Here is a 57671-nt window from a genome sequence, read left to right on the forward strand (position 1 = left end):
GGTCTTGCCAAAAGCGAGCTGGCAACCTTACTGAGCTGGGGAGCCCTGCTGCACGAAGTCGGCTTGAGTATCAGCTATCCGGGTTTTCACCGTCACTCGGCCTACCTGCTGCGCCACAGCACCATGCCGGGCTTCAACTTTGAGCAACAATCGGTACTGGCGACCCTGGTTCGATTCCAACGTAAGAGCCTGAAGCTGAATGAGATGCCGGAGCTGACCATTTACAAGCGCAAGCACCTCTATCCGCTGATCCGGACCCTACGACTGGCCGTGGCACTGAACGGGCAACGCTCCGATGAGCCGCTGCCGCGGATCAAGGTCAAAGCCGATAAGGAACTCTGGGAAATTACCTTGCCCCAGGGCTGGGAAGAGAACAACAAGTTGCTGGCTGCCGATTTGAAAGTGGAGCAGGACTACTGGAGCCGGGCCGGCTGGAAACTGGCGATTACTTCCTGAGCGGTCACCCGCTCTCTCTGATCGCCGCCGAGAATCAATGCCGGGCCCATGCCCGGCTTTTTTCACGCGGTGCTGCCATCTCGTCTTTCCGGTCAAACTTGCCTTCAAGTCAAATCCAGTCTTTCAGGCCAAACTCAGTCCGTCAGCCCCAACCGATGCAGATCGGCATGGACCATGCCCGCCGACAAGGGGACATAACCGTCTTTTTCAACAATAGCCTGGCCTTCACTGGACAAGACGTAACGAATGAACTCCGCCTGCAGGGGTTGCATCGGCTGGTTCGGGTGCTTGTTGACGTAAATATAGAGATAGCGGGCCAGCGGGTAGCGGCCACTCAGCGAATTTTCGATCGTCGCTTCTACGTAATCGTCACCTTCCCGAGCTACCGGGATCGCCCGGATGCCCGTGGTTTTGTAACCAATCCCGGAATAACCGATCGAGTTCAGCGAACTCGAAACCGACTGCACCACCGACGCCGAGCCGGGTTGCTCATTAACGTTATTGCGAAAATCGCCCTGGCACAACGCGCGCTGTTTAAAGAAACCATAAGTACCGGACACTGAATTACGACCAAACAACTGGATCCGCCGCGCGGCCCAACTGCCGCTTAATCCAAGCTGTCCCCAGCGGGTGATCGGCTCGGTGCCGCCACAGCGTAAGGTCCGGGAATAAATGGCATCGAGCTGGGTAAAATTAATGCCCTGCAGCGGGTTGTCCTCATGAACGAACACCGCCAGCGCATCAATCGCCACCCGAACCGCCACCGGCTCATAGCCATACGCCTGCTCAAAGGCTTCAATTTCCTTGGCTTTCATCTGGCGACTCATCGGCCCCAGCTGCGCCGTCCCTTCGATCAGTGCCGTCGGGGCCGTCGACGATCCCGCGGCCTGAACCTGAACATTCACCCCAGGATACAGACGCTTGAATTCTTCCGACCAGTAGGTCATCAGGTTAGCAAAGGTATCGGACCCCACCGAGGACAGGTTCCCCGAAACTCCGCCCACCTTACGGTACCGCTCCAAGCTGGCTTCAGGATCCGGCGCAACAGCCTGAACGGCCGTCATCCAACTGCCAAGCAGCACGCACACCGCAAGACGCAGACAGACATGACTGAACTTCATAACACGAATATCGGCTCTCCTGTTCGGGCTCAAATAAAAACGACAAAAGCGGCGTGAGATCGCCCGAAGGGATCTCTGCCGCTATCCAAACCACGTACCGCCGGCGTCAGGCCACGAAGGCGCTGGCTCAGGCCGCCGCAGCCACCAACCGCTGGGGCAGGGTAAAGGCGAAGGTACTGCCCTCGCCGACCACACTTTCGATTTCCAGATGCGAGTCATGGTGACTCAGCGCATGCTTCACAATAGCAAGGCCCAGGCCGCTCCCGCCGGTTTCCCGCGAGCGGGCCTTATCCACCCGGTAGAATCGTTCCGTTAAGCGGTGAATATGTTGCGGTTCAATCCCCTCGCCTTTATCGGTCACTTCCAGCCGGGGACCGGCAGGCGTGCGATACCAGCGAACCAGCACCTGGGCATTATCCGGGGTGTGCTTGACCGCATTGTAAACCAGGTTGGAAATCGCACTACGCAGTTGATCTTCATCACCAAGCACCTTGAGCGACGGATCAACATCAAAAGTAAACAGTTGCTCATTGCCACCGTTCAGCGAGATCGCCTCTTTTTCCAGAATATCCAGCATGGCCGGTACATCAATGATCTCTTCCAGCTCGATATTCGGCGCAGCTTCAATCTTTGACAGCGTCAGCAGTTGCTCGACCAGCGAATTCATCCGCAGTAACTGTTCGGTCATCACCCCGTGTGCCTTGTCCCACATCGGGCCAACCAGCATTTCGGGATCTTTGGACATTTCCAGATAGCCCTGCAACACCGTCATCGGCGTGCGCAGCTCATGGGAAACATTGGCAAAGAAGTTACGGCGCATGCCTTCAAGCTGCTTCACCTTGGACACATCCCGCACCACCATCAGGTATTCCCCTTCGGTGTAGTGCATGATCCGCAGCTCCAGCGTCCGGTCATAATTGAGCGGCGAGGTGATTTCCAGCGGCGTGTCAAAAGACTGCTTGGCCAGATAGCGGACAAAATCCGGGCTGCGCAGCAGATTGCTGATCGGTTGTCCGGCATCGTCGGGCCAGCGGAACCCTAACAAGTGTTGCGCCAGCTTATTGCACCAGACGATATTGCCTTCACTGCGAAAAACCACCACGGCATCGGGCAGGGATTCCGCACCATTGCGGAAACGGCGGATCAGGGTCGCCAGCTCTTTACGACGGCGACGGTTGCGTTGCTGCAAGCGGTAAATTCCGTTAAACAGCGGCTCCCAACTTCCGGAGCCGGAAGGTGGGGTCAGGCTACGCTCTTTCCACAGCCAGTTCGACATTTTCAACTGATTATGAAAATGCCAGATCAACTGGATCCAGGTCGCCACCAGCAAAAACCAGGGCATATAACCAAAGATCCAACCGAGTGCAATCCAGGGCAGGTAGAAGAAAGCCAGTTCCCAGACCAGCTTTTTCCACGACAGCCGTTCAACCATTGAGGACTCCATTGACACAGCAGCCCCGGGGCGCTGCTGCGTTCAAACGATAACGATAGTTTATGGGGCTACGTGCGGGTGGAGAAGCGGTAGCCCGCGCCGCGCACCGTCTGGACCATTTTGTCATGGCCGGTGCTTTCCAGGGCTTTGCGCAGACGACGAATGTGCACATCCACCGTCCGATCTTCAACGTACACATTGGTACCCCAGACATTGTTCAGCAGCTGCTCACGGCTGTAGACACGCTCCTGGTGCGTCATGAAAAAGTGCAGCATCTTGAACTCGGTTGGTCCCATGTCCAGTTGCTCTTCATTCGACGTCACCCGGTGAGAAACCGGATCCAACTTCAGCCCCTGTACATCAATCACGTCATCCAGGGAAGTCGGGGAAACCCGACGCATCACCGCTTTCAGGCGTGCCATCAGCTCTTTCGGCGAAAATGGCTTGGTGATGTAATCATCGGCGCCGGCTTCCAGGCCACGCACCTTGTCTTCTTCTTCGCCACGTGCCGTCAGCATCACAATCGGGATCTGGCGGGTCATTTCGTCACGTTTCAAATGTTTGATCAGATTGATCCCTGAGCCGCCCGGCAACATCCAGTCCAAAACAACCAGTTCCGGATAGGGTTCGCACAGCTTGTCCAGTGCCGCGTCATAATCTTCGGCTTCAATGGCCTCGTAGCCCTTCTGTTCAAGCACGAAACACAGCATCTCGCGGATCGGCGCTTCATCCTCTACAACAAGAATCCGTCTAACCATAATGATGAATACCTAGTAGTTGTTGTCTGTCGAGCGACATTATGTGTTCTTATTATGACACTTTTGTGACTTTTTACGATAAAAAGCGCATCTCGCCAGCTGGCAGTACCAGTGGGGATGCGCTTCAGTTTTGATGAAATGTTTTATGATTTATCAATCAGTTATAAAAACCGACCTTTAACCTTTGACGGCAATCCGGCTGCGGCCGCCACCCTGCGCTTCCACCGCGACCTGTACTCCGATCCGCTCCACCAGGGTGCCGACATGCGAGATCACGCCAATCTGACGGCCATCGGCCTGCAGGGCATCCAGACAGGCCAGTGCCATTTCCAGACTGTCCGGATCCAGCGTGCCGAAGCCCTCATCAATAAACAATGATCCCAATTGACGGGTATCGGCTGCCAGAGACGCCAGCGCCAGCGCGAGGGCCAGCGAGACCAGGAAACTCTCCCCACCGGAGAGCGACTCCACGCTGCGCACTTCATCGCCCATATCATGGTCGACCACCTGCAACGCCAGCGGGCTGCCCGGCACCGGTTGCAGGGCGTAGCGCGGTGCCAGATCCTGCAAGTGTTCATTCGCCAGCAGCACCAGTTGCTGCAAGGTCAGCCCCTGCGCCAGAGTCCGGAACTTGTTGCCGGTCGCCGAGCCAATCAACTCGCTCATTTTCAGCCACAGCTCGGTTTGCACCTGCTGGCGGCTCAGTGCTTCGGTCAGCGCGCCGGCCTGTTGCTCGGCCTGCTCACCCTGAGCCAACCGCTGGCGGTGCTGGAACAACTGCTCTTCCTGCATCTGCTTTTGCTGCTGCCACGCTTCCAGCTGCCGGGTTTGTTCAGTAGCTTCCTCACTGATTTCATGACGGGCAAACCATTGACGGGCCAACTCAGCCTGAGCCTGATGCTCCGCCACGGCCTGCTCCCGTTCAGCCAGCAGGGTCTGCGCCGCTGAGACTGCCTGCTCAATCGCTTTCAGCGCCTGACGCTCCTGCGCCAGCCAGGTGTCTTCTTTGCTCAGCAACTGCATCAGCTGATGCTCGTTGAGTCCCAGTTTCTGTTGCCAGTCCAGCCAGCGCCGCACGACTTCACGGTGCTGGGCCTGAGTCTCCTGGAGCTGTTGCTGACTGCTGATGCGGGTCGACTCTGCGGCCGCCAATGCTTCCCCGGCCTGACGTTGGGTTGCTTCGGCCTCTCCCAGCGCCTGCTGCGCCGAATCAATCGCCGCTTTATGGCGTTGCTCGAGCGGTTCGAGATCCGCCTCGCCCACCAGTGCCTGTCGCTGCTGCCACAGCTCGGCCGCCTGCAGGCGCAGTTGGTTGGCCTTGTGCTGACCGTCACTGAGCTGATGCTGCAAGCCCGTCAGCGCGGTATGGCACTCGGCCAGCTTAGGTGCCAGCTCAGTCAGCTGTTTCTCCACGTCACGCAGCGCCAGTTGGCTGCCCAGGAACTGCTCAACCTGATACTTCAACTGCTGGATAAATTGCTCTGCACCCTGCTGGCGCAGCATGTCCAACCACTGATCATCACCGTACTGGTCGTTCAACGCCCGGGCGCGGGCATCCAGAATTTCGTGCTGGGTCTGGCTCTGCTCATCGAGCGATGCGAGGCGTCCCTGCCACTGGGTCGCCTGTTGCTCAAGCTGGTGCTGAATTTCTTTCAGTTCGGCCTCGGCACGCTGCACCTGCTGGTACTGCTGTTGCCACTGGCGGACCTGACGGATCTGAACCTGACGCTGCTCCAGACCGGCCTGCAACTGTCGCAGCTCCTGCTGCGTCTGCTCGACAGTCTGCTGCCAGTGCCCCATCTGTTGCTCCAGCTGATCGCGGTCGCTGCCCTGTTGGAGCGTCTCCAGTCCTTCCAGTTGGCTGAAATGAGCCGTCAGTTGGTCAAACAGTTGCGCAATAAACTGCTCGAACTGTTGAAGATCCTGATTGATCCCCGCCAGTCGCTGTTGGCACTGCGGTAGTTGCTGCAACAAATGCTGACGCTCCCCTTCCCCGGCCTGACGCTGCTCAGCCAGCGCCTGCAACCGCTGGCGCAGCGAGTGCAACATCCCCTCCACGGCCGGATGCTGCTCGGCGTAAGGGTGCTCCAGCGCACCGCATAACGGGCAGGGTTCGTCATCTTTAAGCTGGCTGCGGTACTCGCTCAGGTTCACCACCGCCATGCTTTGCTGGTAGGCATGCTCGGCTTCCCGGTATTGCGTCGCCAGCGTCGCCAATTCAGGCTCCAGAACCGCCAGCCGTTGCTCGGCCTGGCGCTGATAGTCCTGCCACTCCCGCAGCTCAGCCACCAGCTTGTTTTTTTGCTGCAACACCGCACCCCACTCTTTGAGGCCGGACATCGCCTGATGCAAGGTGTCACGCTGTTGCTGCAACTCACTGAACCGCTGCTGGGCTTCGTATTGGGCCTGCTCCAGCGCAGCAGCATCCTGCCCGGCCAACTGGGCATCGAGTTCCGCTTGTTGTTGCGACAATGCCTGCATCTGCTGGTTCAGCACCGCCGAGTCCTGCTGATAACGCTGCTGCTCCTGCTGGATCTGCTGCTTTTCCTGGCTCAGCCTTACCAGGGTGCGGTGGGCACTGAGGTATTGATCCAGGTTATCCAGCACCGGCTGGTATTGCTCGGCAACCCCGGCCAGCGCCTGATCACGCTCCAGTATCCGCACCAGTTGCTGCTGACGCTGATGCAGATCCCGTTGCTGCTGTTGATATTGCTGCTGGCGCTGCTGGTGTTCCGCCAGCGTCTGCGTCTGTTGCCAGGCATGCTGCTCAATTTCGTCCAGCTGTTGCTGCAGGCCGCGATGCTGTAAATCCATCGCCGAAGCCTGTTTCAGCTTCGGCTCCAGTGCCTGCCACGCCTGCTGCGCATCTTTCAATTTTTGTTTTGCCGCCTGCACCGCCCCATCACTGTCAACAAGTACCTGTTGGTTGTGCTGTTTGGTCTGTTCGGCCTGCACCAGCGCTTTTTCCAGCCGCGAAAGCTGGAGCTGGGTATGCTGCAACTGGGAAAAATCAGCCGCCGCCGGCTGGGCCTGTTCAACCCGGCTCAGCTGCTCATACCGTGGCGCGGCCTCAGTTTGTGATTGCTGCGCCGCTGCCAGCGCTTCCCGGGTTTCTTCAACCCGGCTCGCCAGCACCGCGTCATTGCGCAGCACCTGACGGTGACCCGCCAACGCGTTGATCTGCTCATCCAGTTGGCTGATCGCCAGTTTCAGGGCGTCGACCTGCGCACCGAGCTGCAGCTTTTCTTCATCACTCAGCAAGGCAATATCGCCCAGCTTGGCCTGCAACTGGCCAAGTTGTTGTTTTTCTTCCCGCGCCCGCTCATAAGCGGCCACCGACAAGCGGCCATAAATTTCGCCGCCGGTCATGCGCTCCAGTAATGCCGCCCGCTCATCGGCGCCGGCTTTCAGAAACGCAGCAAACTCCCCTTGCGGCAACATCACCGCACGGCGGAACTGATCAAACGACAGGCCGATCAGGCGCTCAATCTCGGCCTGCAACTCCTGTTTTTTGCCGGCGAAGCGTTGCCCGGTTTCGATATTTTCCAGCCATTGCTCTGAGGCCTGGATCCGGCCATCCGCCCGGCCACGGGCCCGTCGCACCGTCCAATGCGCCCGCCAGTGGGTGGCGTCATTGGCGACAAAATCAACTTCCGCAAACCCTTCCGCTTTACCGCGCGAGAGAATGCTGCGCACATCATTGGCTTTGATCCGCCCGGCATCGTCATCGCGACCGATTTCGGCATCATTTTTTTTATTCGATTGCAGGCGGGGAATACGGTCATACAAGGCCAGGCAAATGGCATCGAGCAGGGTCGATTTCCCGGCTCCGGTTTTGCCGGTGATGGCAAACAGACCGGCATCGCCGAGCCGGCCGTTGGCAAAATCAATCTCGAATTTATGTTGTAAACTGGCGAGGTTCTCGCCACGTAGCGCTAAAATTTTCATGGTGATACTCATCCACGACTGTTGGTGACAGCGTTTGATTTACCGCTTGTTCGTTGTTTTCATTTAAACTTTCGGATGCAGCGTTTAGTGGTTGCGGCTGTATTCTGGCCGCTGCACCTCAGGTGTCCTGCTCTTCCAGCTGGATCAGCAGGTGCTCGAATGCCGACGCCATGGCCTGATCCGGCTCGCCGTCATATTTTTGATTCCAGCTCAGGGCAAATACCTGCTGCGGCGAGACATCGGACAGCCGTTGGTGGGCCAGCGTCTCCTGCTGCGCCTGCTGGCGATAATGCGGGGTAATTTTAGCCAACCGGACCGCTTTGCCTTCCAGCGCCGTCAGCACTTTCTCGCGCAGCAGCGCCTGCGGTTTATCCAGCAGCACATGCACTTCGAGAAACGGCTGCTGCTCGCGTGGGGCCTCGTTAACCTGCAAGGCCGACAGCTCATCAAGCACCTGTTCAAGCGGTGCCGGAGAAGCCGGGACTTTGAGCATGTCGACCACCCGTGGCACGGCAATCGGGGTGATCTCACTGACCTGCGCGCCGTCGAGTTCCACCAGCACCACCTGATGGTTATAGCCGCGCTCGGACATCGACAACGGCAATGGCGAGCCGCTGTAACGAATATGCTCTTGCTTGGCGACCCGCTGGGCCAGGTGGAGGTGCCCCAGGGCGACATAGCTGATGTCGTCGGCAAAAATCGACGCCGGTAGCGCATGCTGATTACCGCCGAGCACCCGACGCTCGGACATTTCAGACAGCTTGCCGGAGGCCATGTAGGTGTGCCCCATACCAATCAGCGCCTGATGATCCGCTTGTTGCGCCCGCGCCGCGTCGGTCATCTCCCGGTACAGGATTTCCACCCCTTTGATCAGGCGATCGTCTTCCGCATCTAAATTGTCTGTGCGCAAATCAGCACTGCGCAGAAATGGCACCGCCAGCACCCAGGCCGCCTGCTCGCCGTCCTTGTCCGTCAGCGGCACCAGCATGCGCTGGTGATCCAGGTTGCCGTCCGCGTCGCGGTGGATCCCGCCCACCATGTGCAGGTCAAACGCTTTGAGCAGTTCGTGCGGCGCATCGAGCTTACTCGGCGAGTCATGGTTACCGCCGATCATCACCACATCCAGCGTCGGCATCGATTTCGCCAGCCGGGCCATAAAGCGGTACAGCATCCGCCAGGCACTGGCCGGCGGGTTCGCGGTATCAAAAATATCACCGGCCACCAGCAGGGCATCCACCTGGTGTTGCTCCAGGGTGTCAGCCAGCCAGTCAAGAAATGCCTGGTGCTCGTAATCGCGTTGATAGCCATGCAGCTGATGGCCGAGGTGCCAGTCGGAAGTATGGAGAATTTTCATCGTCGGAAACGGGTTGCTCATCAGAAAAACTGCCTCCGATTGTACCTGACTCCACAGTTTTCCCAACCCCGAAACCCACCGGTTTGATGTCAGAAAGTCTGCGACAAATCGCACCTGATGCAATAAGATTGACAGCCCAATGCTCAACCTAGGATGTGTAACCTCCATGATGTGGTTTAAAAACGTACTGACCTATCGCTTTAGCCGTGAGATCGAACTCAACCCGGATCAGCTGGAAAAGCAGCTGGAAGAATTTCGCTTTACCCCGTGCGGCAGCCAGGATATGCAGAAATTCGGCTGGGTCCATGCGCTGGGGAAGCACGGTGATCTATTCACCCATGTCGTTGGTGACAGCATTCTGATCTGCGCTCGCAAAGAAGAAAAAATGCTGCCGTCTTCCGTGATTAAAGAATCGCTGAGCGAGAAAGTCGAAGCGATGGAAGTCGAGCAGGGACGCAAGCTGAAGAAAAGCGAAAAAGATACCCTGAAAGATGAGATCGTGATGGATCTGCTGCCGCGTGCATTCAGCCGTCGCCAGCAAACCTATGCGCTGATCATGCCAAAACAAGGCTTTATCCTGGTCGATGCCGGCAGCTTCAAGAAAGCCGAAGATCTGCTGGCGCTGCTGCGCAAATCAATCGGCAGCCTGCCGGTGGTGCCGGTCACCGCTGAGAAACCGGCCGAGCTGACCATGACCGAGTGGGTGCGCTCCGGCACCTCGCCGAACGGCTTCACCATTGGTGAAGAGGCCGAGCTGAAAGCCCTTCTGGAAGAAGGCGGCGTGATCCGCTGTAAACAGCAGGATCTGAGCTGCGACGAAATCCTGGCCCATATCGAAGCCGATAAGATGGTCACCAAACTGGCGATCAACTGGCAGGACCGGATTGATTTCATCCTCGGTGACGATCTGTCGCTCAAGCGCCTGAAGTTTGCCGATGAGCTCAAGGATCAGAATGAAGACATCGACCGTGACGATATCGCGCAGCGTATTGACGCCGATCTGTCACTGATGGCCGGTGAATTCTCGGCCTTCCTGCCGAACCTGTTCGACGAACTGGGCGGTCTGGAAGCCAAAGCTTAACGCTGAAACCTGAGCCCTAAAATTCATGAGCGGCGCACGCATGGTGTCGCCGCTCTGCTTCAAACCCGCAGCAGCGCTTCTCCCCGCCTCTGCTTTTACACCGTCCACCGTCAAGCCGTCCCGACCACTTGCCAGTCCCGGTAGCCCGAGACCGCCACTTTATCCCTGTATCCATTGCCTTTGTGGGTGGGATCACAGTAAAATCCCGCCTCAACTCCGCATCCCAGGAGATGCGGCCTGATTTGCAATCAGACACTGGATTATAAGAGCTATGTTTAAACCTGAATTGTTATCGCCTGCGGGCAGCCTGAAAAACATGCGTTACGCATTTGCCTACGGTGCAGATGCCGTGTACGCCGGCCAACCACGTTACAGCCTTCGTGTTCGTAACAACGAGTTCAACCACGACAACCTGAAAATCGGGATCGACGAAGCACACGCACAGGGCAAAAAACTGTACGTGGTTTGTAACATTCAGCCGCATAACTCGAAACTGAAAACCTTCATCCGCGATTTGAAACCCATCGTCGAGATGGGCCCGGACGCCCTGATCATGTCTGATCCGGGTCTGATCATGATGGTGCGCGAAAACTTCCCTGAAATGCCGATCCACCTGTCGGTTCAGGCGAACGCTGTGAACTGGGCCACGGTGAAATTCTGGGCCTCACAAGGCGTTGAGCGTGTGATTGTCTCGCGTGAGCTGTCGCTGGAAGAGATCGAAGAGATCCGCGAGCACTGCCCGGAAACCGAGCTGGAAGTATTCGTTCACGGTGCGCTGTGCATGGCTTACTCTGGCCGCTGTCTGCTGTCTGGCTACATGAACAAGCGTGACCCGAACCAGGGCACCTGCACCAACGCCTGCCGCTGGGAATACAAAGCTGAAAAAGCCACTGAAGATGATTCCGGCCAGATCGTGGAAGTTCAGGAAGCGTCTGCAGTGCAGATGCAAGAGCCTGAGCGTCCGGAAGTGGCGATCGGCAAAGGCAAGCCAACTGACGAAGTGATGCTGCTGAGCGAAGCACACCGTCCGGATGAAAAAATGGCGGCGTTTGAAGACGAGCACGGCACTTACATCATGAACTCCAAAGATCTGCGTGCCATCCAGCACGTGGAGCGTCTGACCCAAATGGGCGTGCACTCGCTGAAAATCGAAGGCAGGACCAAATCGTTCTACTACTGTGCCCGTACCGCGCAGGTTTACCGTAAAGCGATCGACGATGCCGTTGCTGGCAAGCCGTTTGATGAGAGCCTGATGGGCACGCTGGAGAGCCTGGCGCACAGGGGTTACACTGAAGGCTTCCTGCGTCGCCACACCCACGATGCGTACCAGAACTACGAGTACGGTTACTCGATTTCTGACTCCCAGCAGTTTGTGGGTGAGTTCACCGGCAAGCGTCGCGGCGATCTGGCAGAAGTCGAAGTGAAGAACAAATTCATGGTTGGCGACAGCATGGAGCTGATGACGCCGAACGGCAACGTGATCTTCACGCTGGAAGCGATGGAAAACCGTAAAGAAGAAGCGATCACCGATGCCAAAGGTAACGGCCACTTTGTATTCATCCCGGTTCCGGCCGATATGGATCTGGCCTACGGCCTGCTGATGCGTAATCTAAACTCAGGTGAGAACACCCGTAACCCGCATGGACCAAAAGACGGTAAGTAATCGCCATGGCACTGCTTATTACAGAAAAGTGCATTAACTGCGACATGTGTGATCCCGAGTGTCCGAACGAGGCGATCACCATGGGGCCGGAGATCTATGAGATCGATCCGGACCGATGCACCGAGTGTAAAGGGCACTATGAGAAGCCGACCTGTCAGTCGGTGTGCCCGATCACCAACTGCATCATCCTCGACCCCGAGCATGTCGAAAGCGACGACGAGCTGCTGGAAAAGTTCGTCACGCTGCAAGGACTGGCTTGAGCCGGTTCACCAATCCAAAAAAGCGCCTGCGGGCGCTTTTTTTGTTTTTCCGGCACCGCAGACAGAACGGTTATTTCAGCAAGGCCAGACATTGTTCCGGCGGCACTGGTTTGGCTTTCTTGCGGGCCGTTTTTTTCTTCGGTTGCTTTTCGGTCATCAGCGGCTTCCAGGACGCCAGCTCAGCACCGCAGCCATCGCCCGGCGGCGGCGCCTGCTGCGGGGTGCAACTCGTATCGCCTGCCGGACAGTTTAACCGGACATGGAAGTGATAATAGTGCCCCCACCAGGGCCGCACCTTGCGCAGCCAGACCCGGCTCGTCCACTGCCGCTGGCAGAGCTGCTCTTTAATCACCGGGTGGACAAAAATCCGCGCCACCCGCACATCCGCGGCTGCCAGTTGCACCAGCAACGCCTGCTGCTCCCCCCAGTTTTCCTGGTTGATCCGATAGTCTTTGAGATGAACCATGGGCAACGGCTGCACATCCACCAGCTCAGCGTCGCTCAAGGGCCGGTCGGCCATCTTGAGCCAGATATCGGCATCAAGCCCGGTCTGATGGCTGGTATGGCCGGACGTAAAACGCCCGCCACGCGGCATGGCAATGTCCCCGACCAACAATTGACCCAGCTGTAATTGCCGCACCTGATGGGAAAGATCGTGCAGAAAACGGATCATCTCCCGGTGGCCGTAATAACGTCCCCGGTAGGAACGCATTACCTGATAGCCCTCCCCCTCCAACGGCAAGCTGGCCGCCCCGGCCAGACAGCCATTGTTGTATGTCCCGATCGACTCCGACTGGCCCGGACTCGGCTGAGTCATTTTCTCCCACGGACTGGCGGCTACACATGACGATACGCCCCAGACACACATCCAACCCACTGCTATCAACCACCGCTTCACGACCCCTCCGCCCCCAAATGTTGACTAACTCAGCCTCAGCTACTGCTACTGCTACTGCAGCATTCTAGAAGCATAGCAAGTTCAGCCGATGGCTCGAGCATCCAAACAAAACTGCCCGCGGTTTTTGGGACTCAGTCGTCACGCAAAAACAACGGGCAGTTCTTTTCATCAGGCGCTCTCGAAGTCACCTCGAAGTCATCTCAAGGCCATCTCGTCGCAAAAAAGGCGAAGCGGCTTACTTCATCTGCTGATCCAGATTGAGAATGGTCAGGGCGTTGCTGACACTGGTGGCCAGCACATCCACCACCCCGGAGCGCAATGCCCCCAGCAACGCCAGCGCTTTGCTGTTTTCCGCCGCCGTGACCACTACGGTCGGGATGTGGCGCAATTCTTCCATACTCAGGCCAATCACCCGATCACTCATCATGGTATCGGCCCGCTTGCCCTGACTGTCGAAAAAATCATATCCGGCAATATCACCGACCACGCCGCGGCGGATCCGCGCCTCGACAATTTCCTGCGGGGTAAACCAGCCCATTTTCACCATGTGGCTGTTTTCGTTCATATCGCCCACCCCGACCAGCGCTACATCAGCGCGCCGGGCCCGATCCAGCGTCTCTTTCACCGTACCGTTCAGCATGATGGACTCTTTGACTTTGATGTCTTCGACATAAGCCGGCGCATAGAGGGTTTCACTGATCCCGTCATATTTTTTTGCCAGTTGGCGGCAAATATGGTCGGCATTAATGGCATTGCCGGAGCGGTGCGTGCCGCCGATACCACAGACAAAGCGACACTTGCGGTGCGGGACCACCCCGATATGGTTGGCAATCGAGGCGATGTTCCGGCCCTGCCCGACGGTGACCACCATGTCATCATTGAGTATCGAAGCGAGATAGCTCGACACCAGGCTGGCGACCTGCTGGCGCTGGCTTTCATCATCGGGCTGATCCAGCGCGATCAGCGCTCGTTTCAAGCCGAAGCGCTCAATCAACTGCTGCTCCAGTTTTTCACTGAACACCGGGTGATATTTCACGGTGATCTCCACCACCCCTTCATCACGGGCGCGGCGCAGCAAACGGCCGACTTTGGCCCGGGACATGCCGAACTTTTTGGAAATCTCTTCCTGGGTGGCGCCGTCCTGATAATACGCGATCGCAATTTCAGTCAGCAGATCACTGTCTACGTGCGTGGTGTCATTGGTGGCTGATGTCATCACCTGTCCTTTCATGCCCTGCCTGTTAACCGGGCAACATCTTACCGCGAAGCGACGCCGGGTGCGAGCCAGAGCCGACCGCCACAGTTCTCTGGGCACAGTTCATTCGGAACTATTTGATTTTACTGGTATCAATGACTGGAAACAGGATCAAGATTTAACACTGTTCAGACGCCATGCTTTCTGTATAATCCACATGAGAATAGATATCATTATAGTTTAAAGGAATGACCGACATGTCAGCTAACGACAAACCGACTGCCAGTGGCCCCGTGTTGCTCACGGTCAAACATATTCAGGATATTACCCCGAACTATCGCCGAATTTGCTGTACCAGCCCGGCACTGGCTCACTACCCGACGTGCAGCCAGGGTGCCCACATCAAGCTGATGTTGCCGCAACCGGGCCAGCAGGAGCCGGTGATGCCGGAGATGACGGACAAAGGACCGAAATGGCCCGACCCGACACAAAAGCCGATTCTCCGAACATTCAGCATCCGTGACCTGCGTCGCGAACAGCACGAGATTGATATTGATGTCGCTATGCACGGTGACCTCGGTCCAGCTTCCCGGTTTGCCCAGCACGCCAAGCCCGGCGATAAAGTCGCGATTTCCTTGCCGGGCGGCCCGCACCCGATGCTCAAACCCGCCGCTCATTACTACATGGCCGGTGATTTAACCGCAGTTCCGGCGCTGAGCGCCATGCTGGAAGAAATGCCGGCAGACAGCCAGGGCTATGTCGCGATCCAGGTCGGCGACGCGCAGGATATCCAGGATCTGCCGCACCCGGCAGGGGTTGAGGTTCGCTGGTTTGTCGGCGGCTCGGATAACCACCAGACGCTCATTGACAGTGTCATTGCCCAGTCACCGACATCCGACAACAGCTATTTCTGGTTTGCCGGCGAAGAGCAAATCGTCGTTGGCCTGCGCAAGCATGTCCGCCGTCATCTGGACGTGGATCGCAAGCTCGTTTACGCCGTACCGTACTGGCGTTACGGGAAAGACGAAGAAGCCTACCATCAGCAACGTCATGCCGTGATGGATGACGAGTCCTGAGCTCCCAGCGAGCGAAGCAACACTCGTTTCTCCCCAAACGAAAAACCCGCATCGCTGCGGGTTTTTTCACGTCAGACGAAAGCGCCGGTTACCGATCCTACGCAGAGACGGAAGCCTGTGACGCCTGCTGTTTGTTCAGGCTACGCAGCAGCAACAACATACACACCGGGATCGCCAGCGTACACAAAATAGTGACCATGCCCATCTCGGGGATCCCCTGCAGTTGAGATGCCTCCCCGGTGGTGAGATACACCGAAGCGACCACACTGGCCACACCGGCTGCGACATTGGTCATCGTCCCCTGATAGGACATAAACGCCGCCCGATGCTCCGGCCTCGGCACCCGCGAGGTGATTGCTGACACCGACGACGTTCGCGCTGAACTGGCCGCCATAAACACCATAAAGATCAGGTAAACCGGCCAGTAACCCGGCGACACAAAGCCAAAATAAACCACCACCGCCACCAGCAGGCTGGCCACGCAAATGGTCTGCGTCACCCAGCCGCGATCCAGCAACCGGCCACACAGTTGCATTGCGACAATACTGGCCACGCCGCCAATGAAATAAAGTACACCGATTTGCTCACGCGGGAATGACAGGTTGAACTGAAAATAGGCCGCCAGATTCGGCACCAGCAGAAAATGGCCGAACAGACTGACCGCCACCAGCAGCATCGCCAACACAAATGGCGCCGAGCGGAGCATGGTGATCAGCGAAGTCGCTTTCGGGGCATCTGCCGCCTTGATGTGCGCCCGCATCGTCGGCATCAGCAGCCAACAGGCCAGCGCCAGCGCGAAGCCCAGCAGAGAAAAGAAGAAAAAGGTCAGTTGCCAGGAGAGCCATTGCGAAATCTGCAACGACAGCGGCACAATCAAAATCGCAGCCAGCGAAAAACCGCTGGCAACAAACGCCATGGCTTTGCCGCGTTCCTGAATCGTGGTGACATCAATCACCGCCGCCATCGTCAGGCCAACCATCGGGCCGGAAAAACACCCGGTCAGGATAAACCACAGCAGGAGTTCATTTTGCGTGGTGGCCAGCCCGCAGACAAAGATAAACGCAGAGCGGAGCAGCAGAAAAATAATGATGGCCGTTTTCCGATCATACCGATCAAGATAAGGTGCCAGGAAGAAGCCGACCAGGGCCGAAGCAAACATAGCCCCGCCGCTGATATAGCCGATACTTTCGGTTTTCATGCCCAAATCAGCAACGAAGTCGACACCCAGCGGCATCACCATCATCAAGGTGCCAATCGACACCATACTGATCAACAAAGCTAAACACAGCACAGCGCGCTTGGCGCGGGTGTAATCTTCCATTTTCCACGACCGGTTCATTCAACGAACCCGGATTGTAGCCACTCCCTCTTGGAATATCAATAATGAGAACCATTATCAAATATGGGTTTCATGTTGCATTCCCTACGGTTGCGAATGTCTGGCATGAAGAAAGGTTAAGACTTCGGATGCCGTGATCTGATAACTGACCCGGAACTGGCTTCCGGCCCGCAGCCTTGGCGTGAGATCATTGAGCAACTGAAACGTTAAGCAACCGGAGTCGAGTGCAACCACTTCAGCATCCATAAAGTCAAAATAACGCCCCACCCATCCATACAGCGCCTTGAACAAGCTTTCTTTGGCAGAAAAGACTAAGGTCAATCTCATTGCGGGATCCCAAGGGAGCGCTGTAAGCCGCTGCCACTCCGCAACATTCACAATCCCCGGCCGGATGCTCTCAACCTGCTCATCTTGAATCCGCTGCTCGATATCTATCCCGACCCCTTCTTGAGTGCCATCGCCCAGCCGAATGGCGCAAATCGCCTTGCCTCGGTGGTGACTAATTGACCCGATCACGCCAGCCGGCCACACCGGAGCACGGTGCTGACCAATGGCAACTTCATGTTGTGAGATCGGCAACTGAGAGAGACCATGTTTTGCCACATATCGACCGGCAAGGAACTCCGCCTTACGTTTATAGACCGCGCTATGCAACGCTTCCGGCATGACAATGCCCAGACGGGAAAAATACAGATCCTCATACAAAGCGGCATCAAAGGTACATTGGACGCAGTGACCATCAAAACCGGGCAACACCACCACATCCGGTGTCGAGATAAAATCGCTTAACATCAGCAATATCCGTCATCAATTCCAGAGCTTCAGCAGAACAGATCAATATTTGGTATGCAAGGTAACCAGTGAAATATTCTGGTCCTGATCCCAGCGATCTTTCCAGCTGACCTTCACTTCGACCTGCTTGGCATCCCCGGCGCTGCCGATCGTCTTGGGGCTGACTACCTGCTGCCAATTGTATGTAGTCCCAGAATGAGGAATCGTGCCGGAGTCACCGGCAATGGCGTCGAAAGGAGCCCCTTTCACCGACTCCTGCTGACTTTCTGCGATCTGCAGCGCAACCAAGCCTTTGGCTGCGACTTCACTTTTGTGCTCAAAGTAGGCCTGCATTTTCATCATCCCCAGGATCCCAATTGAAATCACAAGGAGAGAGATCAGAACCTCCAGCAGGCTGAATCCGGCTGCCCGCCGATTTAGAAACTTCAGATTAAAAGTCACGCCAGGTTCCTTGTTTCCAATTAACAACGCCTCCTGACGGGGTCGGCAACAACCCCTCCCATTTAGAGCTATCGTATGTTGCAATCATCGCCCCTTGAACGTTAAAACCCAGACCTTCCATATCAACCGCTAATCCACCATAAACATTCATCGAGCCCTTTACAAAAAATCCCCATTCTTTATAAGGCTCCTGTTGGCTCAAATCCCCTTTCCCACACGAGTTACTGTCAATACACGCTTGGACCATATCTTGAGATAAATGCTCATTGCTTCTGTCACCGGTATTAAATTGGTAAAACAACCCCGAAAATGTAAAGTCTGCTGGTGAAAAAACGATGCCATCCCGAACGATAACCATTACGGGCTTTTGCTCCGTGGGGTTTGATGATGGATCACCAAAATTGAACGGGGCGGAATGGCTTGTATCTATATTTTCTCTCGATAAATAACAACTGCCGTCGACCCAAATTTTTGATACTCCGGCCGCATAACGATCAATGATTTGCTGCGCACAATCAGTAACCATCTGCTCAGGTTGATCTTTGTTAATAATACCTTGCGCCGGAAATTTACCATCGCGTACAGTCTGCCAATTCTCTCGTGGTTGACCGAAAAAATCTCGAAACATATCCATATCTGGGTCTTCGATTACATCCTTCGCGAACGCAATATTTTCCGCACCGACCTGCTGAAAAGTCTGGTAGCCATTTTTACACTCAAAACTTAACCGTGAATCAACTGCGGAATTATTTACTTCGCTGAGTTTAACTCCTGAAGGGAGTTGACTTTGCCGATACCCATCACGATCCCTGACGATTAATTTAGAACCAATAACACTATCCGTATGAATAAAATCTGATTTGTTTTTAACAATCAAAGAAACACACTCATGCTCACCAACTTTATTGGTGTTTTTATTAGGTAAAAAATCAAAACTCCCAGTCAGCCGCAACTTGGATGACGTCTTAAAAATCCCAGGCATCGGGGCGCCTCCCGTCAGCTGGATATCCCGCATCACCACACGTTTGCCCCGGCCATGAACTTCCTTGGCTTCACTACTGAGGGTATAGAGCGCGTCCGGGGTAATTTCAATAGGCGTCACGGCCACTTGCAGACGGCTGGCATCAGCACTGCCATCAAAGACCAAACCGTTACAAAGCGAATAATCCCGGCTCATCGGTGTCCCTGCCGTCGTCTTGTTGACGCCATAAGCGCAGGCCAGCCCCCCTTCCGCCGCCCAGTGATTTTTCTTCGCCGACAAAGTGTTCTGATATCGCATCACAGTATATTGCGCGCTATCAACTGATTGAAAGAAGAGGTAACTGCCCGCCAGAGTGAGCATCAACGTCACCGTCAACGTGACAAAACCCGAAGCTTGATTCACCTTCATCATCACATCCCTTTAGTTCACGACCGTGACATCGAACATCGCAGAATTTTGATAGGTTCCATCCCGTGATTTAATTCCCAGTGTTACTTCAACTGCAGAGCCTGAAACATTAAATTGCAAGTCTGTCACTGCCATCAAGTGGCTATCAATGATTGACTCTCCGCCCTGACACGGCGCTGCACCTGCCGGCAAAGGGGCACCGACGCTGAGCTGTTTGGTGTAATAGTTAATGATTTCTGGCGATTCCGTATCTCTGTAGATTGTGGTGTATCGTCTCTGTGGTCCTGAGTCTTCAAACTCATAGGCATAAGCAATGCAGTCCTTTGTCGGAACATGCACCTGCTCCGCCACACCCGGCCATTTCACATCCCCGGCTCGCTGCCCTGCCAGACTATACCCAGCGCGGCGTAAGTCCCCGGTGACTAACTGACTCAATTCATGAAACTCCGTATGCACATAAAGTTCTTCATTGATGCGAGAGACGGACTTGGAACCCGACGCAAATGCAGTCGTCAGCATCAACAACACCGGTACGCCCAGCGCCATCGCGACAACCAGCTCAATCAGCGTCATCCCTCGGGATCGTTTAACAGGCGTCATACCCTTCAACGCCTCCTGTTCCACAACGGCGCACGCGAGATTTCTTACTTAACATCACTTTAATCGCCTGGTTGGCGCCCATATCCGTGGCGGTGATCACGTAAGTCATGGCGTCACTGGCCATCCCCCTCGCCGGATCAAACCAACGCTTTTTCTCAGCATTCTGAAGCTGAAGGGCAGAATACGACTCTCCGGATACCGTCAAAAGTGACTGGCTGTCCTGGCAAGACGCCGGAGCCACAGACACCAACGTGACCACGATACACCAACTCTGCCGGGCGGGTTGACTCATCCCTAAGTTGTGCACATACACCTTTTCATTGACACGAATGGCTTCTGTCTTGGCCTGCTCGAGAGTCATCACCAATTTGGCCGCCAGCCGGTCTGACTGACTATTCGACAAAAGTTGGCTAAAAGACGGGACTGCCACCCCAAGCAGCATCAGCATTACGGACAGCGTGATCAGCAACTCAAGTACAGTAAAGCCATGAAGTGCGCTCCATTTTTTCATGCAACCTCCCGCCCGAATATAAATCAGATTGCATAAACATTACCACTTCGTAACAATCTCTATATGGCATAACAATGGGTTATCGGGATGAGTCGATTTTTTCAAATCAAGCAATACCGCTGTTTACAAGCGGGTGTGACATTCATCGAATTACTGGTGGTCCTGGCGGTCATCGGGATTCTGGCTGCAATCGCCTATCCATCATATACGGAGCACCTGCAACGCAGTTACCGTGAAGATGCCAAAACCGGATTGGTCAAGTTACAGCTCTGGATGGAAGAGCAATACAACACCAACGGCAGCTACCCAGCGAGCGTCAATAACAGCAGTTGCCCGGGCTGCAGCCTAAATACCAACCGCTACAATTTCAGCGCAACGCGCGGCAACGGTGCAGATACTTATGTCTTGACCGCTACGCCCAAAACCAGTGGGGATCGCTGTGGGATACTGTCGCTCAATGCGGCCGGACTCGGCAGCGCTAAACTGGGGGGAAGCGCGGTAAGTGGCTGTTGGTAAGTGAAGCGGCAGTCCGGCATACGCCTACCGTTAACCGCTAACCGTGAAAATCAAACAACAAAAAAGCCAGCTCTCGCTGGCTTTTATCATCTAAACGATGGGCTGACACGAATTAACCGGTCAGGTCATCGAAGAATTTCTTCACACCGTCGAAGAAGCCTTCAGACTTTGGCTTGTGCTTCTTGGCTGCAGTACCACCCAGGGTTTCTTCCAGCTCCTGCAGCAGCTCCTTCTGGCGCGCGCTCAGGTTCACCGGGGTTTCCACCACCAGCTTACAGATCAAATCACCCACAGCGCCGCCGCGAACCGATTTCACCCCTTTGCCGCGCATCCGGAACATACGGCCGGTTTGCGTTTCCGACGGCACTTTCAGGCTCACGCGGCCATCCAGGGTCGGAACTTCCACCTCGCCGCCCAGGGCAGCCATGGTGAAGCTCACCGGTACTTCGCAGTACAGGTTGTTGCCGTCGCGCTCAAAGATATGGTGCTGAGCGACATGAACCTGGACATACAGATCGCCCGCCGGTGCACCGAATTCTCCGGCTTCGCCTTCACCCGACAGACGGATCCGATCGCCGGTATCCACGCCTGCAGGGATCTTGACCGACAACGTCTTGGTCTCTTCTTTGCGGCCCTGGCCATGACAAGTGCCACAAGGCTCTTTGATGATCTTCCCGCGACCATGACAGTGCGGACAGGTTTGCTGCACCGCGAAGAAACCCTGACGCATTTGAACTTGGCCGGCACCGTGACAGGTTCCACATGTGGTCGCAGACGTGCCTTTCTTCGCGCCTGAGCCGTCACAGGTATCACAGTGAACCAGCGTCGGGACACGGATCTCTTTCGAGCAACCGCGCACCGCTTCTTCCAGCGTCAGCTCCATGTTGTAGCGCAAGTCGGCACCACGCTGAGCGCGCTGCTGTCCGCCACGACGACCGCCGCCACCGCCGAAGATATCGCCAAAGACATCCCCGAAAATATCACTGAAGTCCGCACCGCCGCCGAAGCCGCCGCCACCGCCCATACCACCTTGTTCAAAGGCTGCATGGCCGTACTGATCGTAGGCCGCTTTCTTCTGCGGATCGGTCAGGATTTCATAGGCCGTTTTCACTTCCTTGAATTTTTCCGCAGATTCCGCATCACCCTGGTTACGGTCCGGGTGAAACTTCATTGCAAGGCGCTTATAAGCCTTCTTAATATCACGTTCTGATGCGTCACGGCCAACGCCAAGAACTTCATAAAAGTCACGTTTTGACATACTGATCTGTCACCTGCCTTCATACAGCTACGGGCGCAAGAGTCTTCCTCCAACGCCCGCGCCTCAAATAAGATTATGAATCAACTATCTTATTTTTTATCGTCTTTAACTTCTTCGAATTCAGCGTCGACAACGTCGTCATCTTGCTTCGCTTGCTGCTGGCCTTCGCCCGCTTCAGCGGCTTGCGCCTGTGCTTGCTGCTGAGCAATTTCCATCAGCTTCTGAGAAGCAGCAATCAGTGCCTGAACTTTGGCATCAATCGCTTCTTTGTCTTCGCCTTTACGGGCTTCTTCAAGCTCGTTGATCGCGGCTTCAATCTTCTCTTTCTCGTCTGCTGGCAATGCGTCACCGGCTTCTTCGATTTGCTTACGCGTACCGTGAGTCAGTTGGTCCGCTTGGTTACGGGCAGCCACGAGATCTTCGAACTTCTTGTCCGCTTCTTTGTTGGCTTCCGCTTCCTGAACCATTTTCTCGATTTCGTCGTCGCTCAGACCGCCAGATGCCTGGATCGTGATCTTCTGCTCTTTGCCAGTTGACTTGTCTTTCGCAGACACGTGCAGGATACCATCCGCATCCAGGTCGAAAGTTACTTCGATCTGTGGCATGCCGCGTGGCGCTGCCTGGATGCCTTCCAGGTTGAACTGACCCAGAGACTTGTTGAAGTTCGCTTGCTTACGCTCACCTTGCAGAACGTGAATCGTTACTGCGCTCTGGTTGTCTTCAGCTGTTGAGAACACCTGGTTCGCCTTAGTTGGGATCGTGGTGTTTTTCTCGATCAGCTTGGTCATCACACCGCCCATGGTTTCGATACCCAGAGACAGCGGCGTCACGTCCAGCAGCAGAACGTCTTTCACTTCACCGGCCAGAACACCGCCCTGAACCGCAGCACCGACAGCAACCGCTTCGTCTGGGTTCACGTCTTTACGGGCTTCTTTACCGAAGAACTCAGCAACTTTGGCCTGAACCATAGGCATACGGGTTTGACCACCCACCAGGATCACGTCAGTGATGTCGCCCACAGACAGGTCAGCATCAGCCAGTGCAACTTTCAGTGGCTCCAGAGAGCGCTGAACCAGATCTTCAACCAGAGATTCCAGCTTGGCACGTGTTACTTTCACGTTCATGTGCTTCGGACCGGTGGCATCTGCAGTTACGTACGGCAGGTTCACGTCAGTCTGCTGAGCAGAAGACAGCTCGATTTTCGCTTTTTCAGCTGCTTCTTTCACACGCTGCATCGCCAGCGGATCGTTCTTCAGGTTGATCCCTTGATCTTTCTTGAACTCGTCAACCAAGTAGTTGATCAGACGGTTATCAAAGTCTTCACCACCCAGATGCGTGTCACCATTGGTTGCCAGAACTTCAAAGGTCTTCTCGCCTTCAACTTCATCGATCTCGATGATAGAGATATCGAACGTACCACCACCCAGGTCGTATACTGCGATGGTGCGGTCACCGCCTTCTTTGTCCAGGCCGTAAGCCAGGGCAGCCGCTGTTGGTTCGTTGATAATACGTTTTACTTCCAGGCCCGCGATACGGCCGGCGTCTTTGGTCGCCTGACGCTGTGCATCGTTGAAGTATGCTGGAACAGTAATCACGGCGCCGGTAACTTCCTCACCCAGGAAGTCTTCAGCCGTTTTCTTCATTTTCTTCAGAACTTCAGCAGAGACCTGAGGCGCAGCCATTTTCTGGCCTTTCGCTTCAACCCATGCATCGCCGTTATCTGCCTTCACGATTTTGAAAGGCATGATTTCGATGTCGCGCTGAACTTCTTCGTCTTCAAAACGACGACCGATCAGACGCTTGATCGCAAACAGTGTGTTCTCTGGGTTGGTGACCGCCTGACGCTTCGCCGGCTGACCTACTAAAGTTTCACCGTCTTGAGTGTAAGCGATAACCGATGCCGTTGTGCGCTCACCTTCAGCATTTTCAATGACACGTGGTTTTTCACCATCAAGTACTGCTACACAAGAGTTAGTTGTACCCAAGTCAATACCAATGATTTTACCCATCAGGCTTTCTCCGAAATTCGTTAGTTCTAATTGCCGGTCGAAATATTTCGGGCCGACAATGCGGACTCAGCCGCAAAATTTGATGACGATGTCGTATGACTACTAGATAAGGGCAGCCAATTTGTTTTCAAGGGTGACATCGAAAAAAAATCAAAAAAAATAAAAAGCCCGCCAATCAGCGGGCTTCCCGATACCGAGGCCCGCTTACGCCTGGGTATCGATATTCCCGGCTGCTGCTTTCGACACCATAACCATCGCCGGACGAACCACACGGCCGTTCAGCTCATAGCCTTTTTGCATCACCAGCATCACCGTATTCGGCTCATGCTCCGCGCTTTCCTGGATCGACATCGCCTGGTGGAACTCAGGGTTGAAGGCTTCGCCTTGCGGGTTGATCTGCTTCAGACCGAACTTCTCAACCGTATCCATCATGGTCTTCAGGGTCAACTCAACCCCTTCGATCATCGATTGAACCGCGGCTTCGTTCTTGTCCGCCATCTCAATCGCGCGCTCCATGTTGTCAATCACCGGCAGCAGCTCTTCCGCAAACTTGGTCAGGGCATATTTACGGGCCTTGTCGATTTCCTGCTCGGTGCGACGGCGCATGTTCTCCACATCCGCACGTGCGCGCAGCACACCGTCTTGCTGCTCGCGGGCTTTGGCTTCGCTGGTCAGCAGCGCTGCTTCCAGCTCAGCAATACGGGCTGCCTGACGTTCTTCTTCAGTCATTTCAACCACAACGTCCTCAGCAGACTCAGTCTCGGTTGCTTCAGCCGCTGCTTGCTTCAGCTCTTCGTCCTGTACTTTTTTCTCTTCGTTGCTCATGCGTTCGCTTCTCCGCCAAGATCATGTTGTTCATCAATGGGGTGGACAAAATCGCCTTTCCACCCGATAAAACTGTTATGCGCCTATTATGGGGATGAAGTTCAATGATTCAAGCCGAGATCGGTCACAAAGCGCGACAAGTATCCAAACCTGGCGCTATACTGGCTCAACTATCATCTGTCGGATCAAGGACATGAAGCGCACTTTTCAAACAATCGCGTTAATTGGCAAGCCGAGAAACCCCGATGCGCTGCAAACGCACAAAGGGCTTTACGACTGGCTGTTTAATCAAGGCTATGAGGTCCTGGTGGATCACCGCCTGGCCGGCGAGCTGGATGTCCCCGCCTCTACCCTGTGCGATCTGCTCACGATCGGTGATAAAGCCGACCTGGCCATCGTGGTCGGCGGCGACGGCAACATGCTGGGCGCGGCCCGGGTATTGTCGCGCTTTGATATCGCAGTGATTGGGGTCAATCGGGGCAACCTGGGCTTTCTCACCGACCTGGATCCGGATGCGTTTGATTCCGAGCTCGAGCAGGTGCTGGCCGGTGAATTTCTGATCGAGCATCGCTTTTTGCTCGAGGCCGAAGTCCATCGCCACGGCCAGATCAAAAGCCGCAATGCCGCGCTGAATGAAGCCGTGCTGCACCCGGACAAAATCGCCCACATGATCGAGTTCGAAGTCTATATTGATGACAACTTCGCCTTTTCCCAGCGCTCGGACGGCCTGATTGTCTCCACGCCGACCGGCTCCACCGCCTACTCCCTGTCCGGCGGCGGCCCGATCCTGTCACCGAGCCTGAACGCCCTGTCGCTGGTGCCCATGTTCCCGCACACCCTGTCGTGCCGCCCGCTGGTCGTCGACGGCAACCGGCGGATCAAACTACTGGTCTCACCGACCAACGGCAGTACGCTGGAAGTAAGCTGCGACGGTCAGGTGTCGCTGCCGGTCAGCCCCGGCGATGAAATCCACATTTACCAGAGCCCGGATCAGCTCAAACTGATCCACCCGAAAAACTACAGCTACTATAACGTGCTGCGGGGCAAGCTTGGCTGGTCGAGCAAACTGTTCTGAGCCCTTCCCCATCCTGTATTTCCGAAGCCAGCCCCGCGCTGGCTTTTTTACAACCAGAATTCATTGAGTTAGCAATCAATAATTTTCATGCAAAAAACTGTGCATACATCTTTACTGTATCTTCATACAGTATATACTGTATGAAAAAACAGGTGTTGATTTAAACAGGTGAACACATGCTTGCTCATATGACGATCTCTAACTTTGCTATTGTCAAAACCCTTGAGTTTGAACTGAAACCGGGAATGACCACCATTACCGGCGAAACCGGTGCCGGTAAGTCGATTGCCATCGACGCGCTGGGCCTGTGCCTCGGCGATCGAGCGGAAGCAAGCATGGTCCGCCCGAATGAAGACAAAGCCGAAATCTCCGCAACCTTCTCTTTACAGAACAACCAGGCAGCGCGCCGCTGGCTGGAAGACAATGAGCTGATTGACGGGGAAGACTGCATTCTGCGCCGGGTGATCACCAAAGAAGGTCGCTCGCGCGGCTTCATCAATGGCAGCCCTGTCCCGGCTTCGCAGCAAAAAGCGCTGGGCCAGCTGCTGATCAACATCCACGGCCAACATGCCCACCAGCAGCTGATGCGCGCCGATTACCAGCAGCAGATGCTGGATCAGTATGCTGGTCACCACCTGCTGATGGAAAAAACCCGTCGTGCCTATCAGGCCTGGCGTCTGGCGAACAATGAACTCAAGCGTCTGATCCAGAGCCGCGACGAGAACGAAGCGCAGAAACAACTGATCCAATACCAGGTGAAAGAGCTCAATGATCTGGCACTCGGCGAAGAGGAATACGCCGAGATTGAAGAAGAGCACAAACGCCTGTCCAACAGCGGTGAGCTGGCAGTGTCCAGCCAGACCGCGCTGTCCGTGCTTTATGACAACGAAGACGGCAATGCCCTGCAACTGTTGCAAATGGCCAGCCAGCAGGTGATCCAGCTCGGCGAGCTCGACAGCAACCTGAGCAGCATCCCGCAAATGTTGGAAGATGCCATTATCCAGGTGCAGGAAGCCAGCCAGGAGCTGCGCTGCTACCTTGATAACATGGATATGGATCCGCAACGCCTGATCTATCTGGAAGAGCGGTTGGCGAAAATTATGTCGCTGGCACGCAAACATTATGTGATGCCGAATGAGCTGTACCAGAAGCATCAGGATCTGCTCAAAGAGCTGGAAAACCTCGATTGCAGCGATGAGCGACTGGAAGAAATGGGCGAAGATGTCGAACGCCTGCGCCAGAAGTTTCTCGCCAACGCCGAAAAGCTGAGCAAGAGCCGCCAGCGCTACGCCAAGGAGCTCGACAAGAAGATCTCCGACAGCATGCACCAGCTCAGCATGGAGCACGGGGTGTTCAAAATCGATATCCAGAGCGACGCCGAAGGCATGCTCAGCCCGCTCGGGTTCGACACCATCACCTTCCTGGTGTCCACCAACCCGGGCCAGCCGCTGCAACCGCTCGGCAAAGTGGCCTCCGGTGGTGAGCTGTCGCGGATCTCGCTGGCGATCCAGGTGATCACCGCGCAGAAAGTCGAAACCCCGAGCCTGATTTTCGATGAAGTCGATGTCGGGATCAGTGGCCCGACCGCCGCCATCGTCGGCAAGATGCTGCGAACCCTGGGCGAGTCGACCCAGGTGATGTGTGTGACCCACCTGCCGCAAGTGGCCGGCTGCGGTCACCAGCAGATGTTTGTTGCCAAGAAATCGAGTAAGGGACAGACCGAAACCAGCATGGTGCCGCTGAACCCGGATGCGCGCGTGGCAGAACTGGCCCGCCTGCTGGGCGGCAGCGAAATTACCGAGCGCACCCTGGCCAACGCCAAGGAGCTGCTGATCGCAGCGTAGCCCGGCACGCCATGGCAGCAACAATGCAAACCATAAAGTGAGCCGAGACTGAAACCTCGGCCACGGTTCTGACATAGATCCCAGCATAAAAGCAGCGTGCGTAACGAAACTAATTGGCAAAAACAGAGTCTCAGTTGCGTACGCTGTTAATTTTTCTTCACTGCTTTTTTTACTTCTGCCAAGAGCTTGTTTATCATCGCAGCAGTTAAGAGCGAATTTGCCGGGATGCTATGAGTTGGAAAAATATTGCTGCCCTGACCTTGGCGGCAAGCCTGTTAGGAGGCTGCTCAGTTGTCGAACAACTGGTCTACCGTATCGATATCAACCAGGGAAACTACCTGGAGCAACGTGACATCGACACCCTCCGCTATGGAATGAATAAAGAACAAGTCAGCTTTGTGCTGGGCTCGCCGATGCTGGTTGAGCCTGAATACCCGAATACCTGGTATTACATCTACTACCATAAGCCCGGGCATGATGAAGCGATTCAACAAAACCTGGTTCTCACCTTCAACGGTCAGAACCAGCTGATCAGCCTCTCCGGCGATTACGACGCCGGGCCGGATTTCATGAATCCAATCAACTGATCCCATAAAAAAAGCTCGCAATTGCGAGCTTTTTTATTTTCAATCTTTGTTTCCCGAGCTCTTATGTAGCCAGAGCTCCTATGTAGCCAAAGCCTCTCTGTTGCCCGAGCCCGGTATCATGAGCTCTCAGCAGTGCCATCTTTCTTCGCAGCTTTCGCCGCCAGGGCTTCTTGTTTTGCCTGCTCGGCACGCTTGCGGCGGATCTCTTTCGGATCGGCCAGCAGCGGACGGTAAATCTCCAGCCGATCACCATCACGAATCGTCGCGTCCAGCTTCACGTTGCGGCTAAACACCCCGACTTTGTTCTTCTTGAGGTCAATCTCGGGATACATCTCCAGCACCCCGGAGCGCTCGATAATTTCCTGTACCGGCGTGTCCGGCATCACCGCCAGCTTGATCACCCGCTGAACCTGCGGCAGCGCATACACCACCTCAACATGGATCAGTTTTTCTTCAGAACCCATACACTTCTCTCGCCCGTTGGGTAAAAGCACTCACCATGTTGCCGGTCAGCTCTTTAAACACTTTCCCGAACGCCGCCTCAACCAGCCCGTTGGTAAATTCAAAGTCCAGCTTCAGCTCCACCTTACAGGCATCTGCATCGAGCTCGATAAAGTGCCAGCCCCCGACCAAACGGCGAAACGGCCCGTCGACCAGCTGCATGTCAATCTTGCTGCCATGCGTGAGCGCATTGCGGGTCACAAAGGTCTTGCGGATCCCCGCCTTCGACACATCGACCGCGGCCATCATATGCTGTTCTGAACTTTCCAGGATTTTGCTCCCGGAACACCCCGGCAAAAAGGCCGGATACGACTCAACGTCATTAACAAGCTCAAACATCTTCTTCGCGCTGAAAGGAACCAGTGCAGAGCGGCTAATCTGAGGCATAGTTTCTCCTTTACCATCACAAGTACCTCTGCTCGTCAGGCGTAAACCTTTCATTCGCAAACCCTATGAGAAGAGGTGCGCCAATGATACCATTACTTGGCGAACAGCCAAAACTTGTGCGATCTCGCCAAGCGCGATCATCGTTTTTCGACCAGGCCGCGCGCCTGGGACAGCAACATCAAACACCGAGTATTTATGGCCAAAAATAAACCGAACAAGCCGGGCAGCAACACCATCGCGAAAAACAGAACCGCCCGCTTTGAATTTGCGATCCAAGACGAATATGAAGCCGGCGTTGAGCTGCAAGGATGGGAAGTGAAAGCCATCCGCTCCGGCAAAGTAAACATTTCCGAGAGCTATGTGTTCCTGCGCAACGGCGAAGCCTTCATCTCCGGCATGCAAATCACGCCGCTGAACGCTGCATCGACCCACGTGGTGGCTGATCCGAACCGCACCCGCAAGCTGCTGCTCAACCGCCGCGAGCTCGACAAACTGGCTGGTGCCGTGAACCGCGACGGTGAAACCATTATTGCGCTGACCATGTACTGGAAGGGTTCATGGGTTAAACTCAAAGTAGGGACGGCGAAAGGTAAGAAGCTGCACGACAAGCGCGCCGATACGAAAGATCGCGACTGGCAGCGCGACAAAGCGCGCATCATGAAGCACAGTAACCGCTAAACTGAAGAAAGATTGAAAGAGCATGCCTGCTAAGTGCTGGATTTTTCTCCAAAAGCGTTTTGCCGGCAGTGTTTTATGTTGACGGTCATCATAATTCTGTTACCATTAACCGTAACTCTGGGGCTGATTTAGGATTCGACAGGATCACGAAGGCTTGTGGAGCATGCCGAGGTGCGGTTTGCCTCGTAAAAAAACCGCAAAAAAATAGTCGCAAACGACGAAAACTACGCACTAGCAGCTTAATAACCTGCTTAGAGCCTACCCTCCCTAGCCTCCGCTCGTAGGACGGGGAATCAGGGTAGTCAAACCCAAACGAGATCGCGTGGATGATTTGACCTGGGATCTGAAGCGTTAAACCTGATTCAGGTATGTCTTTGTGTGGCGTGTCTTTCCGCAGCACACTGACGAGAATAAAGATAGACTAAGCATGTAGCGCCATCTGTTAGACTGATTTTGGACGCGGGTTCAACTCCCGCCAGCTCCACCAAACGTTTGGAAAGGCGATAACCTTCGGGTTATCGCCTTTTTGTTTTTAAGCATTCAGTGCTAAACGCCTCAACATTTTCAATGCGTTATCAAATATAGCGCTAGACACGTCCACTGGAAAATCATCTGGCAGGCCTGCTTTGACGCTCTCTACGGCCTTTGGAAACTCATCGACAATCTCTCGCAAAATAGATTTCATGTGCTCTTGATCAAATCCGACCTGCTTTGCCGTATCCAAAAAGTGGCGCGCGTAAATCTTATCGACTTGATATTTTTTGCCCTTGCTGGCCTTGAGCCCCATCGCCAATTTCAAAGACCTTATATTTAACCCTCTCCCACCGAGCACAGGGTAGGCTGAAAGAATGTCATAAAATGGCGTGAGCCTGTATGAACCACCCGCTTCGATGAAGATTGAAAAATTCTTGGCATGTCCATCCGTTGCACCAATCACCCATTGGAAGACCTGAAAGCGCATGAATGCTTCTCTATCCTTCAGTGCCTGGCTTGAGCCTTGTAGCAGCTCCATAATCTCCTGAATCCCGGGACCACCATCACTTTCATATTTCAGCGCAGAAGGTTTACCAAAGGCCGGCACATATCTTCTTGAGGGAGTCGTAGTAGCCATGCTTTATCTTTAGACCACCGACGGTCAAATCGCTCCACAGCGATCGCTTTCACCCCATCGCAATGAACAATTTCCACGTTCGGAACAGAAAAGCCTAATGCTCTGGCAAGCTGGATACATAGATACTCATTTTCAACACTATCGGTCATGTCCAAAGTGGCATGAGGCTGCTTGATTTCACCAATAGGCAACTTGATGATATGAGTAGTTGGTGTCGACCCCTTTGGGATACACCAATGGTTATCTATTTTCAATAACGCCGTTTTTTCCTGAACGCCAGCCACTGAAATACGAAAGTCTTCTTCATCTCGTAACATGCCTAGAGGAATATTGGATTGATACGCAGAAAGTACTTCCTGAATAGCCACCGACTCAGTAGACACTAATTAACCTTTCTTCATACCGCTTTTCATACTCTACTGGTGACAACTGATTATTGGAACCGTGTCTGCGTTTGACGTTGTAGAACATCTCGACATATTCGAAGATATCCATCCGCGCTTCTTCCCGAGTGGAATAGATCTTTCGCTTCACTCTTTCTCTTTTCAGTAACTGGAAAAAACTTTCAGCTACCGCATTGTCATGGCAGTTACCCCGACGGCTCATGCTTGATTCCAGACCGTGCTGCTTTAAAAATTTATCCCAGTCATGACTTGTATACTGGCTTCCTTGATCGGAATGCACGAGTACCTTCTCTGACGGTGAGCGTCGCCATATCGCCATCAGAAGCGCGTCCAATACCAGCTCTTTCGTTATTCTGCTTTTCATCGACCAACCAATCACTCTCCGAGAGAACAGGTCAACGACGACTGCGAGGTATAGCCAACCTTCGTGAGTTTTTATATACGTGATATCGGTCACCCAAGACTGATTTGGAGCAGTCGGGTTGAACTCCCTGGCCAACTTATTCGCAACAACGACATTCTCTGTGCCCACTTTGGGCCTGGGTTTTCGATATCCTCTTTGCGACTGTAAGCCTTCTCGTTTCATCAAGCGGTGAACTTGGTTGATACCGCAACATTCACCTTCATCACGTAAATCACTGTATATTTTTCGATAGCCATAAACGCCGCCAGATTCCAGCCAGAACTGCTTGATGAGTCCGAGAAGGTATTTACGCCGTTTCTCCTGTCTGCTGTCGGGTTGCTTAAGCCAAGCATAATAACCACTTGGGTGGATGCTAAGGACTTTACACATACGTCGAACAGGCCAAACAGCCTGATTGGCTTTGATAAAGGCGTACCTCAGTCGGACTGGCTTGCGAAGTACACCGCGGCTTTTTTTAATATGTCCCTTTCTTCGGTGACTCTTTGCAGCTCCTTTTTGAGTCGACGAATTTCGGCACTTTCATCGGACTTGGCTTGATATTGGGAGGAATCTGGGCCGTAGCGTTTAATCCAAGCATAAAGGCTATGCGTGGTAGTCCCTAAACGATTTGCCACATCGGCTACACTATGGCCTTTTTCAGTAACCTGTTTGACGGCTTCAACTTTGAATTCTTCTGGGTATCGCTTGTTGCTCATAAGCACCTCTCTGCTAGTCATTTTGTCTAACTAAAAGGTGTCTATCAAGTCGGTGGCTATTCATCCTTTAATCTGCGGTCATCTAATACTTCATATTCCAGCTGTTTTGGAGCGGGACGCTCTTCTGGCATATGTAGTGAAATGGCACCAACACTGTCTTTACCGACTTGTTTCAACAGGTCAAACGCTTGCCTTGAATCGGCATTGTAGCGAGCAACGATACGATCCCTGATTTCATTCAGATCTGGTAAAAGGTTATCAAAATAGTTGATAACACAATTTGAAGTGAGCTTTTGATACTGAAGCGGCAAAGACAGAGACAAAGGCCTTCCTCTTGGGCTTTCTATCCACTCTTCGGCATATTGAAAGTGATGAGCGCCATCAGCGAGCTTGATCAACTTCCCAACACATTCACCATTCATATATGCAATCAACGACGCCATTACCAAACCTCGTCATCAATTTGAGGTTTTACTTCTTTCTGGCGTTCACGAACTTCCAAGTCCACTTCAAGCGCCTGAATTATCTTAAAAAAAGTTTGTAACTGAGTCGTTTCAGGGTTCGTTTCAAAATTAGACAGAGTCGATTGTTTGATACCAACGCGCTTTGCTAATTGCGCTTGGGTTAAGTGTTTTCTCGTTCTCATTAGCTTGAGATGATTGGCTAACTGCCGTGAGTTATAAATCATACATCAATACCTCATCACTCTATGCCCTTCCAATTTATCCCTCATCAGGGATATCTAAGGATATATCCCCTAGTGGGGATTAACAAGGTTATATCCCCTAGTGAGGATAAAATATTCAGTATCCCTATTAGGGGATACGGGTCCTATCGACTTCATTCGCTATCAGTGATTCTCCCCATACGTTTGAAGTTTCATTAGCTTCATCTAACTTCAATAGAGTGCGAAAATGTTCCCCTTTCTTACAAGAAAAATAAGCTAAATTGAATACTAGATTCGATAATGATGGCTATCCTAACGTGTTAGACAGACTCCTGACTTGGCATCAGCAAAAGCATACAAGCTATGTTTTGACGAATTCGGCAAACCACCAATCGTTAGCGCAACTTGAACAACTCTGTGCAGATATCCTCTCTCCAATCGAACAGAAATTTGGGAGGATATCTATCACATACGGCTTTACAAGTGCCGAGTTTCTAAGGCATATCCTCAAACACAGCCCTGGGGACATGGCGCCTGAAATTGATCAACACGCCTCAATGGAACGTAACACTCGAGGAAATAGGATTTGTAAGCGCGATGGCGCATCATGTGATTTCTACGTTGAGGACTACCGACAGAAAATGGATGAGATTGCCAATTTCATCGTCAACACCCTTCCTTTTGATCGCCTCTATTTCTATGGAAAAGACAAACCAATCCATATCAGCATTGGACCTGAGCAATCTCACTACGCCCTCATCCGTACACCTCGTCGCGACGGGATACGCGTAAACAAGAAAAGTGGGCAAGGAGACGCCGCAAAGAGATTATTCCATCATTATAATGAATAGATACAAATAGATAAGGCAAAGTCATGGACGCGAAACTATTCTCAGAGCTCATCTCGCAGGTAGCCATCGGTAAGCAACTACCAGATGCCATCTACTTACATCGAGATGCGTTTCCAGCACTTCCTGGCCATTTAGTAACATTCATTCCAGCAGTAGCGAAAGCACTAAAGCTTGATGAATCACAGTGGAATTTAGTGAAACTCTTTAAAAATGAATTTCGCCTGTCTCTTCTACACTACCCTGATTTTTATACAGATTCATACCCCGCTTTGACACAGAGTTTGAATGTTGATCTTTCCAAACTCACCCACAAAATGACCCGCTATGATGAATCGGAGAATCCTCCTATCCTTCATCGTAAAGAAACCATGGTGCTGCCGGATAACAAACACTATGAACATTTCGTATCACTCACCCAAGAAGGCGAAAATGCCGGCCTTTATGAAAATAGTCGACTAATTGGCTTCAAACGTTCGTGGGAAACCCTCATCACTCGACATGGCTATGAGCTTGTCGATGGTCGTTTATTTCGTAGTTCAGCCGTAAACCCTCCCACAGATGAATCAGGGATCGAGCGACATAAAACAGCCATTGTCCGCCATGAGCTTTCAGCTCCGATGAAAACTTTGGTCAAACATGGTTACCTTGAAGGTTCCTACTCTATTTTTGACTATGGCTGCGGCCGAGGTGATGATCTGAGAGAGTTAGAAGCACACGGGCTGGATGCGCTTGGTTGGGATCCTAACTTTTGCCCTGATAACGAAAAAATTAACTCTGATATCATTAATTTAGGATTTGTACTCAACGTTATTGAAGATCAAGACGAACGTTTAGATGCATTGTTGGGGGCTTGGGAGCTAACCGAAAAGTTACTGGTCGTGTCCGTTATGCTCGCAAACGATAGCTACATATCACAATTCAAGCCATACAAAGACGGCATCATTACCTCTCGCAACACGTTCCAAAAATACTATGCGCAATCAGAAATCAAAGCGTACATTGAGCGTAGTTTACAAGACGATGTCATCGCTCTCGCACCTGGCATTTTCTACATTTTCAAAGATAAATTAGAAGAGCAACAATACTTACAAAACAAATACAAGCGTCACCGCACATGGCAGCAACTGACCTCCCCTTCGCCAGTTGAAGCTAAAGACAAAGCAAGACTCGTGATTACCCAAAATCAACCGCTATTCAGTGACTTTTGGAATACCTGCCTAGAGCTCGGACGCATACCCGCCAATGATGAGTTTGAGAACTCAGAACAAGTTCATGATCTGATTGGCTCGCACAAGAAAGTCTTCAGCTTGCTCAGTGAGCTTTACGATACAAACGAGTTTCAACAGGCAGAGAAACGCCGCAAAGAAGATTTATTACTCTACTTCGCTATGGGCCTGTTCGAGAAGCGTAAGCCCTATACCCAGCAACCAGAACCACTAAAGAGAGACATAAAGGCACTGTTTGGTGACTACAAAACAGCCATCAACCTAGCCACCGAACTTCTCTTTGCAATTGCAGATATAGAACTCATTGAACAGCAGTGTGAGAAAGCTTATTCGCAGCTACCTGCAAGTTTATTGAACCCAGGCCACTCGCTCATCTTTCATAAAGGCTACCTTGATGACTTGCCACTGCTTCTACGAGTCTACGTTGGCGCCGGACTTCAAATCTATGGTGAGTTGGATGAGTTCATTGATCTCATCAAAATTCATATCACCTCAGGCAAACTTACCCTAATAGCTTACGATGACTATGAGAAATCAGTCCCCTTCCTCAAAGAACGCATCAAAATAAAAATGGCCGAGCAGGATATCGATTTCTTTGACTACGTGGATGAAAACCGCCGTCCTCCACTACTCAACAAACACCTATATATGGCACAATGCCATGAAAAATATAAGGAGCAGCTAAGTTTTGATAAGCGGCTGTCTAAGTTGTTAAACTTCACATATAGTTGTGAGGAGACGATAACAAGATTTAAGTTTATAACATTGCTTAACAATGAAAATAAAAAAATAGCGGGGTACACTCTTGCTAGCAAGTAAAGATAAATTAAAAATGATGAGTTACCAATGGTAACTCATCACACCGTCATACAATCCACCCGACGAATGAACTCATAGCCCAACACGTTTTTTCAGGTCATCCTCATCTAATATGCCAACATTTCCTGTTAGGTTCTTTAAAAACTCCTTATGAGCTTTGAAGCATTCATCAAATATTTTTAAACGTTCCTTATGAGATATTTCCACAGCCGTTTTCATATGCTGCTTAATATATTTCTTAAGAGAATCATTATACAAACCTTCAAAAACAAGAGCTCTACAATCTCTAGCTTCCTTATTAACATGCTCTTTTAAGCTAGCTGAAATTGGCTCCCAGATTTCTAAAAATAGATAGCGGTATTTTGGCCATAAGTCAGGTTGCATTTCTGACCTACAGACAACCCCCCTGAAAGAATCTGAACTACTTTGTATAAACTTCAAGCTAGACGCATCGGAACCTTCCATTTTTCCGAACAAAACTGAAACTACGCGTTTTAATCGACTAAAAGTATCAGGTGAAAAGAACGAGTTAACATTTGCAATGTAGTTATCTAATTCTTCGGTCACATCTAAATCACCACTTATATCAAGTTCATCATTCGCTTGCTCTAATGCCATAAAAAATGAACAAACTAATGCACTTTGAAAAGCGATAGTTGTATATGTGTTGTCAAATATTGAGAGGATAATATCTCTCACTTGAGCACTGAAGTTTTTCTCTTCATCATAAAGCTTACTTTTATCTTGAATTGGCTTTACATAATTATCAAAACGAATTTTTTTAAAATCTTCTGCATGATTTTCTACAGCTCGCGATTTATTATTAACTCGCTCTAACAGCTCTTGAAGCTCTTTAGAGGGTGTATCAGCATATTTCTGATTAAGTTCATCCCTATGCTTTTCAAAAACTTTAGCTACTCCTTGACCATCAAAGAATATAGACTTAATAGTCGTATCTCCACCCTCTTCAACACACGTACGCAATTTAAGAACTGCATCACAATGACAAGAATATGGAAAAAACGTTTCAAGTATTTTTCTGATGTATTGACCATATATCGCCTCAAACTGCTTTAATAATACGGCCTCAACTTCTGAACTAAATGAATCTCGTTTAATTGTAGCATCAACATCAGAACCAAGAACATCTGCTGAATTAAGCCTTGCTTTTAAGCCATTAATATATCCATCAGTTTTCCTACTTTTAAAACGACCTGACCTTGCAGATATTCCTTCAACATCACCACTATCCAATAGAAGATGCTCGATTATATAGTAGAGATGCTGGACACCAGTAAACGCAGTAGTGCTTTGAAGCTTAACTTTGTTTTCTACTTGATCTAGCTCGACATTTGAAATTCTAAACGAGCTATCTGATTGAATATCTCTTTGCTTGATTACTGCTAAGAACCCCCTTAAGAATGAGCTTATTAAGTCATTATCATCTAATAATAGATTCCGAGAATTAGATACAGGCTGTGCAGTTTGGTTCAAAGTCAAAAATATTGAACGTGCCGCTTTTTGAAGATCAAAGTCTCCTTGATATTCTGTATCCAAGTCTGGGATTGTACAAAGAATAATAGGCAGCTTTACTGAAGATAGGTCGAAGCTATTAATAATATCAGGAGTCCACTCTTCATAATATTGCTGAAATGCATCCTTTGCTTTACTATCCCAACCATTCTGTGTATTTCGATGAAGTGCTAAAAGCGCCATAGCACGATGCTGACCATCAACAATGACAAGCTTACTCTTTTGTGGATTAACTCTAAGCTTTACAAAACTATGCTCATCCGGGTCTTCATTAAACAATATTGGTTGTTCAAACTGGAAAACTTCTTCGCCGACCTCACCCGAGCGTAGAACATGCCACTTATTTATACCTTTAACTTCTTTGAGAGGATGCTTTGCCGTTACGACTTTATCATAATACTTAGCAGGCTTGATGCTTTCCGCCTCAATTGGTAACAGCAAAACAACAATAGGGGGAAAAAACTTTACAGCAGCATGGTTCTTACTATCTAGTATGTAAGGTATAAGTTTGTGTGAAACCCTAGAGTCATCAATATCACGCTGCATTAGCTCATCAAACTTCAGGTCTTTAAAATCAAAAATTTCTCTAAATGGTGCTAGTTCTTTTAATAAAGCTTTATCTTGAGATGAGTTAGGATCAAGGCTTACATGAGTCAATAAATACTTTACTTCTACAGTATTGTCTTTTGTTCCTGCTCTAAAAGAGCCGCATGTTCCACTTAGCGGAAGCGTTAAAGCACTCTCTGGTTCGTAACCATATGTCATAATCAGTTTTTCCCTAACACTGGATAGTTAATTCTGTTTAATAAATTTTCTATATCTTTGTAAGTATCTATTTCCGTAGAGATCTCTTGAATAAAAACAAACATATTTGTTTCTGGAATACCACGAGCTACAACACGAGCTGCAAAATTATGATCTCTTCTATCTTCATCCGATAGAGATTGCCCATCTAAAGCAATATAATCTCTTGATGCATACTTTTGTATCAAAGATTGATGTTTTCTAATCCTAGACTTTAAGTTTTTAGCCATTCCAATATAAATAGGGCTCGCAAAGTTAGGTGCTGTTGAGATCAAAACCTGCCCAATTTCAATTAACCTAGGAGGATCATCGTAAAGCCGTTGTACTAGAGAATCAGATATTGTAGGAATATGTTGCACCTTACCTTTATATTTAGGTTTTAACGCTCCATCGAGACTCACATCGTAAGGTTCCTCATTATAGAAATTCAGTATTTTTCCTTCTATAAATTCTTTAATGTCTTGTTTAGCAGAGGTATCAAGGCCCTCTGCTTTATTTTTATTCACTTTATCAATAAGTATTGATATATCCTTACTGCTGATTTTTAATGGTAAATACCATGCATACACTCCTTCAGCTTCAGGGACACGTGATAAATTGTTCCATTTATATTTTTTTGACGACATTTTCACTACAAACTACAAATTATGCATGCTTGATCATCAGCATCATCTTCTTCCATATTGGCTAGAACCTTTTGCCACTTTTCTTCCGACGTTGAAGATGTTTTGAAGATAATACCCTTTTCTTTTTCTCGTTTTTCTGCATGTGCTACTACTTCATCCAGAGTTTTTCCTTGCACCCAGGTATAACCGTTGCCAGACTCTTGCTCAATTTCTTTCGCTTTCTCAAACAATTCAGGGTGGTTACGTTTAAGACCTAACCATTCATCTTGCCTTTGGAAAAAGCAGAAATAACATCCTGAACGACTGCGCCATTCGTAGTAATTAGGAATACCAACGGTATCCTCGAGAATTTGAAAGATATCTTCACGAACTAAGCCATCTTCGATAAATGGGAATACCGCACTAATGGTATCCTTTTGACTCACGTAACCTTCTCGATTTTCGTCGGCACGAATTCCAACATAGCTGATAACTTCATCGTCCCCAACAAACTCCTCGAATGGCTTTAGCTTCAGCTTGACCGTGCACCAACGCTGACGAGGTGATGGTAAGTAGTCATTGTGGACTTTTAACCAATGCTCAAAAGGTTTCTCACTTGAAAGTCTCGCAATTGGTTTACCAAGGTACGACTCAAGATTATCTATAAAATCAAGAACCTCTTCCAGCTCCGCTCCCGTATCTGTGAAGAAGTACTCAACTTTTTCATGGATTTCTGGATAATTATTTCGAATATATATAGCTAGCGCCGCACTATCTTTACCACCAGAAATACCAATGACATGACGAGCATTTTTACGCTCTATAGCCTCTTTTAACGAAATTTTGTTACTCATTGTTCTGCCCTTCTGGTAGTTCAAAATCAATTAACTGTGCCAGCACAGCCATTCGGGTATGTGGATCGAGAGTGTTAATTTTCTCACGTAAAGCCTCTACATACTCATCAATAATCTTTCGCTCACTCTTGTTGATTGTGACAACTTTCTCTTTAGGCTCAGTACTTTGCTTGATTGAACGAAGCAAAATAACTTCGAATTCGCTCTCGTGTTTGCCAGCAAGCTGACGATTTTTTTCTTGAGCAATTGCTTGTAACTCTCGTAAACGACGACTCAAGTCCGCCAGCGTAGCCTCTGCTTTTGCAAGATCTTGATCTTTCCATTTACTAGGGTGCTTTCTACTTAGACTAATTAGTATATTTTCCAGCCATTGTTCATCGCTTCCTTTTGTATCCAATAAGCTTTTAACAAAGCTTCTTGTAGGACCGTTCGCCAAGTGTTCAACTAAAGAGTACTGCCCTCTCATGCTATTCCGCAGTTCATTAAGCTCGTACTCTTTACCATCATATAGTTGAGATGAGAGTGCTGTCGCTTGTTCGTCTAGTAGCTTAGGATAAGCTGACTTGAGCTCTCTTAGCACTGAATACAAACTCGCGCTAAACGCCTTTGAGTCAACTGAATCATCAGAACTTAACGAACCAAAGCCAAGCGCCTTAGGTAGGTCTTCAAAAATCAACCTCTCTGGCGACTTTGACATTTTGATTGATTCTCGTACATCTACGGACTTCTTACTCAGCAGACTTGCTGACCTCGTCGCCTGTGTAATTTCAGGTAGTTCATCAAAAAATTTAACTAGAGGTCGAGCTAAGTTAATGACTTTTCTATTCTTATTCTTACCGTTATATAACGCTTCACTATATGCATTAACTAGTGATGCATTTAGGCCTTCAATTTTATATAACTGAAACGTAAATAAATCTGGACGTTTTATGAACCGGTCTATCTGCTCTTCAGTCATTACAGGCTGATACTTACCCTCCTCATAGAGTGCAATATCATCGTTGTACACTAAATAGGCATATAGATAAAAAATAGGTAGCAAACCTAACTTCACACCATAAGGAGCTTTAGTTAGTTCTTCTGTTAATTCAACAAATGATTTCGGCTTATGCTCTGTAGACTCGAGAAAAGTAGATATTCTATCCCATACATCGAAAAGAGAACCTAGAGGTGGCGCCTGAAACTCAAAGTGCTCCCCTCCCTTAACATGAAGCTTATGCTCCTTAAAAATAGCCATATACATAGCTTTTTCAGGTGGAAACTTCTCAATACCTAAGTTCTCAAGCTTTGACGCGCTTAGCATTGCTTTCATAAGTTTTGTGCGGCCAGATGCAGCTTGAGATGAAGGCTTATCTTTATTAATTAACTCATTGAATATTAGAGGCGTCGCACTAAACTCTGTATCTAAAGCCTTTGAAAGAGCACGCTGAACGTCACGCTTAGAATTGATGGATAACTTTCTACCATTAGAGTACCAATTTGAATCCTCAGGATTGTATAGAAATTCATTTAGTAACTGACGCTGATTAGATAACGCTGCAGCTAAGTTTACTTCTAGCTCTTTCTTTGCAATAGGATCTTGGTTTACTTCTGGACACGTTTTAATGCGATTGTAAGCCTTAATTTCCGCAGTTACGTTAGCAAGTAATGCACTATTACCAACAACACACAGGATGTTCGCTCCATTGAGTGCTTTGATTGCTTCCTTAAGCTTACTTGATCTCACTTCACCTTCACTACTTAGATAAAAGATAATCTTAGCGTGATCATCAGCTTCAATATCTTTTAGTACAGAAGATGAGTCAGAATACACTGGTTGGAAATAACGCAGAGTACCTGTTTGTATCGTGTATTTACGAGCAACAATCGGTGATAATGGACTAGTTTTAGTTAATTCATTTGCTAACGGAAAACCTTGCATTTTTGCAATTTCATTAGCTAACGCTTCTTGCAAGTCAAAGTCACTACCCTGCCAAACTCGATACTCGTTGTTAAATTTTCTGTGTGTGATAATTGACTTATCAAGAAGCTCTGTTAGCGCAACATCAAAATCACCATCGACAAAACAAGAACGCAAAAGAGCTTCTGATGCCTTTAACCCGCCTTTAGCACCAACAATATTAAAGACACCAATTGTCTTAAGTAACTTAATAGTTACTAAAGGCGCATCGCCTAACCTTTCAACAGCTGTGACTACCTCAACCCACCTTCTTTGTGTTTGGAAATCTCCCAAAACAGTCGATTGGTTTGATATAAAGTAATCATATATGTCGCTTGGATAAATCAAATCACCAAGACTAGTCAACGAGTCAAGCATACTCTGAAAGCCATAAGGCTCAGTGCTGCCCAGATAACTAAATAGTGTACGCTCGTTTTGTGCAACTTGTTGACATAAATATGGCAATAAAAGTGCACTGCAAGGATGAAGAGGATAGCAGTCAGCAAAGAGCTTAACTGCATCTTCACGTGCCAATAATGAAGGAAGTGCAGCCTCTGCTTCCAGCGAAGTAACTATACCTTCGATTTTAGCTTTAAGCGGTAAAGAACTACTGACCTCACTTGCTTGCTCTATTGCCCTAGAGACAACACGCAATACCTGTTCAGTATTTTCAATAAAAGGGATTTCCTCGAATCGCCCGTGTACCGCTGACCATTGGTTCTTCGCTTGCTCCGTAAGCCCTTGTGCATACTGATCAAATGACTTATGCAACATGACGAACTGAAGCAAACGAACTTCATGATGCTGTTGGGCATGTTCAGCGATAGCCTGAAGAACGAAAAGATCATTGTTATCTTCGTGCCTAGAAGCGTACTCAAGAAACTTACCTAGTTCATCAATAACTAGTATTATGCCCTTAGGGGCATCACTACCACTCTTAGCTAGAGTATCTTGAAGTGAACTGATAAGTTCGACTATGTCAGCAGCCGAAATGTTTTTTTCCTCTGCAGCCATTTCAAGCAATTGAACAATCGCAGGATTCTTACCTTTACGGTTACTCCAGAGTTCTTCAGCACTAGCAAAAAGACCTTTCACAATACGAGAACCTAGCGACTCTGATGAGCCACTAATCATCACTCGCAAATAGCCCGAAGCATTGTACACTTCGTCTTTAAACTGATGCGCTAACTGACTATTAACGTTAAATAGATTCTCATAAGCTTTTTGGAACAGTTCTGAATCAGGACTGGATAACAGCGCCGATAAAAAAACAGCTAAAGCAGACTTTCCCGAACCATATGGCCCAACGAGTGACCACGATCTTGGCTTTTCACCATCAACAAAAGTATCTGCAACTCGTTCTAGAGTATTAATCGCTCTAGATGTTGGTAAATAGCCTATAACACTATCAATGGATGATTTATGACGTTCAACGTTGATTGAACGAGTATAAGTCGATCTTACGATGATGTGATCACTTAAGCTCATGCTTCAATCACCTCTTGATAATGGTCTTTGATGAAATTCATTGGATCCAATTTTTCTATATTTTGAGCAAGGTATACTTGAGAGATCCCTGCTGTCTCTCGAATCTCAAATAAGTGAGGGTACTTTTCTTGCAGCTGTTCAAGCTTTGTCATGAAGCACATCTCTGTCATTCGAAATGTAGCCGCTACAGCAGCAACATTGTCGGTACATAGCATCAAGCTTTTTGTTGGTATCGTTCCTCTAGAGTCGTTCTCAATATGGCAATTCACACACTGAGCAAACGCAAAACCAAACACACCTAGAGCTATATCATCTCGATTATCTAATTCTGCTGAGTAACTTTTAGACGAGTGCTTATCGATAAGCCCCAAAAGAGACATTGGAGAGTCTAATGCTTCATCTAGCGCAACTTTTGACAAAGAATCTGACTGAGAATACATACGCAAAAGTACAGCACAATCTGATTTAAGTGTGGCTTTTGCAGGCGATTTCGAAACATGCCGCCCGTCAACAAACCCCTCTAAAGCTGATTGCATAGAGGTAACATCAAAATCGGCATTAACATATTGATTAAAAAACCAAAACCAAGTAGTCGCGTTGTTTGGATTAGAACAAAGTAGCCAATGAAGTAACCAGATTGTAGCTTCATCTTCTAAATAGGGATCGCATCCTCTTTCTTCATCAAAGATAAAGTGTGCATATTCAGTCAATTGATTTTGATCCGTTAAAAGCTGAGTTGCTTTCATCCAGTGTTTAATGGATGAAACCATGTTTTTACCAACTCCTAGCTTCACTGTTGAGTTGTCGGATTCAAATACTTCAGGGTCTTGAGAGAACTCTTGATACCCCTTAGGCAACCAACTAAATCGAAGTGGAAACGTTTCGTGACGCCCAAAAGCACAATCTTTTTCGTTAAACTTCATAATGACTCTTTACAGAAACAGAGAGACGCTAAAAGCCGTCAACAGTTTACTTTCCAGACAACGCGTCTCTAGTTCAATTCTCAATGACGATCTGTGTATGTTACAGAGAATTTTAGCAAAAAGAACTGTACAAATACACAGTACCCTCGTGATACTTTGATCTATCATGACAAAGTGACAGTTAATATACTCTGTTTTTTCAGTACCAATCTTCCCCCCGCCCCCACAATCGCCGGGGTTTGGTGGATCAGCGCCGGGTTGTCGATGGCTTCGACCATGAACAAGGCAAAGTCGGTTCGGCGGGTCAGGTTGCCATTTGGCGACAATCATGGATTCAATCACGGCTTTGGTGTCCTCAAGGCCATCAGTGACAGCACATCCAATACGCTCTGCGCCAAGCACAGCAGGTTGCTTACAGATAATCGTTATAATGGGTTTGAAACAGCTTCAGCATGTTGCGCTTTCGCTTATAAGTTTGTGCCAGTTGCTCGACCTGGACATAAAAAGCAGCCAGGGTATTGGGATGGTTTTGCAACTGGGATTCCAGCTGTTGCAACAGACTAATGGCTTTTTCGTAGGCGTCATTGTTGGTTTGTTCAATCATGGCGGAGACCACACGCACGTAATAGCTCAGTGTTTCCTGCGGCTTTTGATCGACGATTCGATCAGCAAGCTCAAGCAGCACATCCGCATTGAGCTGGTGATCTGCCGCCCACTCACAAGCCTTCTCCAGCGCACCGGTATCCATGTAAAACTCAACCAGCGCATCGTTATCTCCGGAGATGTAACCGGAATTACTGGGACGGTAAATTGCCTGAAACTTCTGCTCAACCCGGGCAAGGAATACATCGTCCTCAATATTGTGTGTCTTTTTAAACCGAGCCAGTTGTTGATACTCCTGAAAACTTGGGTGCTGCTCAAAAATCTGATTGGCCAACTGCCATGCCGGCTTTAGCTCGCCTTGCCGGACGCGGATCTTGACCGACATCCGATCGCAATCCACCAGTTGGAACTTTGAGGCCGATTGCCGTGCCTTGCTCAGCCAATACTCTGCATCCAACGGCTCATCATGTGTCAGATACATCTCGCACACTGCCAGATAATCATGCGTCCGCGTCGCGATTTTTTGTTTCAGGTCGGCAACTTCCCGCCAATCTGTCGCACTATCGATCAACGGCTTCACGTAAGTTTGCAGCAGCCATGGGGACTCATCTCTGACATCACTGCGCTCTATCGCCTCACGACACAGCGCCAGGTAATGCGGATTATCTTTCCATGCATCTGCGAAATGCTCTTCAATGGATGGAAAGAAATCAAACTCATCAGGTGTCAGGTGTTCAAACAACCACTGGGCTTTCTGCTTTTCAGACCAGTCTAACCTGGCGAAAACTTCCGGCATTTTGCGACAGATGAGCGCCTCGACACCAAAACGAGCCCCATAGGAGTCGTCAATACGCTCAAGGACGACATTCAGCCGCTCTACAACGTCATACATCAGCTGCCACTGCTGCGGCACCGCCAACGAATCCACGGCGTCAAACACCATGTCCAGTTGCCCCTCGGCATCCACAAAGTAATCACCGATATCCCGCCAGCTCCAGATCTCGCAACGGGGCAAGGCTGTCGTCACCATTGACTTAAGGTCCCGATATGACAGCGTTTCCTCACTGAGGCGAATTTTCGTCAACAGTCGATTCCACGCCGCGGGATCTTCAACCAGATAAGCCATAAGCATCACTAAAAGCTCATCTTTTTCCAGCTGTGCGAGATGATCGTGAATCAGCGCGCTTTCACTCCCGGTTTGCTCATCCACTTCGCTCACCGTGAGCACCACAGCCACTGCATGTTTACACATGGCCTGATACTCTGCTGCCGGGCAAGTACAGGAGCAGACCAGAGTGCTCCCTGTATTGACCTGGACCTGATAGGTGTAAGAACCATCCACCAGCGCCGAAATTGCATCCCCGTTGATACTGACATTGCGCACCACGCCGGAGAGCGCTAAATCAGCCCCTTTGGCAAAAGTCGTCGCGCCGCAAAGCTGCTGCACTTCGTCCATATCGATAAAAAGATCTGATTTGTCAGTCATCATTGATCCATTGCTTCTGAGTTTGAGTTCGTACTATCGCGACCTCGTATTCTACACCAATCGCAATGTTTTCAAGGATTTCTCAACCGCGGTGCCTTTCCCCCGCCCCCACAATTGCCGGGGCCTGGTGGATCAACGTAGGGTTGTCGATCGCTGCGACCATGAACAGGGCAAAGTCAGTGCGGCGGGTCAGGTTGCTGGCTAAGGCCGGATCGCCGACATGTTCGCGCCAGATCGGCAGGCCCTGGCTGGGGCCTTCTTCCAGGTCACTGCCGCGCACCACGGTCCAGCGGCGCTCGCTATTGAAAATGGTGTCGCAGGCGCGGACCTGATCGGCCAGATCGGCAATGCGAAACAGCCGCGCCACAAAACCGAAAATGGCAACGAAGGTTTTCAGCTGCCAGGTGTAGTGGTCCTTGCCGTCTTTACTGATGTGCCAGCCGCAGGAGAAAATCAACCGGGCCTGCGGGGCGGCAAAGTCCAGCACTGCCTGCGCGGTCCGGGTGGCGTATTGCGACACGCCCCAGGGCACCAGCACGGTCAGCACCGCATCACAGCCTTGCACGGCGCGTTGGATCACGGCCCTGTCATCGGTATCGCCCGGATAGATGCTGATCTGCCCCTTGAATCTCGCCAGCTTGCCGACGCTTTTCGCCCGGCACACGGCATGAATCTGATAGCCTTTGGCCAGTGCATGCGCAATCATGTACTGGCCCAGCTTGCCCGACGCGCCGACAATGCAAATCCGACTCATGTGTCCTTCCTCTTGGGGTGAATGCCTTTGCCTGCCCATCATATCCATGCAATAGTGGGCTGTAATCAGCCAAATGCGCACATCACCTATACAAAATTGTATGAACTGGAAAACGATAGATTTTGACTGGAACCACGCCAAAGCGTTTTTAGTCACCGCCAAAGAAGGCTCCTTTTCAGCCGCAGCCCGGGCGCTGGATTTAGCCCAGACGACACTGGGGCGGCAGGTCTCGGCACTGGAGCAGGCGCTGGGGGTGACCTTGTTCGAGCGGATCGGCAAGCATCTGCAACTGACCGAAGACGGCATCGAGCTGCTCAGCCATATCGAGCCGATGGGCGAGGCGGCCAGCCGGGTGTCACTCGCCGCAACCGGGCGCTCGCAGTCGCTGCAGGGCAATGTCGCCATCGCCGCCAGTGAAATCGACGCCCTGTATCGCCTGCCGCCGATCATTGCCAAGCTGCGGCAACTGGAGCCGGGGATCGAGATCGAAGTGGTGGTCTCCAATGAGGTAAGCGATCTCCAGCGCCGCGAAGCGGATATCGCCATTCGCAGTTTTCGCCCCCGGCAGCCGGGGCTGATCGCCAAAAAAGTCCGCGATCTCCCGGTCTGGTTCTACGCCACCGGGCAATATCTGGACACGGTACCGGGACAAGACGGTGACGAGAAAGTCCGCCAGGTCGATTTCATCGGCTTTGATCGCTCATCGCTGGTGATCGACCGCCTCTCGGAGCACGGCTGGCAGCTGTCGCCGGAGAACTTCCCCGTCATCAGCAAGTTCCATCCGCTCCATGTCGAACTGGCCCGCCAACATGTCGGGATCACCTTTCTGCCGGAGGATATCGGCGACCGCCTGTCCGACTTGGTCCGGGCATTTCCCCAGTTCGGTCCGCCGCTGTCGCTGTCGATGTGGCTGGTATGTCATCAGGAGCTCAGAACCAGCTTACGGGTTCAGCGGGTATTTCAGTTCCTGGCGCAGACGCTGTGAAGCCCAGCCTGAAAAACCATGTGTAAAAGGTATTGTTTTCAATAAATTGATGATTTGAACACGCGGCGGCGGGCATTTTTCACCCGCGCTACTCCCCTGATTTGCAACGGATTGTTTGCAACAAAATTTGGATACATGTCAAAACAGTGATCTGCTGTTCAACATTGTGGTTTTTATGGCGCTTATTTTTCCATTTGAAATTTGTCCCGTTTTTTACCCATCATGACCTGCAGGTATATTCCTTTAACGAAATCAATCGCACTTTTGATGTCCCGATGCTTCCTCTCAGGTCGTATTAAGTAAAATCTTTTATAACTTTTACGAATGCGATTTGCATTGAACCATTGTGAGCAGGATGCGATAGATTATGGAATATTTAGAGAGAATTAAGCGCCTGGCGAAAGTCCAGGGCATCAGCCAGAAACAACTCGGTGAAGCGCTCAATTTGCAACAAGGCACCATGAGCCGCAAGCTGTCCGGTAAATACGGTATCGAAGTCCGCGAGCTGGAAAAAATTGCCCAAACGTTGAACACCTCGATCAGCTACCTGCTGACCGGGCAAATCGACACCGGCACGCAGGCGACGACAGCCATCAGCAGCGAATCGGCCAATGGCTCCACCAGCACCTATATTCCGATTATTCACCGTAAAGATTTCATCTCTTACACCCGGGGGGCCTCGGTCGATGTGGTCAGCAAGCGGGCGATCCCGCATCACCTGGATCGGGACGAGTGCCTGGGCCTGCTGGTCGACAATGAAAACATCGCCCAATGCGCGCCGGTCGGCAGCTATGCCCTGGCGACCCGCAAAGCCAGCTATCGGCCGAAGCAGCCGGTGTTTGCCTCGGTGCGCGGCAGCGAGCCGGATTTCTATCACATGACCCAACTGGCCGACGGTGTGGTGTTCTCGACCTCACAGCCGGACTTCCCGAACCTGTTCGTCAACAACGATGAATTCCAGATCCACGGCTACATCATCCAGTCAGACTGGGCTTACGATCGCTAACCCGCCGACACAAGCGGCGTGACTTCGCGCCGACTGTGCGTACAATAGCTGGGGTGGAGGTAAGTTTATGTTATCAGTGATCGTCGCCTCAGCGAATCCAGCCAAAATTGCTGCCGTTGCTGACGCTTTTTCCGAAGTATTTCCCGAATTGAACTTTGATTTTGAAGGGGTGAGCGTCGCCAGCAACGTGCGCGACCAACCCATGTGCGCCGACGAAACCCTGGCCGGGGCCCGCAACCGGGTGGACAATGCCCGCCGTGCCAGGCCGGATGCCGATTACTATGTCAGTATCGAGGCCGGGATCGACGGCCCGTATACCTTTGCCTGGATGGTGATCGAAAACCATCACCAGCGCGGCGAATCCCGCTCGGCTTCCCTGCCGCTGCCCCCGGCGGCGATGGAGAAAATCCATCAGGGACTTGAGCTGGGCGATGTGATGGATGAGATGTTCAACCAGCACAATGTGAAACAAAAAGGCGGCGCGATTGCGATGCTGACCAATCACAAGCTGAGCCGCAGCTCGGTGTATCAGCAGGCGCTGATCCTGGCGCTGATCCCGTTTACCAATCCGGAGTTGTTCCCGGCCCGGGCCCAGGACCAAGAAACATCCGGCGTGTCGGCGTAAATCCCGGCCCGCAACGCCAGAAACAACAAACCCTGCCAAGTGGCAGGGTTTGTGTTTTTCAGAAGGCTGGTTTTGATGCTCAGTCCTGCTGCACGTGCTGGGCTTTTAACAGCTCAGACAACCAGGCTTTGGTGCTGTCGTCATGGTGCTTGAGCTCATTGGAGCCCCGGGTGATCGTCGCCACCCCAACCCCCAGCAGTTCACTGATTTTACGCTGGCTGCGCTCACCGTTGAGCAATTCGTGGAAAATGTTGATCCGCGTGAGCAGCACGCTGCGCTCATCCGGGGTCAGCAACAATTTCAGTAACAGCTCATCTTTTTGCTCGTCGGTGGCCTGGCGGAAAATATCCAGCACTTGCTGCCACTCGGTGAAATCGGGCGTTTCTGGGGTGGAAGACATGTCAACCTCATCAAATAGGGATGGTTCTCTGCCCCGGATTCTATCCTGATCCGGGAGGACAACCAAGCCATGCTGCCTTCCGGATCAACCCCAACGCCCATTCCAGCCCGCAACCGCGCGCCCCTAGTACTTGGCCGACAACTCGTTGGCCTTGAGCAGCGGGGTTTTCTTGCCGATCAAATCACCGTAATAGACCTCGAACATCAGGATATTTTGCACATAGCCCCGGGTTTCGTTAAACGGGATCGCCTCGATAAACGCGTACACGTCCAGCTCGCCGTCGGTTTCCGCCCGCCAGCGCTTCACCCGTCCGGGGCCGGCGTTATAGGCGGCAAAGGCAAAAATCCGGTTGTTGTCGTATTGCTCCAGCATCATTTTCAGATAGCCGCTGCCAAGGCGAATATTCACCCCGGGATCGAGCAGGCTGCCTTTGCCTTCATAGCTGCGGCCCAGCTTGTGGGCAGTCTCTTTGGCCGTCGCCGGCATCAGTTGCATCAGCCCACGCGCCCCGACCGGCGACACCGCATCGACATTGAGCGCGCTTTCCTGACGTGCCAGCGCCATCATGGTGGTGGCCGGCAACTCGCGTTTTTTGCTGAAAAAGTCGAACCACCACTTATGGGCAATCGGGAACCGCAACTCAATGTAATCCCACAGCTGGCCGGAAATGGTGGCCTGCACCGCCAGGTGATGCCACTTATTGGCGGCCGCATAGGTGGCCAGCATCAGCACCTGCTCACTGTCCATGCCATCGAGCAGGTAATGCCATTCACGCCGGGCGGCGAACTCCTTATCCATGGCGATCAATTCTTTGATCCGGCTCAGCGTCTGGCCGTACTGCTTGATCAGGCCCCGCGGCTTGGCCGGACTCTTGATCGGATACAGGATGGGTTTGCCCAGCACCGTGGCGGCCGCAGCGCTGTAGAAGTCCCGCTGCCCTAGGATCGAGCGATAAGCCTCATCCGCGCCCTGCTGATCGCCGCTCAGCGCCATCAGGCGGGCACGCCAGAAGATCCAGCGCGGGGTTGACTGAGCCGCCGACGGCAGACGCTCAAGCCACTGGGCAACCGCTTTCCAGTCGGCATCGCGGATCGCCATACGGATCCGCCGCTCCAGCAGGCGGGTGCTCTGGCTGGTTTTCAGCTTGTCGTCACGCCATTGGATCAGAGCTGTATCGTCGGTCGAGAACAGCCAGGCCGCGGTGTAATCCGCCATTTGCTGGCGCTTATGCTTGCGAAAATGCTGGCCGGCCATGGTGCGCTCATACTGCGCCACCGCTTCGCGGACATCTGTTCGCACCAGGCGCTTATAGGCCAGCAACGTCAGGTTCTGGTGAAACGGCGTCACCCGGCTGCGTTTGGCAAACTCGGCGACGTTTTCCGGCGCATCAAACAACGCCAGCACATCGCTGCCCCGGGTCTTGCCCTTGCCAGACAGCTGGCGATTGAGGTAGTTGAGGCGGCTGCGCTCCCCCTCTTCGAACACCAGTAACATCCGATCCAGGATCAGGGTATTAGTTCTGCGTCCGGCCGCCTGCCATTTGTTCAGCAAGGGGTCGCAGGCATCGCTGAGGGATTTCCCGGTCAGCCACAACGAGGCGGCGCCCTGCCAGGCCATCTCGGCATTGCCGAGCTTGCTCTGGGCATAGTAATAATGACACCGCAGCACTTCCCCGCCCGGCGGCATCGGCTGAATATCAATAAAGTTCTGCCAGCGTTCATCTTCGGCCAGCTTTTCCAAGTAGCGGGTCTTAATACTGGTGCTGAACGGCAGGCTTTGGTACTTGGCAATAAAATCTTCCACCTCGGCCGGGGTTTTCTCCGACAACTGGCGGGAGAAGTCACGGTAATCAAGGTACGGCACCAGCGGGTAGCCGTCGAGCTTACTGCGCAACTGGCGGTAGCGGCTGATCTCTTCCTGGTTCAGCGCCTCCCCGGCTTGCTCATACCATTCACGCTGCTGCTCCAGCGAAGCTGCCAGCCCCGTCGAACCGCTTAACAGACCTACCGAGATCACAACCATCGGTAGTAATTTACGGGTAATCAAGCAAATCACAACATCATCCTACTTACGGCTCCTGGCAACACATCCTGTTCATGCTGGCCCTTTGCTGCGCGGCATCCTGAACAGAACCACGGTTCCTGAACATTGCCGCGATGCCGGGCCCGGCGCAGTCTGTGTTTATCTTAACCGCTAATTATGAACATAGCTGTTAAACTTATGTCCAGAACAGGTAAAATACCCCTTTCATTTAGTTTAGAGATCGCAAACGGATATGGCTGAATACGTCTATACCATGTCGCGCGTAGGCAAGATCGTCCCGCCTAAGCGCCAAATTCTGAAAGATATTTCCCTGAGTTTCTTCCCTGGCGCCAAGATCGGTGTTCTGGGCCTGAACGGTTCCGGTAAATCAACTCTGCTGCGCATCATGGCCGGGATCGATACCGATATCGAAGGTGAAGCACGTCCGCAACCGGGCCTGAATGTCGGCTACTTGCCGCAGGAGCCGGTCCTGGACGAAGAAAAAACCGTCCGCGAAGTGGTGGAAGAAGCCGTGGATGATGTGAAACACGCCCTGACCCGCCTGGATGCCGTGTACGCCGCGTACGCCGAGCCGGATGCGGACTTCGACGCGCTGGCCAAAGAGCAAGGCGAGCTGGAAGCCCTGATCGCCGCGAAAGACGGTCACAACCTGGACAACCAGCTGGAGCGTGCGGCCGATGCCCTGCGCCTGCCGGAGTGGGATGCCCAAATCAAACACCTGTCGGGGGGTGAGCGTCGCCGTGTGGCCATTTGTCGCCTGCTGCTGGAAAAACCAGACATGCTGCTGCTCGACGAACCAACCAACCACCTGGATGCCGAATCTGTGGCGTGGCTGGAGCACTTCCTGGTTGATTACAGCGGGACTGTGGTTGCCATCACGCACGACCGTTACTTCCTGGACAACGCTGCCGGCTGGATCCTGGAGCTGGACCGTGGTGAAGGGATCCCTTGGGAAGGCAACTACACCTCCTGGCTGGAGCAGAAAGATGCCCGTCTGAAGCAAGAAGCCTCCCAAGAGAAAGCGCGCCAGAAGACCATCGAGAAAGAGCTGGAGTGGGTTCGCCAGAATCCGAAGGGCCGTCAGGCAAAATCCAAAGCGCGTATGGCACGCTTTGAAGAGCTGACCAACACCGACCACCAGCGCCGGAACGAAACCAACGAGCTGTTCATCCCGCCGGGTGAGCGCCTGGGCGACAAGGTCATCGACGTTAACAACCTGACCAAATCGTTCGGTGATCGCGTGCTGATTGACGACCTGTCCTTCAGCGTGCCGAAAGGGGCGATCGTCGGTATCATCGGTGCCAACGGTGCCGGTAAATCAACCCTGTTCAAGATGCTGAGCGGCTCCGAGCAACCGGATGCCGGCTCTATCGAGCTGGGTGATACCGTGAAACTGGCCTCTGTCGAGCAGTTCCGCGACAGCATGAACGACAACAACACGGTTTACCAGGAGATCTCGGAAGGTTCGGATATTATCCGTATCAACAACTTCGAGCTGCAATCCCGTGCGTACGTCTCGCGCTTCAACTTCAAAGGTAGCGACCAGCAGAAACGCATCGGCGAGCTGTCCGGTGGTGAGCGCAACCGTGTCCACTTGGCGAAACTGCTGAAAGCCGGCGGCAACGTGCTGCTGCTCGATGAACCGACCAACGACCTGGACGTTGAAACCCTGCGTGCCCTGGAAGAAGCCCTGCTGGAATTCCCGGGCTGTGCCATGGTGATCTCGCACGACCGTTGGTTCCTGGACCGCATCGCGACCCACATCCTGGACTACCGTGATGAAGGTCAGGTGAACTTCTTCGAAGGGAACTACACCGAGTACGCCGAGTGGCTGAAGAAAACGCTGGGCGCGCAGGCTGCTGAGCCGCACCGCATCAAGTACAAGCGGATTGCCAAATAACCGGCACGGCATTTGACCGCCAACACGGTCAAACGCGAACAAGATCAAACGCGAACCAGGGCTGCCTCGGCAGCCCTTTTTAATGCCGGAGAAAATTGTGCTTTCTGTCGCTATCTTGCGACAAAATTGCGCCGGGACGGCATATTTTGTGAGCTATTTTCTGGAGAAAAGTCTCAATATTCATTACACTTAAGCGGATAAAAACATCAATAAGTCCTGCATATGACCGAACGTCGACACTTTATCCGTATTTTATACCAAGCACCGGCTGAGCTTCAGCAAGGGACACGTGTTTGGACGGCAGAAGTGCGTGATTTGTCATTGCAAGGGGTGCTGCTCACCTGCCCGCCTGACTGGGCACCTGAAGCCGACACGACAACCGATCCAACCTACCGCGTGCGCTTCACCCTCCACGACAGCGACATCACCCTGACCATGGACACCCGGCTGGTCCACCACGACAGCCATTATCTGCGCCTGCAGATCCACCATTTTGATATTGACAGTGTCAGTCACCTCAAACGGCTCGTCGAACTCAACGTCGGGACCGATACGCTGCTCAAACGCGAGCTTGAACACCTGGCCGACCTGCACAACCCCTAGTGCAAAACAGGCGTTCGCGTCACAACAACTCCTGGCACAAATAACAATAAAAATGCTGACAACAGCAACATCCCTGGCAAAAACAAAATAAAAGCAACCATAAACCATGTCCGACAACCATCGACCGTCAACCCCGACGCAGCGCGTTACTGCCCGGGACTGGCTGAACCATTACAATAAACGCAATCTCATCCTGTTTTTCAGCACGTTTCTGCTCATGCTGGGGGCCGGCAGCTACAGCGTCTATCAGCTCTATCTGCAAAACCAGGCGGCCAGCCACCAACTGAGCCAGCTCAGCTTCCGCACCCAGGAGCTGATCGCATCGTTATCGGAAGAAAATGCCGCCAACCAGAGCCTGACCCAGGAGCTGGAAGAAAAGAAACACGCACTCAAAACCCTGACCCAGCGGGTCGATGATGTCGAGACCATCCTCGGGCTGCAATCAGGCGACGGCGAAGATGTGCCGCTGGCACAGCGCGTCAACAGTGCCGCCGTCAGCTCTGCGGTGCGGGGCACCCTGTTCCGCCTGCTGCCGAACGGCAGTCCGACCCCGGGGATCCGCATGTCATCGGGCTTCGGTACCCGGGTCCACCCGGTCACCGGCAAACGCCGGCGCCACCGCGGCCTGGACTTTGCCGCCAACACCGGCACCCCTGTCTATGCCCCGGCGGACGGCGTGATTGAAGCCGTGCGTCCGAGCAAAAAAGGCTCAGGTAATTTTATCAAGCTCAACCATTCACTGGGCTTTGCCAGCACCTACTCGCACCTGAGCCGCTTTAACGTCAAGCGCGGCCAGTTCGTGCGCAAAGGCGAGCTCATCGGCTGGTCCGGCAATACCGGCCTATCCACCGGCCCGCACCTGCACTATGAGATCCGCTTCCTGGGCCGGGCGCTCAACCCACGGCCATTTGTCGAATGGACCCCGGACAGCTTCGATACCCTGTTCGAGAAAGAAACCACGGTTCAGTGGGCTTCCCTGCTGGAGATGGTCAACACCATCGTCTCGATGCAGGTTCAGCTGACCCAGGCCCCGGTCGACACCCGGCCCATCACTACCGCCAGCAACCAGCCGGTCGGCGAGCCGGCAGCCGGGAGCGATGCGACGATACAATAGCCCCGGAACCGCTATTGCTGCCCACCAACAAAAACGAGAGCACACTATGCTCTCGTTTAGGCTCTCGTTTTTTAATCTTTACTGTTTTCAGCGGCAGAATCACCGCCGCGGCACTTACATCGCGACCCGCTCAAAGGCTTCCAGCGCCTCTTTCAGATCTTCGACCGGAATAATGTCAATGCCGTTGATCTGGCGGCTGAAGTTGGCTTTCGGCACAATCGCCCGGGTAAAGCCCTGCTTAGCCGCCTCGCGGATCCGCTCCATGCCGTTGGCCGCCGGACGGATATCACCGTTCAGGCCCAGCTCGCCGAACACCAGCACGTCCTGCGGCAGCGGCGCATTCTTGAAACTGGAGAAAATCGCCAGCAACACCGCCATATCCGCCGAGGTTTCGTCAATCTTGATCCCGCCGACACAGTTCACAAAAATATCCATGTCCGAGAGCATCACCCCACCGTGGCGGGCCAGCACCGCAATCGACATCGCCAGGCGGTTGGCGTCATAACCCACTGTCAGGCGGCGCGGGACTTCGGTCACCGAGCTGTTACACAGCGCCTGCACTTCCACCAGCAGCGGCCGGGTACCTTCCCACAGCGTGGTACACACCGAGCCGGCATGGTTCTTGTTCGAGCGGCTGAGGAAGATCGCCGACGGGTTCTTCACCTGCTTCATGCCGGTTTCCGTCATCGCAAAGAAGCAGGACTCGGAATCGGCACCGAAACGGTTTTTCGAGGTCCGCAGCACCCGGAATTTTTCATCCGACGTGGAAGACAGGGCAAACAGGCCATCGACAATGTGGATCAGCTGCATCGGCCCGGCGACGTTCGAGTCTTTGTTGATATGGCCGACAATCATGAAGGTCACCCCTTCGGTCTTGGCAAACCGGGTCAGCGCCGCCGCCGATTCCTTGACCTGGCTCGGGCTGCCGGCAGCCGATTCGTTGTGGGCCACGGTCATGGTCTGGATCGAGTCGATGATCACAAACTCGGCTTTCTGCTGGGTGACATGGTGAAGGATTTGCTCCACCGAGGTTTCCGCCACTACATTGATATTATCGAGGTTCTGTGTGCCCAGTCGCTTGGCCCGCTGGGAGATCTGATGAATCGACTCTTCCCCCGAGACATACAGCGATGGTTTGGTGGCCGCCACCGAGCCGATGCTTTGCAGCAGCAGGGTGGATTTCCCGGCCCCCGGATCGCCACACAGCAGCAGGACCGAGCCCGGTACAATGCCGCCGCCCAGCACCCGATCGAGTTCGGAAATCCCGGAGGTAAAGCGCGGCAGATCTTTGCTTTCCACTTCGGACAGGCGCTGGACCTTGGTCGCCGAACCGGCATAACTGCTGGTCGCCGCCGGCGCGCCGCCGACCGCAGCACGGGTTTTCGGGATCGTGAACTCGGTAATGGTATTCCAGGCGGCACAGGCGCTGCATTGTCCCTGCCAGCGGGGGAAATCGGCACCACATTCACTACATACATATGCGCGCTTGGTTTTTGCCATGTCTCACCTATATTTTGTCTTATTTTCCAGCCAATTATTGACCGGAAACACATTAAAAACAGCGTAACGTCATAAATGTTACTACTGCGCTAAACTTTTGCTGCAAAATGCAGATAATAACGGAAGGACTCCTATATCAAAAAGCCTATGTTGCCGGATACTCAAAAAGGATTGATTGAACAGCTCATTCCCGTCTATGACAGCGAAGATTTCGATGACGTCTTCCAGATGATGACGCAAGATGCCACGGGCCCGATGAAACTCCAGATCAAAATGGAGCTGAACCGGATCATGGCGCCCTGCTACCAGATCGT

General features: G+C 52.0%; 50 protein-coding genes, 1 other RNA gene and 2 pseudogenes (2 of these 53 running past the window's edge). 20 read left to right on the top strand and 33 right to left on the bottom strand.

Features of this window, described 5'->3' with window-relative positions:
- Nucleotides 1–456, top strand: the end of a protein-coding gene (gene ppx, locus NH461_RS13180; RefSeq protein ID WP_261600793.1) for an exopolyphosphatase. 1044 nt of this gene lie to the left of the window's left edge; 456 of the gene's 1500 nt are visible here — the last part of the coding sequence; its start codon lies off the left edge, out of view; its stop codon occupies nucleotides 454–456.
- Between the two features lie 134 nt (nucleotides 457–590).
- Here the strand turns inward: ppx and NH461_RS13185 are convergent, their stop codons facing one another.
- The 5 genes from NH461_RS13185 to NH461_RS13205 all read right to left on the bottom strand — a co-directional run bounded on the left by NH461_RS13185 (nucleotide 591) and on the right by NH461_RS13205 (nucleotide 9069).
- Nucleotides 591–1520 carry a PstS family phosphate ABC transporter substrate-binding protein gene (locus tag NH461_RS13185; protein WP_261602909.1) on the bottom strand — a complete coding sequence of 310 codons (930 nt, stop codon included), beginning with the start codon at nucleotides 1518–1520 and terminating at the stop codon, nucleotides 591–593.
- Nucleotides 1521–1704: 184 nt separating this feature from the next.
- The gene (phoR, locus tag NH461_RS13190) at nucleotides 1705–3009 is read right to left on the bottom strand and encodes a phosphate regulon sensor histidine kinase PhoR (protein ID WP_261600794.1); all 1305 of its coding nucleotides are present in this window, start codon (nucleotides 3007–3009) and stop codon (nucleotides 1705–1707) included.
- A gap of 68 nt (nucleotides 3010–3077) precedes the next feature.
- Nucleotides 3078–3767, bottom strand: a complete 690-nt coding sequence (gene phoB, locus NH461_RS13195) for a phosphate regulon transcriptional regulator PhoB (RefSeq protein WP_261600795.1) — start codon at nucleotides 3765–3767, stop codon at nucleotides 3078–3080.
- A 177-nt stretch (nucleotides 3768–3944) separates the two neighbouring features.
- Nucleotides 3945–7715: an AAA family ATPase gene (locus tag NH461_RS13200; protein WP_261600796.1), complete on the bottom strand. Its 3771-nt coding sequence runs from the start codon at nucleotides 7713–7715 to the stop codon at nucleotides 3945–3947.
- A 118-nt stretch (nucleotides 7716–7833) separates the two neighbouring features.
- Nucleotides 7834–9069, bottom strand: a complete 1236-nt coding sequence (locus tag NH461_RS13205; protein WP_315903248.1) for an exonuclease SbcCD subunit D C-terminal domain-containing protein — start codon at nucleotides 9067–9069, stop codon at nucleotides 7834–7836.
- Nucleotides 9070–9238: 169 nt separating this feature from the next.
- On the opposite strand from NH461_RS13205, the gene rdgC reads away from it, so the two are divergent.
- The 3 genes from rdgC to NH461_RS13220 all read left to right on the top strand — a co-directional run bounded on the left by rdgC (nucleotide 9239) and on the right by NH461_RS13220 (nucleotide 12073).
- The gene (gene rdgC, locus NH461_RS13210) at nucleotides 9239–10150 is read left to right on the top strand and encodes a recombination-associated protein RdgC (protein WP_261602910.1); all 912 of its coding nucleotides are present in this window, start codon (nucleotides 9239–9241) and stop codon (nucleotides 10148–10150) included.
- A gap of 271 nt (nucleotides 10151–10421) precedes the next feature.
- On the top strand, nucleotides 10422–11813 hold the full coding sequence (gene yegQ / locus NH461_RS13215) for a tRNA 5-hydroxyuridine modification protein YegQ (protein ID WP_261600798.1): 1392 nt from the start codon (nucleotides 10422–10424) through the stop codon (nucleotides 11811–11813).
- Between the two features lie 5 nt (nucleotides 11814–11818).
- A complete protein-coding gene (locus NH461_RS13220; RefSeq protein WP_261600799.1) occupies nucleotides 11819–12073 on the top strand; it encodes a YfhL family 4Fe-4S dicluster ferredoxin in 255 nt (84 codons plus the stop codon).
- Nucleotides 12074–12143: 70 nt separating this feature from the next.
- Here the strand turns inward: NH461_RS13220 and mepA are convergent, their stop codons facing one another.
- Both mepA and NH461_RS13230 read right to left on the bottom strand, forming a co-directional pair.
- On the bottom strand, nucleotides 12144–12890 hold the full coding sequence (mepA, locus tag NH461_RS13225) for a penicillin-insensitive murein endopeptidase (protein WP_315903225.1): 747 nt from the start codon (nucleotides 12888–12890) through the stop codon (nucleotides 12144–12146).
- Between the two features lie 316 nt (nucleotides 12891–13206).
- Nucleotides 13207–14187: a sugar-binding transcriptional regulator gene (locus tag NH461_RS13230; protein WP_261600800.1), complete on the bottom strand. Its 981-nt coding sequence runs from the start codon at nucleotides 14185–14187 to the stop codon at nucleotides 13207–13209.
- A 236-nt stretch (nucleotides 14188–14423) separates the two neighbouring features.
- On the opposite strand from NH461_RS13230, the gene NH461_RS13235 reads away from it, so the two are divergent.
- Nucleotides 14424–15242, top strand: a complete 819-nt coding sequence (locus NH461_RS13235; RefSeq protein ID WP_261600801.1) for a siderophore-interacting protein — start codon at nucleotides 14424–14426, stop codon at nucleotides 15240–15242.
- 97 nt (nucleotides 15243–15339) lie between these two features.
- Here NH461_RS13235 and NH461_RS13240 read toward each other — a convergent pair whose 3' ends face one another.
- The 6 genes from NH461_RS13240 to NH461_RS13265 all read right to left on the bottom strand — a co-directional run bounded on the left by NH461_RS13240 (nucleotide 15340) and on the right by NH461_RS13265 (nucleotide 20315).
- Nucleotides 15340–16581, bottom strand: coding sequence for an MFS transporter (locus tag NH461_RS13240; protein WP_261600802.1), 1242 nt, complete (start codon nucleotides 16579–16581; stop codon nucleotides 15340–15342).
- 84 nt (nucleotides 16582–16665) lie between these two features.
- Nucleotides 16666–17373 (bottom strand): 4'-phosphopantetheinyl transferase, encoded by a 708-nt coding sequence (locus NH461_RS13245; protein WP_261600803.1) that lies wholly within the window; start codon nucleotides 17371–17373, stop codon nucleotides 16666–16668.
- 42 nt (nucleotides 17374–17415) lie between these two features.
- Complete coding sequence (locus NH461_RS13250) at nucleotides 17416–17814, bottom strand: prepilin-type N-terminal cleavage/methylation domain-containing protein (RefSeq protein ID WP_261600804.1); 399 nt, start codon at nucleotides 17812–17814, stop codon at nucleotides 17416–17418.
- Nucleotides 17804–19207, bottom strand: a complete 1404-nt coding sequence (locus NH461_RS13255) for a hypothetical protein (RefSeq protein WP_261600805.1) — start codon at nucleotides 19205–19207, stop codon at nucleotides 17804–17806. Before NH461_RS13255 ends, NH461_RS13250 begins: the two co-directional genes overlap by 11 nt.
- Nucleotides 19208–19216: 9 nt before the next feature.
- Entirely contained in the window at nucleotides 19217–19804 is a 588-nt protein-coding gene (locus NH461_RS13260; protein WP_261600806.1) for a PilW family protein, read from the bottom strand.
- Complete coding sequence (locus NH461_RS13265; protein WP_261600807.1) at nucleotides 19791–20315, bottom strand: GspH/FimT family pseudopilin; 525 nt, start codon at nucleotides 20313–20315, stop codon at nucleotides 19791–19793. The genes NH461_RS13260 and NH461_RS13265 overlap by 14 nt, the downstream gene beginning before the upstream one ends.
- 87 nt (nucleotides 20316–20402) lie before the next feature.
- Between NH461_RS13265 and NH461_RS13270 the strand changes: the two genes are divergently transcribed.
- Entirely contained in the window at nucleotides 20403–20831 is a 429-nt protein-coding gene (locus tag NH461_RS13270) for a type IV pilin protein (protein WP_261600808.1), read from the top strand.
- Nucleotides 20832–20943: 112 nt separating this feature from the next.
- On the opposite strand, the gene dnaJ is transcribed toward NH461_RS13270, so the two are convergent.
- The 3 genes from dnaJ to grpE all read right to left on the bottom strand — a co-directional run bounded on the left by dnaJ (nucleotide 20944) and on the right by grpE (nucleotide 24923).
- The gene (dnaJ, locus tag NH461_RS13275) at nucleotides 20944–22089 is read right to left on the bottom strand and encodes a molecular chaperone DnaJ (protein ID WP_261600809.1); all 1146 of its coding nucleotides are present in this window, start codon (nucleotides 22087–22089) and stop codon (nucleotides 20944–20946) included.
- An 89-nt stretch (nucleotides 22090–22178) separates the two neighbouring features.
- Nucleotides 22179–24098, bottom strand: a complete 1920-nt coding sequence (gene dnaK / locus NH461_RS13280; protein ID WP_261600810.1) for a molecular chaperone DnaK — start codon at nucleotides 24096–24098, stop codon at nucleotides 22179–22181.
- A 204-nt stretch (nucleotides 24099–24302) separates the two neighbouring features.
- Complete coding sequence (grpE, locus tag NH461_RS13285; protein ID WP_261600811.1) at nucleotides 24303–24923, bottom strand: nucleotide exchange factor GrpE; 621 nt, start codon at nucleotides 24921–24923, stop codon at nucleotides 24303–24305.
- Between the two features lie 193 nt (nucleotides 24924–25116).
- Here grpE and nadK point away from each other — a divergent pair, with 193 nt between their 5' ends.
- From nadK to bamE, 3 genes are all read left to right on the top strand, one after another.
- On the top strand, nucleotides 25117–25998 hold the full coding sequence (gene nadK / locus NH461_RS13290) for an NAD(+) kinase (RefSeq protein ID WP_261600812.1): 882 nt from the start codon (nucleotides 25117–25119) through the stop codon (nucleotides 25996–25998).
- A gap of 176 nt (nucleotides 25999–26174) precedes the next feature.
- Nucleotides 26175–27842, top strand: coding sequence for a DNA repair protein RecN (gene recN, locus NH461_RS13295; RefSeq protein ID WP_261600813.1), 1668 nt, complete (start codon nucleotides 26175–26177; stop codon nucleotides 27840–27842).
- A 230-nt stretch (nucleotides 27843–28072) separates the two neighbouring features.
- Complete coding sequence (gene bamE / locus NH461_RS13300; RefSeq protein WP_261600814.1) at nucleotides 28073–28429, top strand: outer membrane protein assembly factor BamE; 357 nt, start codon at nucleotides 28073–28075, stop codon at nucleotides 28427–28429.
- A gap of 116 nt (nucleotides 28430–28545) precedes the next feature.
- Here the strand turns inward: bamE and NH461_RS13305 are convergent, their stop codons facing one another.
- Both NH461_RS13305 and NH461_RS13310 read right to left on the bottom strand, forming a co-directional pair.
- Nucleotides 28546–28893 carry an RnfH family protein gene (locus NH461_RS13305; RefSeq protein ID WP_261600815.1) on the bottom strand — a complete coding sequence of 116 codons (348 nt, stop codon included), beginning with the start codon at nucleotides 28891–28893 and terminating at the stop codon, nucleotides 28546–28548.
- On the bottom strand, nucleotides 28883–29317 hold the full coding sequence (locus tag NH461_RS13310) for an SRPBCC family protein (RefSeq protein WP_261600816.1): 435 nt from the start codon (nucleotides 29315–29317) through the stop codon (nucleotides 28883–28885). Before NH461_RS13310 ends, NH461_RS13305 begins: the two co-directional genes overlap by 11 nt.
- Before the next feature lie 195 nt (nucleotides 29318–29512).
- Here NH461_RS13310 and smpB point away from each other — a divergent pair, with 195 nt between their 5' ends.
- Nucleotides 29513–29995, top strand: coding sequence for an SsrA-binding protein SmpB (gene smpB / locus NH461_RS13315; protein ID WP_261600817.1), 483 nt, complete (start codon nucleotides 29513–29515; stop codon nucleotides 29993–29995).
- A 119-nt stretch (nucleotides 29996–30114) separates the two neighbouring features.
- Nucleotides 30115–30482, top strand: a transfer-messenger RNA (tmRNA) gene (ssrA, locus tag NH461_RS13320).
- A gap of 45 nt (nucleotides 30483–30527) precedes the next feature.
- On the opposite strand, the pseudogene NH461_RS13325 reads toward ssrA, so the two are convergent.
- The 4 genes and pseudogenes from NH461_RS13325 to hipB form a co-directional block, all read right to left on the bottom strand.
- Nucleotides 30528–31468 (bottom strand): annotated as a pseudogene (locus tag NH461_RS13325) (HipA domain-containing protein); the annotation flags it as partial.
- Between the two features lie 10 nt (nucleotides 31469–31478).
- A protein-coding gene (locus tag NH461_RS13330) for an IS3 family transposase (RefSeq protein WP_261600818.1) occupies nucleotides 31479–32629 on the bottom strand; the annotation gives its coding sequence in 2 pieces (ribosomal slippage) (nucleotides 31479–32392 and nucleotides 32392–32629; 1152 coding nt in all).
- A 65-nt stretch (nucleotides 32630–32694) separates the two neighbouring features.
- Nucleotides 32695–33072: pseudogene (locus tag NH461_RS13335) on the bottom strand (HipA N-terminal domain-containing protein); the annotation flags it as partial.
- A complete protein-coding gene (gene hipB / locus NH461_RS13340; RefSeq protein WP_261600820.1) occupies nucleotides 33072–33317 on the bottom strand; it encodes a type II toxin-antitoxin system antitoxin HipB in 246 nt (81 codons plus the stop codon). The pseudogene NH461_RS13335 and the gene hipB, both read right to left, overlap by 1 nt.
- Nucleotides 33318–33613: 296 nt before the next feature.
- Here hipB and NH461_RS13345 point away from each other — a divergent pair, with 296 nt between their 5' ends.
- Nucleotides 33614–34147 carry a hypothetical protein gene (locus NH461_RS13345; RefSeq protein WP_261600821.1) on the top strand — a complete coding sequence of 178 codons (534 nt, stop codon included), beginning with the start codon at nucleotides 33614–33616 and terminating at the stop codon, nucleotides 34145–34147.
- Between the two features lie 23 nt (nucleotides 34148–34170).
- Nucleotides 34171–36192, top strand: coding sequence for a DNA phosphorothioation-associated putative methyltransferase (locus tag NH461_RS13350; protein WP_261600822.1), 2022 nt, complete (start codon nucleotides 34171–34173; stop codon nucleotides 36190–36192).
- A 72-nt stretch (nucleotides 36193–36264) separates the two neighbouring features.
- Here NH461_RS13350 and NH461_RS13355 read toward each other — a convergent pair whose 3' ends face one another.
- The 8 genes from NH461_RS13355 to NH461_RS13390 all read right to left on the bottom strand — a co-directional run bounded on the left by NH461_RS13355 (nucleotide 36265) and on the right by NH461_RS13390 (nucleotide 47181).
- On the bottom strand, nucleotides 36265–38490 hold the full coding sequence (locus NH461_RS13355; protein WP_261600823.1) for a DNA sulfur modification protein DndB: 2226 nt from the start codon (nucleotides 38488–38490) through the stop codon (nucleotides 36265–36267).
- A gap of 2 nt (nucleotides 38491–38492) precedes the next feature.
- Nucleotides 38493–39155 (bottom strand): hypothetical protein, encoded by a 663-nt coding sequence (locus tag NH461_RS13360; RefSeq protein WP_261600824.1) that lies wholly within the window; start codon nucleotides 39153–39155, stop codon nucleotides 38493–38495.
- A 5-nt stretch (nucleotides 39156–39160) separates the two neighbouring features.
- Nucleotides 39161–39988 carry a phosphoadenosine phosphosulfate reductase family protein gene (locus NH461_RS13365; protein ID WP_261600825.1) on the bottom strand — a complete coding sequence of 276 codons (828 nt, stop codon included), beginning with the start codon at nucleotides 39986–39988 and terminating at the stop codon, nucleotides 39161–39163.
- Nucleotides 39981–43415, bottom strand: a complete 3435-nt coding sequence (locus NH461_RS13370; protein ID WP_261600826.1) for a DUF6079 family protein — start codon at nucleotides 43413–43415, stop codon at nucleotides 39981–39983. Before NH461_RS13370 ends, NH461_RS13365 begins: the two co-directional genes overlap by 8 nt.
- A complete protein-coding gene (locus NH461_RS13375; protein ID WP_261600827.1) occupies nucleotides 43412–44338 on the bottom strand; it encodes a DUF4007 family protein in 927 nt (308 codons plus the stop codon). The genes NH461_RS13370 and NH461_RS13375 overlap by 4 nt, the downstream gene beginning before the upstream one ends.
- A gap of 164 nt (nucleotides 44339–44502) precedes the next feature.
- On the bottom strand, nucleotides 44503–44664 hold the full coding sequence (locus tag NH461_RS13380; RefSeq protein WP_261600828.1) for a hypothetical protein: 162 nt from the start codon (nucleotides 44662–44664) through the stop codon (nucleotides 44503–44505).
- 86 nt (nucleotides 44665–44750) lie between these two features.
- The gene (locus NH461_RS13385) at nucleotides 44751–46430 is read right to left on the bottom strand and encodes an SWIM zinc finger domain-containing protein (RefSeq protein WP_261600829.1); all 1680 of its coding nucleotides are present in this window, start codon (nucleotides 46428–46430) and stop codon (nucleotides 44751–44753) included.
- A gap of 79 nt (nucleotides 46431–46509) precedes the next feature.
- Nucleotides 46510–47181, bottom strand: coding sequence for an NAD(P)-dependent oxidoreductase (locus tag NH461_RS13390; RefSeq protein ID WP_261600830.1), 672 nt, complete (start codon nucleotides 47179–47181; stop codon nucleotides 46510–46512).
- A 100-nt stretch (nucleotides 47182–47281) separates the two neighbouring features.
- On the opposite strand from NH461_RS13390, the gene NH461_RS13395 reads away from it, so the two are divergent.
- From NH461_RS13395 to yjjX, 3 genes are all read left to right on the top strand, one after another.
- The gene (locus NH461_RS13395) at nucleotides 47282–48166 is read left to right on the top strand and encodes a LysR family transcriptional regulator (protein ID WP_261600831.1); all 885 of its coding nucleotides are present in this window, start codon (nucleotides 47282–47284) and stop codon (nucleotides 48164–48166) included.
- 367 nt (nucleotides 48167–48533) lie between these two features.
- The gene (locus NH461_RS13400) at nucleotides 48534–49172 is read left to right on the top strand and encodes a helix-turn-helix domain-containing protein (protein WP_261600832.1); all 639 of its coding nucleotides are present in this window, start codon (nucleotides 48534–48536) and stop codon (nucleotides 49170–49172) included.
- Between the two features lie 67 nt (nucleotides 49173–49239).
- Nucleotides 49240–49797, top strand: a complete 558-nt coding sequence (gene yjjX / locus NH461_RS13405; RefSeq protein WP_261600833.1) for an inosine/xanthosine triphosphatase — start codon at nucleotides 49240–49242, stop codon at nucleotides 49795–49797.
- Nucleotides 49798–49876: 79 nt separating this feature from the next.
- Here yjjX and trpR read toward each other — a convergent pair whose 3' ends face one another.
- Together trpR and sltY are read right to left on the bottom strand one after the other, a co-directional pair.
- Nucleotides 49877–50197 carry a trp operon repressor gene (trpR, locus tag NH461_RS13410; RefSeq protein ID WP_261600834.1) on the bottom strand — a complete coding sequence of 107 codons (321 nt, stop codon included), beginning with the start codon at nucleotides 50195–50197 and terminating at the stop codon, nucleotides 49877–49879.
- 123 nt (nucleotides 50198–50320) lie between these two features.
- Nucleotides 50321–52252 carry a murein transglycosylase gene (gene sltY, locus NH461_RS13415; protein WP_315903226.1) on the bottom strand — a complete coding sequence of 644 codons (1932 nt, stop codon included), beginning with the start codon at nucleotides 52250–52252 and terminating at the stop codon, nucleotides 50321–50323.
- Between the two features lie 220 nt (nucleotides 52253–52472).
- On the opposite strand from sltY, the gene ettA reads away from it, so the two are divergent.
- The 3 genes from ettA to NH461_RS13430 all read left to right on the top strand — a co-directional run bounded on the left by ettA (nucleotide 52473) and on the right by NH461_RS13430 (nucleotide 55857).
- Complete coding sequence (gene ettA / locus NH461_RS13420) at nucleotides 52473–54140, top strand: energy-dependent translational throttle protein EttA (RefSeq protein WP_261600835.1); 1668 nt, start codon at nucleotides 52473–52475, stop codon at nucleotides 54138–54140.
- A 222-nt stretch (nucleotides 54141–54362) separates the two neighbouring features.
- Nucleotides 54363–54743: a PilZ domain-containing protein gene (locus tag NH461_RS13425; RefSeq protein ID WP_261600836.1), complete on the top strand. Its 381-nt coding sequence runs from the start codon at nucleotides 54363–54365 to the stop codon at nucleotides 54741–54743.
- Between the two features lie 106 nt (nucleotides 54744–54849).
- Nucleotides 54850–55857: a M23 family metallopeptidase gene (locus NH461_RS13430; RefSeq protein WP_261600837.1), complete on the top strand. Its 1008-nt coding sequence runs from the start codon at nucleotides 54850–54852 to the stop codon at nucleotides 55855–55857.
- 114 nt (nucleotides 55858–55971) lie between these two features.
- On the opposite strand, the gene radA is transcribed toward NH461_RS13430, so the two are convergent.
- Complete coding sequence (radA, locus tag NH461_RS13435) at nucleotides 55972–57357, bottom strand: DNA repair protein RadA (protein WP_261600838.1); 1386 nt, start codon at nucleotides 57355–57357, stop codon at nucleotides 55972–55974.
- Nucleotides 57358–57504: 147 nt separating this feature from the next.
- Between radA and NH461_RS13440 the strand changes: the two genes are divergently transcribed.
- Nucleotides 57505–57671, top strand: the beginning of a protein-coding gene (locus NH461_RS13440; protein WP_261600839.1) for a PilZ domain-containing protein. The gene runs 2185 nt beyond the window's last position; only the first 167 of its 2352 coding nucleotides appear in the window; the start codon lies at nucleotides 57505–57507; its stop codon lies off the right edge, out of view.

Origin of the sequence: Photobacterium sp. TY1-4 (assembly GCF_025398175.1) — a bacterium.
In the GTDB taxonomy this organism is placed as follows: domain Bacteria; phylum Pseudomonadota; class Gammaproteobacteria; order Enterobacterales; family Vibrionaceae; genus Photobacterium.

Bases quoted from the DNA above. Each gene is read 5' to 3' on its own strand.
- NH461_RS13185 (WP_261602909.1), bottom strand. From the start codon at position 1,520: ATGACGGCCGTTCAGGCTGTTGCGCCGGATCCTGAAGCCAGCTTGGAG.
- phoR (WP_261600794.1), bottom strand. From the start codon at position 3,009: ATGGTTGAACGGCTGTCGTGGAAAAAGCTGGTCTGGGAACTGGCTTTC.
- phoB (WP_261600795.1), bottom strand. From the start codon at position 3,767: ATGGTTAGACGGATTCTTGTTGTAGAGGATGAAGCGCCGATCCGCGAG.
- NH461_RS13200 (WP_261600796.1), bottom strand. From the start codon at position 7,715: ATGAAAATTTTAGCGCTACGTGGCGAGAACCTCGCCAGTTTACAACAT.
- NH461_RS13205 (WP_315903248.1), bottom strand. From the start codon at position 9,069: ATGAAAATTCTCCATACTTCCGACTGGCACCTCGGCCATCAGCTGCAT.
- rdgC (WP_261602910.1), top strand. From the start codon at position 9,239: ATGTGGTTTAAAAACGTACTGACCTATCGCTTTAGCCGTGAGATCGAA.
- yegQ (WP_261600798.1), top strand. From the start codon at position 10,422: ATGTTTAAACCTGAATTGTTATCGCCTGCGGGCAGCCTGAAAAACATG.
- NH461_RS13220 (WP_261600799.1), top strand. From the start codon at position 11,819: ATGGCACTGCTTATTACAGAAAAGTGCATTAACTGCGACATGTGTGAT.
- mepA (WP_315903225.1), bottom strand. From the start codon at position 12,890: ATGACTCAGCCGAGTCCGGGCCAGTCGGAGTCGATCGGGACATACAAC.
- NH461_RS13230 (WP_261600800.1), bottom strand. From the start codon at position 14,187: ATGACATCAGCCACCAATGACACCACGCACGTAGACAGTGATCTGCTG.
- NH461_RS13235 (WP_261600801.1), top strand. From the start codon at position 14,424: ATGTCAGCTAACGACAAACCGACTGCCAGTGGCCCCGTGTTGCTCACG.
- NH461_RS13240 (WP_261600802.1), bottom strand. From the start codon at position 16,581: ATGAACCGGTCGTGGAAAATGGAAGATTACACCCGCGCCAAGCGCGCT.
- NH461_RS13245 (WP_261600803.1), bottom strand. From the start codon at position 17,373: ATGTTAAGCGATTTTATCTCGACACCGGATGTGGTGGTGTTGCCCGGT.
- NH461_RS13255 (WP_261600805.1), bottom strand. From the start codon at position 19,207: ATGATGAAGGTGAATCAAGCTTCGGGTTTTGTCACGTTGACGGTGACG.
- NH461_RS13260 (WP_261600806.1), bottom strand. From the start codon at position 19,804: ATGACGCCTGTTAAACGATCCCGAGGGATGACGCTGATTGAGCTGGTT.
- NH461_RS13265 (WP_261600807.1), bottom strand. From the start codon at position 20,315: ATGAAAAAATGGAGCGCACTTCATGGCTTTACTGTACTTGAGTTGCTG.
- NH461_RS13270 (WP_261600808.1), top strand. From the start codon at position 20,403: ATGAGTCGATTTTTTCAAATCAAGCAATACCGCTGTTTACAAGCGGGT.
- dnaJ (WP_261600809.1), bottom strand. From the start codon at position 22,089: ATGTCAAAACGTGACTTTTATGAAGTTCTTGGCGTTGGCCGTGACGCA.
- dnaK (WP_261600810.1), bottom strand. From the start codon at position 24,098: ATGGGTAAAATCATTGGTATTGACTTGGGTACAACTAACTCTTGTGTA.
- grpE (WP_261600811.1), bottom strand. From the start codon at position 24,923: ATGAGCAACGAAGAGAAAAAAGTACAGGACGAAGAGCTGAAGCAAGCA.
- nadK (WP_261600812.1), top strand. From the start codon at position 25,117: ATGAAGCGCACTTTTCAAACAATCGCGTTAATTGGCAAGCCGAGAAAC.
- recN (WP_261600813.1), top strand. From the start codon at position 26,175: ATGCTTGCTCATATGACGATCTCTAACTTTGCTATTGTCAAAACCCTT.
- bamE (WP_261600814.1), top strand. From the start codon at position 28,073: ATGAGTTGGAAAAATATTGCTGCCCTGACCTTGGCGGCAAGCCTGTTA.
- NH461_RS13305 (WP_261600815.1), bottom strand. From the start codon at position 28,893: ATGGGTTCTGAAGAAAAACTGATCCATGTTGAGGTGGTGTATGCGCTG.
- NH461_RS13310 (WP_261600816.1), bottom strand. From the start codon at position 29,317: ATGCCTCAGATTAGCCGCTCTGCACTGGTTCCTTTCAGCGCGAAGAAG.
- smpB (WP_261600817.1), top strand. From the start codon at position 29,513: ATGGCCAAAAATAAACCGAACAAGCCGGGCAGCAACACCATCGCGAAA.
- hipB (WP_261600820.1), bottom strand. From the start codon at position 33,317: ATGATTTATAACTCACGGCAGTTAGCCAATCATCTCAAGCTAATGAGA.
- NH461_RS13350 (WP_261600822.1), top strand. From the start codon at position 34,171: ATGGACGCGAAACTATTCTCAGAGCTCATCTCGCAGGTAGCCATCGGT.
- NH461_RS13355 (WP_261600823.1), bottom strand. From the start codon at position 38,490: ATGACATATGGTTACGAACCAGAGAGTGCTTTAACGCTTCCGCTAAGT.
- NH461_RS13360 (WP_261600824.1), bottom strand. From the start codon at position 39,155: ATGTCGTCAAAAAAATATAAATGGAACAATTTATCACGTGTCCCTGAA.
- NH461_RS13365 (WP_261600825.1), bottom strand. From the start codon at position 39,988: ATGAGTAACAAAATTTCGTTAAAAGAGGCTATAGAGCGTAAAAATGCT.
- NH461_RS13370 (WP_261600826.1), bottom strand. From the start codon at position 43,415: ATGAGCTTAAGTGATCACATCATCGTAAGATCGACTTATACTCGTTCA.
- NH461_RS13375 (WP_261600827.1), bottom strand. From the start codon at position 44,338: ATGAAGTTTAACGAAAAAGATTGTGCTTTTGGGCGTCACGAAACGTTT.
- NH461_RS13385 (WP_261600829.1), bottom strand. From the start codon at position 46,430: ATGATGACTGACAAATCAGATCTTTTTATCGATATGGACGAAGTGCAG.
- NH461_RS13390 (WP_261600830.1), bottom strand. From the start codon at position 47,181: ATGAGTCGGATTTGCATTGTCGGCGCGTCGGGCAAGCTGGGCCAGTAC.
- NH461_RS13395 (WP_261600831.1), top strand. From the start codon at position 47,282: ATGAACTGGAAAACGATAGATTTTGACTGGAACCACGCCAAAGCGTTT.
- NH461_RS13400 (WP_261600832.1), top strand. From the start codon at position 48,534: ATGGAATATTTAGAGAGAATTAAGCGCCTGGCGAAAGTCCAGGGCATC.
- yjjX (WP_261600833.1), top strand. From the start codon at position 49,240: ATGTTATCAGTGATCGTCGCCTCAGCGAATCCAGCCAAAATTGCTGCC.
- trpR (WP_261600834.1), bottom strand. From the start codon at position 50,197: ATGTCTTCCACCCCAGAAACGCCCGATTTCACCGAGTGGCAGCAAGTG.
- ettA (WP_261600835.1), top strand. From the start codon at position 52,473: ATGGCTGAATACGTCTATACCATGTCGCGCGTAGGCAAGATCGTCCCG.
- NH461_RS13425 (WP_261600836.1), top strand. From the start codon at position 54,363: ATGACCGAACGTCGACACTTTATCCGTATTTTATACCAAGCACCGGCT.
- NH461_RS13430 (WP_261600837.1), top strand. From the start codon at position 54,850: ATGTCCGACAACCATCGACCGTCAACCCCGACGCAGCGCGTTACTGCC.
- radA (WP_261600838.1), bottom strand. From the start codon at position 57,357: ATGGCAAAAACCAAGCGCGCATATGTATGTAGTGAATGTGGTGCCGAT.